General features: G+C 69.7%; 53 protein-coding genes (1 of these 53 cut by a window edge). 17 read left to right on the forward strand and 36 right to left on the reverse strand.

Annotated elements, in window-relative coordinates:
* Positions 1-45 precede the first annotated feature (45 nt).
* Both ACFOD9_RS00005 and ACFOD9_RS00010 read right to left on the reverse strand, forming a co-directional pair.
* Positions 46-519 carry a MarR family winged helix-turn-helix transcriptional regulator gene (locus ACFOD9_RS00005; RefSeq protein ID WP_379508019.1) on the reverse strand — a complete coding sequence of 158 codons (474 nt, stop codon included), beginning with the start codon at positions 517-519 and terminating at the stop codon, positions 46-48.
* Between the two features lie 59 nt (positions 520-578).
* On the reverse strand, positions 579-1,202 hold the full coding sequence (locus tag ACFOD9_RS00010; RefSeq protein WP_379508020.1) for a hypothetical protein: 624 nt from the start codon (positions 1,200-1,202) through the stop codon (positions 579-581).
* Positions 1,203-1,451: 249 nt separating this feature from the next.
* Between ACFOD9_RS00010 and ACFOD9_RS00015 the strand changes: the two genes are divergently transcribed.
* Together ACFOD9_RS00015 and ACFOD9_RS00020 are read left to right on the forward strand one after the other, a co-directional pair.
* Complete coding sequence (locus tag ACFOD9_RS00015) at positions 1,452-2,486, forward strand: phosphotransferase family protein (RefSeq protein WP_379508021.1); 1,035 nt, start codon at positions 1,452-1,454, stop codon at positions 2,484-2,486.
* Positions 2,476-3,834, forward strand: a complete 1,359-nt coding sequence (locus ACFOD9_RS00020; RefSeq protein ID WP_379508022.1) for an MFS transporter — start codon at positions 2,476-2,478, stop codon at positions 3,832-3,834. The genes ACFOD9_RS00015 and ACFOD9_RS00020 overlap by 11 nt, the downstream gene beginning before the upstream one ends.
* Before the next feature lie 49 nt (positions 3,835-3,883).
* On the opposite strand, the gene ACFOD9_RS00025 is transcribed toward ACFOD9_RS00020, so the two are convergent.
* Positions 3,884-4,960, reverse strand: coding sequence for an NAD(P)H-dependent amine dehydrogenase family protein (locus ACFOD9_RS00025; RefSeq protein ID WP_379508023.1), 1,077 nt, complete (start codon positions 4,958-4,960; stop codon positions 3,884-3,886).
* A 131-nt stretch (positions 4,961-5,091) separates the two neighbouring features.
* Positions 5,092-6,258 carry a sulfotransferase family protein gene (locus tag ACFOD9_RS00030; protein ID WP_379508024.1) on the reverse strand — a complete coding sequence of 389 codons (1,167 nt, stop codon included), beginning with the start codon at positions 6,256-6,258 and terminating at the stop codon, positions 5,092-5,094.
* A 162-nt stretch (positions 6,259-6,420) separates the two neighbouring features.
* Here ACFOD9_RS00030 and ACFOD9_RS00035 point away from each other — a divergent pair, with 162 nt between their 5' ends.
* The gene (locus ACFOD9_RS00035) at positions 6,421-7,200 is read left to right on the forward strand and encodes an SDR family NAD(P)-dependent oxidoreductase (protein ID WP_379508025.1); all 780 of its coding nucleotides are present in this window, start codon (positions 6,421-6,423) and stop codon (positions 7,198-7,200) included.
* 21 nt (positions 7,201-7,221) lie between these two features.
* A complete protein-coding gene (locus tag ACFOD9_RS00040; RefSeq protein WP_379508026.1) occupies positions 7,222-7,662 on the forward strand; it encodes a nuclear transport factor 2 family protein in 441 nt (146 codons plus the stop codon).
* Positions 7,663-7,754: 92 nt separating this feature from the next.
* Here the strand turns inward: ACFOD9_RS00040 and ACFOD9_RS00045 are convergent, their stop codons facing one another.
* Entirely contained in the window at positions 7,755-8,642 is an 888-nt protein-coding gene (locus tag ACFOD9_RS00045; protein ID WP_379508027.1) for a LysR family transcriptional regulator, read from the reverse strand.
* Positions 8,643-8,773: 131 nt separating this feature from the next.
* Here ACFOD9_RS00045 and ACFOD9_RS00050 point away from each other — a divergent pair, with 131 nt between their 5' ends.
* On the forward strand, positions 8,774-10,270 hold the full coding sequence (locus ACFOD9_RS00050; RefSeq protein WP_379508028.1) for a CoA-acylating methylmalonate-semialdehyde dehydrogenase: 1,497 nt from the start codon (positions 8,774-8,776) through the stop codon (positions 10,268-10,270).
* 134 nt (positions 10,271-10,404) lie between these two features.
* Here the strand turns inward: ACFOD9_RS00050 and ACFOD9_RS00055 are convergent, their stop codons facing one another.
* Together ACFOD9_RS00055 and ACFOD9_RS00060 are read right to left on the reverse strand one after the other, a co-directional pair.
* Complete coding sequence (locus tag ACFOD9_RS00055; protein ID WP_379508029.1) at positions 10,405-11,301, reverse strand: acyl-CoA thioesterase; 897 nt, start codon at positions 11,299-11,301, stop codon at positions 10,405-10,407.
* A gap of 10 nt (positions 11,302-11,311) precedes the next feature.
* Positions 11,312-12,070 carry a TetR/AcrR family transcriptional regulator gene (locus ACFOD9_RS00060; protein WP_379508030.1) on the reverse strand — a complete coding sequence of 253 codons (759 nt, stop codon included), beginning with the start codon at positions 12,068-12,070 and terminating at the stop codon, positions 11,312-11,314.
* 222 nt (positions 12,071-12,292) lie between these two features.
* Here ACFOD9_RS00060 and ACFOD9_RS00065 point away from each other — a divergent pair, with 222 nt between their 5' ends.
* On the forward strand, positions 12,293-13,156 hold the full coding sequence (locus ACFOD9_RS00065) for an alpha/beta fold hydrolase (RefSeq protein ID WP_379508031.1): 864 nt from the start codon (positions 12,293-12,295) through the stop codon (positions 13,154-13,156).
* 9 nt (positions 13,157-13,165) lie between these two features.
* On the opposite strand, the gene ACFOD9_RS00070 is transcribed toward ACFOD9_RS00065, so the two are convergent.
* The 4 genes from ACFOD9_RS00070 to ACFOD9_RS00085 all read right to left on the reverse strand — a co-directional run bounded on the left by ACFOD9_RS00070 (position 13,166) and on the right by ACFOD9_RS00085 (position 16,407).
* Positions 13,166-13,627: a nuclear transport factor 2 family protein gene (locus ACFOD9_RS00070; RefSeq protein WP_379508032.1), complete on the reverse strand. Its 462-nt coding sequence runs from the start codon at positions 13,625-13,627 to the stop codon at positions 13,166-13,168.
* Positions 13,628-13,637: 10 nt separating this feature from the next.
* Positions 13,638-14,471 (reverse strand): SDR family NAD(P)-dependent oxidoreductase, encoded by an 834-nt coding sequence (locus tag ACFOD9_RS00075; RefSeq protein ID WP_379508033.1) that lies wholly within the window; start codon positions 14,469-14,471, stop codon positions 13,638-13,640.
* 132 nt (positions 14,472-14,603) lie between these two features.
* Positions 14,604-15,548: an alpha/beta hydrolase gene (locus ACFOD9_RS00080; RefSeq protein WP_379508034.1), complete on the reverse strand. Its 945-nt coding sequence runs from the start codon at positions 15,546-15,548 to the stop codon at positions 14,604-14,606.
* A gap of 88 nt (positions 15,549-15,636) precedes the next feature.
* On the reverse strand, positions 15,637-16,407 hold the full coding sequence (locus ACFOD9_RS00085) for an enoyl-CoA hydratase-related protein (protein ID WP_379508035.1): 771 nt from the start codon (positions 16,405-16,407) through the stop codon (positions 15,637-15,639).
* A 221-nt stretch (positions 16,408-16,628) separates the two neighbouring features.
* Between ACFOD9_RS00085 and ACFOD9_RS00090 the strand changes: the two genes are divergently transcribed.
* Positions 16,629-17,537 (forward strand): enoyl-CoA hydratase/isomerase family protein, encoded by a 909-nt coding sequence (locus ACFOD9_RS00090; protein ID WP_379508036.1) that lies wholly within the window; start codon positions 16,629-16,631, stop codon positions 17,535-17,537.
* A 72-nt stretch (positions 17,538-17,609) separates the two neighbouring features.
* Positions 17,610-18,032, forward strand: coding sequence for a nuclear transport factor 2 family protein (locus tag ACFOD9_RS00095; RefSeq protein WP_379508037.1), 423 nt, complete (start codon positions 17,610-17,612; stop codon positions 18,030-18,032).
* Between the two features lie 96 nt (positions 18,033-18,128).
* Here ACFOD9_RS00095 and ACFOD9_RS00100 read toward each other — a convergent pair whose 3' ends face one another.
* Positions 18,129-20,336 (reverse strand): acyl-CoA dehydrogenase, encoded by a 2,208-nt coding sequence (locus ACFOD9_RS00100; protein WP_379508038.1) that lies wholly within the window; start codon positions 20,334-20,336, stop codon positions 18,129-18,131.
* Between the two features lie 176 nt (positions 20,337-20,512).
* On the opposite strand from ACFOD9_RS00100, the gene ACFOD9_RS00105 reads away from it, so the two are divergent.
* Together ACFOD9_RS00105 and ACFOD9_RS00110 are read left to right on the forward strand one after the other, a co-directional pair.
* Positions 20,513-21,499, forward strand: a complete 987-nt coding sequence (locus ACFOD9_RS00105; RefSeq protein ID WP_379508039.1) for an alpha/beta fold hydrolase — start codon at positions 20,513-20,515, stop codon at positions 21,497-21,499.
* On the forward strand, positions 21,496-22,374 hold the full coding sequence (locus ACFOD9_RS00110; RefSeq protein ID WP_379508040.1) for an SDR family NAD(P)-dependent oxidoreductase: 879 nt from the start codon (positions 21,496-21,498) through the stop codon (positions 22,372-22,374). Before ACFOD9_RS00105 ends, ACFOD9_RS00110 begins: the two co-directional genes overlap by 4 nt.
* Before the next feature lie 13 nt (positions 22,375-22,387).
* Here the strand turns inward: ACFOD9_RS00110 and ACFOD9_RS00115 are convergent, their stop codons facing one another.
* Entirely contained in the window at positions 22,388-22,804 is a 417-nt protein-coding gene (locus tag ACFOD9_RS00115) for an EthD domain-containing protein (protein ID WP_379508041.1), read from the reverse strand.
* A 108-nt stretch (positions 22,805-22,912) separates the two neighbouring features.
* Positions 22,913-24,235 (reverse strand): CoA transferase, encoded by a 1,323-nt coding sequence (locus tag ACFOD9_RS00120; protein ID WP_379508042.1) that lies wholly within the window; start codon positions 24,233-24,235, stop codon positions 22,913-22,915.
* 60 nt (positions 24,236-24,295) lie between these two features.
* Between ACFOD9_RS00120 and ACFOD9_RS00125 the strand changes: the two genes are divergently transcribed.
* Complete coding sequence (locus ACFOD9_RS00125; protein WP_379508043.1) at positions 24,296-25,261, forward strand: enoyl-CoA hydratase/isomerase family protein; 966 nt, start codon at positions 24,296-24,298, stop codon at positions 25,259-25,261.
* Between the two features lie 21 nt (positions 25,262-25,282).
* Here the strand turns inward: ACFOD9_RS00125 and ACFOD9_RS00130 are convergent, their stop codons facing one another.
* The 4 genes from ACFOD9_RS00130 to ACFOD9_RS00145 all read right to left on the reverse strand — a co-directional run bounded on the left by ACFOD9_RS00130 (position 25,283) and on the right by ACFOD9_RS00145 (position 29,499).
* On the reverse strand, positions 25,283-26,767 hold the full coding sequence (locus ACFOD9_RS00130; RefSeq protein WP_379508044.1) for a class I adenylate-forming enzyme family protein: 1,485 nt from the start codon (positions 26,765-26,767) through the stop codon (positions 25,283-25,285).
* Positions 26,768-26,909: 142 nt separating this feature from the next.
* Positions 26,910-27,200, reverse strand: a complete 291-nt coding sequence (locus ACFOD9_RS00135) for a hypothetical protein (protein ID WP_379508045.1) — start codon at positions 27,198-27,200, stop codon at positions 26,910-26,912.
* Between the two features lie 28 nt (positions 27,201-27,228).
* A complete protein-coding gene (locus ACFOD9_RS00140) occupies positions 27,229-28,455 on the reverse strand; it encodes a CaiB/BaiF CoA transferase family protein (RefSeq protein WP_379508046.1) in 1,227 nt (408 codons plus the stop codon).
* Positions 28,456-28,680: 225 nt separating this feature from the next.
* Positions 28,681-29,499, reverse strand: coding sequence for an enoyl-CoA hydratase/isomerase family protein (locus tag ACFOD9_RS00145; RefSeq protein WP_379508047.1), 819 nt, complete (start codon positions 29,497-29,499; stop codon positions 28,681-28,683).
* 354 nt (positions 29,500-29,853) lie between these two features.
* Here ACFOD9_RS00145 and ACFOD9_RS00150 point away from each other — a divergent pair, with 354 nt between their 5' ends.
* Entirely contained in the window at positions 29,854-30,660 is an 807-nt protein-coding gene (locus ACFOD9_RS00150; RefSeq protein WP_379508048.1) for a helix-turn-helix domain-containing protein, read from the forward strand.
* A gap of 139 nt (positions 30,661-30,799) precedes the next feature.
* Positions 30,800-32,302: an aldehyde dehydrogenase family protein gene (locus ACFOD9_RS00155; RefSeq protein ID WP_379508049.1), complete on the forward strand. Its 1,503-nt coding sequence runs from the start codon at positions 30,800-30,802 to the stop codon at positions 32,300-32,302.
* Positions 32,303-32,495: 193 nt separating this feature from the next.
* Here the strand turns inward: ACFOD9_RS00155 and ACFOD9_RS00160 are convergent, their stop codons facing one another.
* The 6 genes from ACFOD9_RS00160 to ACFOD9_RS00185 all read right to left on the reverse strand — a co-directional run bounded on the left by ACFOD9_RS00160 (position 32,496) and on the right by ACFOD9_RS00185 (position 38,375).
* On the reverse strand, positions 32,496-33,680 hold the full coding sequence (locus tag ACFOD9_RS00160) for a CaiB/BaiF CoA transferase family protein (protein WP_379508050.1): 1,185 nt from the start codon (positions 33,678-33,680) through the stop codon (positions 32,496-32,498).
* 4 nt (positions 33,681-33,684) lie between these two features.
* Positions 33,685-34,512, reverse strand: coding sequence for an enoyl-CoA hydratase/isomerase family protein (locus ACFOD9_RS00165; RefSeq protein ID WP_379508051.1), 828 nt, complete (start codon positions 34,510-34,512; stop codon positions 33,685-33,687).
* 1 nt (position 34,513) lies between these two features.
* The gene (locus ACFOD9_RS00170; protein WP_379508052.1) at positions 34,514-35,293 is read right to left on the reverse strand and encodes an enoyl-CoA hydratase/isomerase family protein; all 780 of its coding nucleotides are present in this window, start codon (positions 35,291-35,293) and stop codon (positions 34,514-34,516) included.
* A gap of 1 nt (position 35,294) precedes the next feature.
* Positions 35,295-36,290 carry an acyl-CoA dehydrogenase family protein gene (locus tag ACFOD9_RS00175; RefSeq protein ID WP_379508053.1) on the reverse strand — a complete coding sequence of 332 codons (996 nt, stop codon included), beginning with the start codon at positions 36,288-36,290 and terminating at the stop codon, positions 35,295-35,297.
* Positions 36,287-37,492: an acyl-CoA dehydrogenase family protein gene (locus ACFOD9_RS00180; RefSeq protein ID WP_379508054.1), complete on the reverse strand. Its 1,206-nt coding sequence runs from the start codon at positions 37,490-37,492 to the stop codon at positions 36,287-36,289. The genes ACFOD9_RS00175 and ACFOD9_RS00180 overlap by 4 nt, the downstream gene beginning before the upstream one ends.
* Positions 37,493-37,604: 112 nt before the next feature.
* Complete coding sequence (locus tag ACFOD9_RS00185) at positions 37,605-38,375, reverse strand: FadR/GntR family transcriptional regulator (protein ID WP_379508055.1); 771 nt, start codon at positions 38,373-38,375, stop codon at positions 37,605-37,607.
* Positions 38,376-38,495: 120 nt separating this feature from the next.
* Between ACFOD9_RS00185 and ACFOD9_RS00190 the strand changes: the two genes are divergently transcribed.
* On the forward strand, positions 38,496-39,500 hold the full coding sequence (locus ACFOD9_RS00190) for an alpha/beta fold hydrolase (protein ID WP_379508056.1): 1,005 nt from the start codon (positions 38,496-38,498) through the stop codon (positions 39,498-39,500).
* A 21-nt stretch (positions 39,501-39,521) separates the two neighbouring features.
* A complete protein-coding gene (locus tag ACFOD9_RS00195; RefSeq protein ID WP_379508057.1) occupies positions 39,522-39,944 on the forward strand; it encodes a PaaI family thioesterase in 423 nt (140 codons plus the stop codon).
* 42 nt (positions 39,945-39,986) lie between these two features.
* Here the strand turns inward: ACFOD9_RS00195 and ACFOD9_RS00200 are convergent, their stop codons facing one another.
* The 12 genes from ACFOD9_RS00200 to ACFOD9_RS00255 form a co-directional block, all read right to left on the reverse strand.
* Complete coding sequence (locus tag ACFOD9_RS00200) at positions 39,987-40,808, reverse strand: VOC family protein (protein ID WP_379508058.1); 822 nt, start codon at positions 40,806-40,808, stop codon at positions 39,987-39,989.
* A 138-nt stretch (positions 40,809-40,946) separates the two neighbouring features.
* Complete coding sequence (locus tag ACFOD9_RS00205; RefSeq protein WP_379508059.1) at positions 40,947-41,288, reverse strand: EthD domain-containing protein; 342 nt, start codon at positions 41,286-41,288, stop codon at positions 40,947-40,949.
* Positions 41,289-41,324: 36 nt separating this feature from the next.
* The gene (locus tag ACFOD9_RS00210; protein ID WP_379508060.1) at positions 41,325-42,098 is read right to left on the reverse strand and encodes an enoyl-CoA hydratase/isomerase family protein; all 774 of its coding nucleotides are present in this window, start codon (positions 42,096-42,098) and stop codon (positions 41,325-41,327) included.
* Between the two features lie 15 nt (positions 42,099-42,113).
* Positions 42,114-42,959, reverse strand: a complete 846-nt coding sequence (locus ACFOD9_RS00215) for an HpcH/HpaI aldolase/citrate lyase family protein (protein WP_379508061.1) — start codon at positions 42,957-42,959, stop codon at positions 42,114-42,116.
* Positions 42,960-42,971: 12 nt separating this feature from the next.
* On the reverse strand, positions 42,972-44,186 hold the full coding sequence (locus ACFOD9_RS00220; RefSeq protein WP_379508062.1) for an acetyl-CoA C-acetyltransferase: 1,215 nt from the start codon (positions 44,184-44,186) through the stop codon (positions 42,972-42,974).
* 23 nt (positions 44,187-44,209) lie between these two features.
* Positions 44,210-45,850: an acyl-CoA dehydrogenase family protein gene (locus tag ACFOD9_RS00225; RefSeq protein ID WP_379508063.1), complete on the reverse strand. Its 1,641-nt coding sequence runs from the start codon at positions 45,848-45,850 to the stop codon at positions 44,210-44,212.
* The gene (locus ACFOD9_RS00230; protein ID WP_379508064.1) at positions 45,847-46,665 is read right to left on the reverse strand and encodes a hypothetical protein; all 819 of its coding nucleotides are present in this window, start codon (positions 46,663-46,665) and stop codon (positions 45,847-45,849) included. Before ACFOD9_RS00230 ends, ACFOD9_RS00225 begins: the two co-directional genes overlap by 4 nt.
* Positions 46,662-47,867, reverse strand: a complete 1,206-nt coding sequence (locus ACFOD9_RS00235) for a CoA transferase (protein WP_379508065.1) — start codon at positions 47,865-47,867, stop codon at positions 46,662-46,664. Before ACFOD9_RS00235 ends, ACFOD9_RS00230 begins: the two co-directional genes overlap by 4 nt.
* Entirely contained in the window at positions 47,867-49,345 is a 1,479-nt protein-coding gene (locus ACFOD9_RS00240) for a 3-hydroxyacyl-CoA dehydrogenase (RefSeq protein WP_379508066.1), read from the reverse strand. Before ACFOD9_RS00240 ends, ACFOD9_RS00235 begins: the two co-directional genes overlap by 1 nt.
* Positions 49,346-49,371: 26 nt before the next feature.
* A complete protein-coding gene (locus ACFOD9_RS00245) occupies positions 49,372-50,523 on the reverse strand; it encodes an acyl-CoA dehydrogenase family protein (RefSeq protein WP_379508067.1) in 1,152 nt (383 codons plus the stop codon).
* Between the two features lie 160 nt (positions 50,524-50,683).
* On the reverse strand, positions 50,684-51,895 hold the full coding sequence (locus ACFOD9_RS00250; RefSeq protein ID WP_379508068.1) for a CaiB/BaiF CoA transferase family protein: 1,212 nt from the start codon (positions 51,893-51,895) through the stop codon (positions 50,684-50,686).
* 5 nt (positions 51,896-51,900) lie between these two features.
* A complete protein-coding gene (locus ACFOD9_RS00255) occupies positions 51,901-52,596 on the reverse strand; it encodes an SDR family NAD(P)-dependent oxidoreductase (protein WP_379508069.1) in 696 nt (231 codons plus the stop codon).
* Between the two features lie 217 nt (positions 52,597-52,813).
* Here ACFOD9_RS00255 and ACFOD9_RS00260 point away from each other — a divergent pair, with 217 nt between their 5' ends.
* Together ACFOD9_RS00260 and ACFOD9_RS00265 are read left to right on the forward strand one after the other, a co-directional pair.
* Positions 52,814-54,805, forward strand: a complete 1,992-nt coding sequence (locus ACFOD9_RS00260) for an oxidoreductase (RefSeq protein ID WP_379508070.1) — start codon at positions 52,814-52,816, stop codon at positions 54,803-54,805.
* A gap of 61 nt (positions 54,806-54,866) precedes the next feature.
* On the forward strand, positions 54,867-55,090 hold the start of the coding sequence (locus ACFOD9_RS00265; RefSeq protein WP_379508071.1) for a cysteine hydrolase. It continues 388 nt past the right edge of the window; the window shows 224 of its 612 coding nt (coding positions 1-224); its start codon is at positions 54,867-54,869; its stop codon lies beyond the right edge, outside the window.

Raw genomic sequence — 55,090 nt, forward strand, 5'->3', positions numbered from 1 at the left:
CTCATCGTCGCCGCCATCATCTGGTGGGCCAATTGAGTCCGGACCCTAGTCCGCCTCGGCGGCCTCGGCCGGTTCCTTCGCCGCGATCAGGTCGGCACCATTCAGATTACGCACCATCTGCTCCAGCATCCGCAGCAGTTCGGCCTGCTGGGCGGGGTCGATTCCGGCCAGCGCGGTCGCCTCCTCGTCGAGCGCGACTTCGGAGAGATTGTCGAGGATCGGCGCGGCCTCATCCTTGAGGTAGATGCGGTAGGCGCGCCGGTCCATCGGATTGGGCCGCCGTTCGACCCAGCCGGAAGCCTCCAGCCGATCGATGATCCGCCCCGCCGTCACGCTGTTGATTTCCAGTTGCGAGGCCAGCTCGCTCTGGGTGGAGCCTTCGTTCCGGCTGATCGAGGCGATCATCGTCCACTGCGAGCGGGTCAGCCCCAGCGACCGCGCGCGCGCATCGAAGCGGGTGCGAAACAGCCGCGCCGCCCACGAAAGATGGAACGATATCCTGGGTGTGCTTTCGTCCACTCGACCTCCCGACCCGGCGCCTCCGGTCCTTTACCACGGGCGGCGCCGATTGCCAGCGATCAGGCGCGAGCCAGGGCGCCGGGCGGCGCGAACAGCGGATATTGTCCGCCGGCAGGCATCGGTTGCTCGACCGGCCCGGGACGCTCGGGCCGGCGGCGCAGGAGCAGGCGCGCCGGCCCGCTCAGGGTATAGACCGCCTGGCGCTGCCCGCCGCGATTGCGATGGTCCACCCGGTAGCCCTGGTAATGGCGGCGCAGCAGCCCGGCTTCGACCAGTTCGCTGACCGTGCGGCTGAGGTTGGTCTTGCCGGCCTGGCAGGCCCGTTCGCTCACCGCCTGATCGATCTGGGCGCGGGCCTGGGCGGGATCGGGCGAGAGTTCCCCCCTGCCCGCCAGATCGGCCGCGACCCGTTGCTCGAGCGAGCGGCGGCGCGAATCCCGTTCGGCCAGCCGGCCCAGCGCCGTGCTCAACCAGTCGCGCAGGCCCATCGGCTGGCCGTCGATCGCCACGCATGGCCCGGCCTTGCCTTGCGCGTCGGCCACTTCGGCAAGGAGGCACAGGACCATGAAGGCATAGCGCGGACGCGCGCTGGCCCGGGCGACCGCGCCCATCAGCCCGGTCAGGGCATCGTCGGCGGGAAGGCCCGGAAGCGGAGGCGAAGCGAGGAGGGCGGCTTGGAACATGGCGGGATTGAATCAAGCACATAGGCCGAACAAAGGGAATCCCCAATCTGCGCCGCCCGCGCGGCTTGTCGCTGGTGACACTTTGCCGGCGGGCAAAGTGTCACCAGCGACCTTTCCCGCGCCATCGCCGGGGCGCGATCCCGAGCGGTGTTGCGATCGGCCTTGCCCAAGGCGGGGGCACAGGCCACACTTGCCTCGGCCCGCTTGCACGGAGCCAGACAGGGAGCCGGGCCAAGGGAGCCGGGAAGGATGATCGCAGACGCCGAACTCGCGCCCGTCCGCGCCGACGACCAGCTGGACTGGGCGGCGCTCGAAGCCTGGCTGCGCGCGGCAATTGCCGACCTGCCGCCGGCGCCGATGCAGGTCGGCCAGTTCGCGCGCGGCCATGCCAACCTCACCTACCTCATCACTTTCGCGGATCGCCAGCTGGTCCTGCGCCGCCCGCCCCACGGCGCCATCGCCCCCGGCGCCCACGACATGGGCCGCGAATACCGGGTGCTCGCGAAGCTGTGGCAGGCCTGGCCCCGCGCGCCGCGCGCCCATGCCCTGTGCGAGGACGAAAGCGTGATCGGCGCCCGCTTCGTGGTGCAGGACTACCGGGCCGGCGGCGAGGTGTTCTTCAAGGCCCGGCCCGCCTCGATGGAAGGCCTGCCCCACTTCGGCGAGCGGATCACCCGGGCGCTGGCCGAAGCCCTGGCCGATCTCCACAAGGTTGATTACGCCGCGATCGGCCTGGCGGATTTCGGGCGGCCCGAAGGCTATCTCGAGCGCCAGCTCGCCGGCTGGCACGACCGCTGGCGCCGGGTCGCCTCGGCCCAGCCCGTCCCCGGCCTCGAAGACCTGGGCGAACGGCTGGCGCGCGACGTGCCGCGCCCGCTGCTCGCCACCATCGTCCACAACGACTTCAAGCTCGACAATTGCCAGTTCCGCCCGGGCGAGCCGGACCGGGTGGTGGCCGTGTTCGACTGGGACATGGCGACCATTGGCGATCCGCTGGTCGATGTCGGCATCGCGCTCGATTACTGGCCGCTCACCCACGGCAACCCGGCGCTCGGCCTGCCGCCGGGCGACGCCTTCAAGCGCCACTATGCCGCGCAGATGGGCATCGATGTCGCCGCGATCGCCTGGTACGAGGCCTTTGCCGCCTGGCGCAGCGGCATCGCCACCCAGCAGATGTATCACCGCTTCGTTTCGGGCCAGACCAGCGATGCGCGGATGCAGGCGGTCGGCCGGCGCGTGGTGGAATTCGCGGCGCGCGGCAAGGCTGCGCTCGATGCGGCCTGATTCGGCGATGAACGATCCGGCGATGAACGATCCGGCGGGCATTGCGGGCAAGCCCGGCGCGGGGCCGGCCTCGGCGCTGGCGGAATGGCGCGCGCATTGGCCGGTGGTGCTGGTTGGCGCGCTGGGCATGATGATGGTCAGCTGCAACCTCTATTCGCTCGGCACCTTCGTGAAGCCGTTGCAGGAGGAATTCGGGTGGAGCCGGGCGCAGATCACCGGCGGCCACCTCATCACGACCATGCTGGCCGTGGTCATCGGCCCGCTGATCGGCCTCATGGTCGATCGCCATGGCCCGCGCCGGGTGGCGATCCCCGGCACCTTCGCCTTCTGCCTCGCGCTGGCCGGCCTGTCGCTCGCCGGCCCGTCGATCTGGTCGTGGTGGCTGCTGTGGGGGCTGGTCGCGGTGGTGACCCTGGCGGTATCCCCGGCGGTCTGGACCACGGGCGTGACCCGCGCCTTTTCCCGCAGCCGGGGGCTGGCCCTGGCGGTCACGCTGAGCGGCACCGGGATCGGCCTGGCGCTGGCGCCCAATTTCACCACCCTGCTGATCCGGCTTCATGGCTGGCGGGTGGCCTATGTGGGCCTGGCCGCCGCGCTGGCGGTGATCGTGGTGCCGGCGATCATCCTGCTGCTGCGGGTGCCGCCGCGCGGCGGGGTGGCCGACCGGAATGCGGCGCATTCCCGCGCCTTCACCCTTGCCCCGTCGACCGGGTGGCGGGCGCTGCTGCTCGATCCGCGCTTTCTCAAGCTGGCCTTCACCACGCTGGCCTTCGCGATGGGGGCCATGTCGTTCACGATCAACCTGGTGCCGATCCTGATGTCGACCGGGCAGACCGCGCAAGGGGCGGCCGGGCTGAGCGCGGTGATCGGCCTCGCCTCGGTGACCGGGCGCCTGTCGAACGGCTGGCTGCTTGACCGGTTCGACGGCAACAAGGTCGGCGCGGTCTCGGTTGCCTTCCCGGTGCTGGGCTGCCTGTGCTTCGTTCTCGCGCCGGGATCGACCGCGATGGTGGTGGCCGGCACCTTCGCCATCGGCCTCGCCATGGGCGGCGAATACGACGTGATCGCCTATCTCGCCTCGCGCCATCTGGGCACCCGCGATTTCGCCACGGTCTTCGCCATTCTCAACGGCCTGCTGGGCCTGGCCGGCGGGATCGGGCCGATCCTGTTCAGCCGGGTCTACGATGTGACCGGCTCCTATATGCCGGCGCTGTGGGCTTCGATCCCGCTCTACCTTGCCGCCGCCAGCGCCCTGCTCCTGCTTGGCCCCTTCCGCGAGGAGGCGGCCGAACCGGGCGACAGCGCGCTGGAGAGCGAACTGCGCGCCGCCGCTGCCGGCGCGCTCTGACGGTCCGCGCGGTGGCGGGCCAAAGTGGGGATCACAAGGCGTGGGGGGATCAGAACCCCGGGCTGCCCGAAACGCCCTTGCCCAGGATGCCCCGGCCCATGATCATCGGCAGGTCGGTCAGCGTGCGGACGCCCGGCTCGGCTTCGAGCACATAGGGAATGGCGTGGATCGCGTGCATCGCGCCGGCCAGGCAACCGGCATCGTTGTTGTCCTGCCCGTCCAGCCCGATCTCGGCGGAAAGCTTCCACGAGGGCGCGCCCTCGATCCGCACATACCAGCCGCGCCCTTCCGGCCAGTCCGCCGGGACCGGCGCGCCGGCGCGGGTCACGTGTTCGATGGTCAGCTTCGGCTCGCCGTCGATGATCGCGGTGAAGGAATAGCGCTTGCCCGCCACCGTGCCCTTGGCCAGCGTGCCGGCGGCGATCACCATGTCCTCGGGCGCGGGGATGGTCTGCATCTGGAAAACGAATTTCTCGATCGTGGCGCCCAGCGCGTCGGCGATCATCAGCAGCGGCGCGCCGAACGAGCCGGAGCCTTCGATCGGCACGTCGGTGGGCGGCACGTTGTGGGCCGGGCCGCCGAAGCCCATCAGCTGGAACATGGCGACCGGGGCCGGATAGGTCGAATAGTCCATGATCTCCTGCATCACCAGCCGGTCGATCCGCCCGGTCACCGCCGAAAGGGTGAGCGGCAGGATATCGCCGCCCCAGCCGGGGTGGATGCCGGTGGCGTGGAAGCTGGTGCCCCCTTCCCGGCAGGCTGCCTCCAGGCGTTCGAGCACGCCGGCCCCGGCGGCCTTGGGATAGATCAGCGAGGTGGTGGCGGTGGAGACCACGTTCTTGCCCGAGGCCAGCAGCCGGCACAGTTCCTCGACCGGCTTCTCGACCCCGAATTCCTCCAGCGCCATGTAGAGGACCACATCGGCCTCCATCGCGTAGATCGCTTCCTTGTCGGTCGTCGCCAGCACGCCGGTGGGCGCGACCCCGCAGATTTCACCAACGTCCTTGCCGGCCTTGGCCTCGCTCATCACGTAGCAGCCGACCAGGTCGAAATCGGGATGGGCGATCACCGCCCGCGCGGCGTGCTGCCCGGCCACGCCGGTGCACCATTGAATGACCTTGACCATGCTTGCTCTCCCCGGACGGCTGGCGTCTCTCGTCGGGCGATCATGGCCATTAACCGCTGCGTGTAAACGCCGGCCCCGCGCCTATCGCCGCCGCGATCGGCCCGCCTCACAGGCCCGCCTCTCTGGCCCGCTTACAGCGCGGCCAGCGCCTCGTGCTCGCGCGGGATGGCGAAGCGCTGGCGGTAGGCGGAAAAGCGTTCGGCCACTTCGGCTTCGTCCAGCCCGAATTCGCGCAGGGCATAGGGGTTGGCCCCGCGCTTGCCCTTGGGATTGGCCCGGTGCCATGCCCGGATGCCCTCGCGCACATGGTCGGGGCAGCCGAAGCCCAGCGCCTCCTGGGCATCGCCATAGGCGCCGGCCGGATCGGACAGCAGGCGGTAATAGTCGACATGGACCAGCCGACCGGCATGGGGGCCATCGGCAAAAGCCATCAGCCGGTCGACATGGCGTTCGATGAAATGCAGCATCTGGCGGCCAACGTGGTGGGGATCGACCGGGCGATCCTGCCGCACGCCGCGCAGGACCAGGGTCAGCCGCGCGATCGAGGCGACGACCTGGACCGGATCGCGGTGGGTCATCGATACCCGGGCATCGGGATAGGTGGCCAGGATCGCATCGAGGCCGAGCAGGTGGTTGGGATATTTGAGCGCCCAGCGGGCGGGCGGCAGGTTCCACTGCCACAATTGCAGCTGGCGCTGGTGGATGCGGGTGACGGGGCCAAAATCGCCGTCGCACAGGAATTCGAAGTAGCCGGGCACGTCGAGCAGGTTGTGGAAGCCGGCTGCGGCATAGCCCTGTTCGAGCGTGCCGTGGCATTCCTCGGGGCCATCAAGGTCCATCAGGTGGACCGCCTCGAACCCGGGCGGCAGGGGGGTAGACCGGCGCCGTTCCACCTCGATCGCCTTGCGCGCCGCCACCGAGGCGGGATCGGCGCCGGGCGGCGGATTGGGCATGGCCGATTGCCAGGTGCGGATCATCCGGTAGCGCGGATCGTGATCGAACAGGTACTGGAAGGCGGTGGTGCCTGAGCGCGGCAGGCCGGTGAGGATCAGCGGGCTGTCGATCCGCTCGTCCAGGATTGCCGGGATTCGCTGGGTCCAGGCGATCCCTTCGAGCCGGTCCACCGCGCGCTGGACCAGGGCAGCGCGGGTGATCGCCGCCCCTTGCGCCGAAAGCTTGCCATCGGCCGCGATCGCGGCGACGAGCTGCTCAAGGTGGGGGAGGATCGCCGCGCGGTCGGGATCGTCCACGCCCACCGTGGCACGGGCCTCGTCCAGGATGGCCTCGGCATTCATCATCGCGTTCTCTCCCGATCGTGGTGTTCAGCCTCGCTGACCGGGCCGCCAAGTCAAGCGCCGGGCCATCGCCCCTGCGAAGTCGCGCCGGCGCGGACCCGTGCGCCTCGACAAGCGCCCCGCGCCGCTGCCAGCATGGCGCGAGCATCACGGGAGACGCGCCGCATGACCGGACAGTTCATCGATCTTGCCGGCCGCGTCGCGGTGGTCACCGGGGGCGGCACCGGGATGGGCGCGGCCACGGCGCTGCTGTTTGCGCGGTGCGGCGCCGACGTGGCGATCTGCGGCCGCCGCCCCGAACCGCTGGCCGAAACCGCCGTGCGGATCGAGGGCGAGACCGGGCGGCGCTGCCTGGCCCTGCCCACCGACGTGCGCGACGAGGCCCAGGTCGAGGCGCTGATCGCGGCCGTGGTCGAGCGGCTCGGGCGGATCGACATCCTGGTGAACAATGCCGGCGGATCGACCCTGGCGCGGCTGGACGAGCTGACCACCAAGATGTGGGACCGTTCGTTCTCGCTCAATGTCGATGCCGCCTTCCATGCCACGCGGGCGGCCGGGCGGCATTTCCTCGCGCAGAAATCGGGCGCCATCGTCAACATCTCATCGATGGCCGGGATCAACGGGCTGAAGAAGGGCGCACACTATGCGGCCGCCAAGGCGGCCTTGCAGATGCTGACCCGGGTGGCCGCGGCCGAATGGGGTCCGCACGGGGTGCGGGTCAACTGCGTGGCGCCGGGGCTGATCGCCTCGGAGCTGGCGCTGGAAGGGTGGAAGACGAACGGGGTCGATCCCGACAAGGTGAGCCAGGCCATCCCGCTGCGCCGGGTGGGCACGCCCGAGGATATCGCCAATGCCGTGGCCTTCCTTGCCAGCGATGCGGCGTCGTATATCTCGGGCGAAGTGCTGGCCGTGGCCGGCGGCCCGGCGATGAGCGGGAATGATTGATCCTGTTGCGGGAGAACGCCGATGACCCTTGAAGAGCTGATCGCGCGCGAATCGATCCGCGATACCCTGGCCGTGGTTTCGCGCGCCGGGGATCATCTGGACGTGGAGGCCTATGTCGGCAGCTTCACCCCCGATGGCCTGCTGGAATATGGTACCCGGCTGCACAATGCCGGGCGCGAGGCGATCCGCGCGTGGATGGAAGGGGCCAGGCGCCACGCCGACAAGCGCGGGCTGATCCGCCACAACGTGACCAGCACCTGCATCGAGCTGACCGGCCCGGTCGGCGCGCCGACCGGGGCGCAGGTGCGCTCCTACTATCACGTCTACACCGGGATCGGCCCGGATCACTTCGGCTGGTACGAGGATCGCTTCGAACCCTGCGAGGGGCGCTGGCTGCTGGCCCACCGCGCGGTGGGGGTGGACTGGGTTTCACCCGAAAGCCGCTTCGCCCCGCGCCAGTGAGCGGGAGTTTCCCCGGGGAAACCCTGGAATTTGTGCACTCTCGTGGAAGCGGCACCGGTGCCGCACCTGTTTCCGTATAACTGAAACAGCGATCAAAACCGCTCGCGCGCCTCGTTGACCACGGCATCGAGGAAATCGACCACGGCGCGAACGCGCGGCAGGCGTTGCTGGTCGGCGTGGATCGCCAGCCAGTAGGCGCGGCGGATCTCGATCTGATCGGGCAGGAGGCGGACCAGCGCCGGATCGGCATCGGCGGCAAAGACATGGAGCACGCCAAGCCCGAGGCCGCCGGCCACCGCCGCGTGCTGGGCGGCGATCGAGGTGGAGCGGAACACCGGCCGGGCATCGGCGGCCACTTCGCCCAGGAAGCGCAGTTCCGGGGCATCGATCCGATCATCGATATAGCCGGCGAAGGGATGGTCCGAGAGGCGCTCGGCCGTGATCGGCCCGGCGGTTTCGACATAGCGGCGCGCGGCGTAGAGCCCGAGGCGGTATTCGGTGAGCCGCCGGGCGATGATCGGCCCGGCCTGGGGGCGATTGAGCAGCACGGCCACATCGGCCTCGCGCTTGGCGAGGCTGACCAGTTGCGGTTCGGGCGCGAGTTCGAGGCGCAGTTCGGGATGGGCGGCGTGGAGCCGGTGGACCTCAGGCGCGACCAGCCAGGTGCCGAAGGCTTCCGGCGTCGCCAGCCGCACCGCGCCCGACACCCGCGCGTCGGTTCCCGAGAGGTGATTGGCGGCGGCGGCAACCTCGCCCTCGATCCGTTCGGCGTGATCGACCAGCAGGTGGCCGGCATCGGTCAGGGTGACGCCGCGCGGATTGCGCTCGAACAGGCGCGCGCCGACCGCGCCCTCCAGCGCGCCGAGCCGGCGGGCGACGGTGGTGTGATCGAGGCCGAGCGCGCGGCCCGCGCCGACCAGCCGCCCGGCCCGGGCAATGGCGAGGAACAGGCGCAGATCGTCCCAGTCGAGCGGGGTCATCGGTTCAGTCCTTGCATTTTTGCACAGCCCTTACGCGAAATCTCGTCTTTCTGTGTCAAAATACATCGACTAGGGCAAGGCCATCCCGCCGGGTGGAATCGTGCCCGGTGGCCCCTGACAGGAGAGAACCCATGCGCTTGATCAGCCATTTCATCGACGGCGTTGCGGTGAGCGAGCCGGGCCGGCTTGGTGACGTGTTTGCCCCCACCACCGGCGAGGTCCAGGCCCAGGTCGAACTGGCCGAGGTGTCCATGCTGGAACGCGCGGTGGCCAGCGCCCGGGCGGCCCAGCCCGAATGGGCCGCGACCAACCCGCAGCGCCGCGCCCGCGTGATGTTCGCGTTCAAGTCGCTGATCGAGGCCCACATGGACGAGCTGGCCGAACTGCTCGCCTCCGAGCACGGCAAGGTGGTGTCCGACGCCAGGGGCGATATCCAGCGCGGGCTGGAAGTGGTGGAATTCGCCTGCGGCGTGCCCCACCTGATGAAGGGCGAATATACCGAGGGCGCCGGTCCCGGGATCGATGTCTATTCGCTGCGCCAGCCGCTGGGCATCGCGGCGGGGATCACCCCGTTCAACTTCCCCGCGATGATCCCGCTGTGGATGTCGTCGGTGGCGATCGCCTGCGGCAATGCCTTCATCCTCAAGCCGTCGGAGCGCGATCCCTCGGTGCCGGTGCGCCTGGCCGAGCTGGCGATCGAGGCCGGCCTGCCCAAGGGCATTCTCAACGTGGTCCACGGCGACAAGGTGATCGTGGACGCGATCTGCGACCACAAGGACATCAAGGCGGTGAGCTTCGTGGGTTCCTCCGACATCGCCAACTACGTCTACCAGCGCGCCGCGGCGGCCGGCAAGCGCGCCCAGTGCATGGGCGGGGCCAAGAACCACGGCATCGTCCTGCCCGACGCCGATCTGGACCAGACCGTGGCCGACATCCTGGGCGCGGCCTATGGTTCGGCGGGCGAGCGCTGCATGGCGCTCCCCGTGGTGGTGCCGGTGGGCGAGCAGACCGCCAATGCCCTGCGCGAGCGGCTGGTGGCCGAGATCGAGAAGCTCAAGGTGGGCATTTCGACCGATCCCGACGCGCACTACGGCCCGGTGGTCACCGCCCAGCACAAGGCCCGGATCGAAGGCTATATCCAGCTTGCGATCGACGAGGGTTCGGAACTGGTGATCGATGGCCGGGGCTTCGCGCTCCAGGGCTACGAGGAGGGCTATTTCCTGGCCCCCACCCTGCTTGACCGGGTGACCCCGGAGATGAAGAGCTACCAGGAGGAGATCTTCGGGCCGGTGCTCCAGATCGTGCGCGCCAACAGCTTCGACGAGGCGATCGGGCTGGCCAGCAAGCACCAGTATGGCAACGGCGTGGCCCTGTTCACCCGCAACGGCGATGCCGCGCGCCAGTTCGCCGCCACGGTGGAAGTGGGCATGGTGGGCATCAACGTGCCGATCCCGGTGCCGGTGGCCTATCACTCGTTCGGCGGGTGGAAGCGTTCGGGCTTCGGCGACATGGACCAGTATGGCATGGACGGGATCCGCTTCTACACCCGCACCAAGAAGGTGACCCAGCGCTGGCCTTCGGGCGGCTCGGTGGTGGACCAGAGCTTCGTCATCCCGACGATGAAGTAAACGCCGGGAAGCAAGCGCCGGGCATCGAAAGCCCCTCCCCGGCGGGGAGGGGTTGGGGTGGGGTTGGCGCCTTCCGGGCGCGCCGGGCCCCCCTCCCCGACCCTCCCCTTCAGGGGAGGGAGTTCCGGCCTGCTTCAGGCCCGGTCGGCGTAGCGGCGCAGGGAGATTTCCTGGACCGTGGAGGCGACCAGCCGGCCGGCGCGATCGAGGATGCGGCCCTGGGCCAGCCCCCGCCCCTGCCCCGCCCAATCGCTGCTGGCGCGATAGAGCAGCCAGTCATCGGCCCGCGCCGGGCCATGCAGCCACAGCGAATGGTTGAGCGAGTTCACGCCGTAGCCTTCGTGCGGGATAACCGCGGTGGCGGCGAGCCAGTAGTCCGAGGCGAAGGCGATCATCGCGTGGTGATCGCGCGGCGCGGCGAGCGCGCTGGCGCTGGGCACGCGGAACCAGAAATCGCGGGCGATGGCGCCGCCCGGTTCATGGCGCGCGGTGGGATCGGGTATCCGCAGCTCCACCGGAAACGGCAGGGCGAAAGCGCGGCGCATCATCGGCGGCAGCCGGTCGGGATTGCGCGCGGCGACTTCGCGCATATCCAGCAGGCCTTCGGGGCCGGGTGCAGCGGGGCCGACCCCATCGGAAATGGCGCCGGCCTGGTGTTCGGCGGCCCCATCCTCGGGGTCGTGGAACGCGCAGAGGGCATCGAAGATCGCGCGGCCATCCTGGCTGGCAATCACCCGGCGAGAGGCATAGCGGCGCCCGTCGCGCGTGCGTTCGACCGCATAGTCGATCGGGCGATCGAGTTGGCCGGCGCGCAGGAAATGGCCGGTGAGGGTATGGGCCGGCCAGTCGGGCACGGTGGCCCCGGCCGCGGCCAGCGCCTGGGCCAGCGGCTGGCCGCCGAACAGGGTGCCGGTGCGGTTGTCCTGATTGCGCCAGGCGCGGAAGCGATCGTGGCCAAGGGGTTCGAGGGCGAGCAGGTCGGCGGCGGCCAGGGCCGCATCGCCCGAGCTGATCGGGGGGCGGGCGTTCATCGCGGCAAGGTCACGGGCGGGCGTGGCGCTGGTCGCGGATCGCGAGGAACAGCAGGTGGGCCTCGGCCGCGAGCAGGTGTTCGATATCGTCGGGATCGCTGGCATGGCCGGTGGTCACCCCGAAGGGATAGACCGGATTGGTCAGCACGGTGCAGATCCGTTCGACCCCGGTGAGCAGGACCCGGGCGATGTGGATCGGGAAGCTGGCGCTGTCCTGCGGATCGCCGGCCATCTGCTCCACCAGCATCACGATCACCGGATGGAGCGCCTGGTGCCGGGCATCGAGGAAGCGGGGATCGTTGGCATCGGCCAGCGTGTTGCGAAGGTGCATGATCCGGCTGTTCTCGCGCCAGAAGGCATAATAGGCCCGGGTGAATTCCAGGCAGCGCCGGGCCAGCACCTCGTCGGTCCAGAAGGTGCGGAGCAGTTCGACGAAGACCACCGGCCCCTTGTTGGGGATGCGGCGCAGCGCGGTCAGCGCGAGGGCGCCGAGATCGGGGAAATAGAGGTAGAGCGTGCTCAGCCCGAGGCCGGATTCGCGCGCGACGGCCGAAAGGGTGATCGGGCATTCGGGCGGTCCGCCGAGCAGGCGCTCGAAAGCGGCGAGGATCCGTTCGCGCGATTCCTTGCCCTTGCGGCCAAGGCGCCGGCCCAGGACGTTCTGGGTGCCCATGGCGGCATCGGTGACGGCGGCATCGGCCACGGCCGCATTCGTGCCCGGTTCGGGACCGGTAACGGTAACACGCTTGTTCAGAATTCCGGAATTCACGCTGGTCCCCGCGACGGTGCGCCCCACGCGCCAGCCATGCCCTGCCCGGGCATTTCCGACAACCGCATGACCATCGCCCAAGCGATACCGGAGCGCCGGCCCGCGCCTTGCCCCCGGGCTTGCGGGGCGTATCGCCGGGACAATATCGCTCCGGGCCGGTAGCCAGGCGGCCAGGCCGGGGGCAACCCGAAGGGCAAAAGCGGGAAATGGGAGAGCGGCACAGTGGAACGGATCGAATTTGCCGGGCACCGGGGCGTCAGGCTGGTGGCCGATGCGGTGGGACCGGCCGACGGCCTGCCGGTGATCTTCCTCCACGGCGGCGGGCAGACCCGCCAATCCTGGGGCAAGGCGGTGCGCGAGGCCGGCGCGCGGGGGCTGCGGGCGCTTGCGCTCGACCTGCGCGGCCACGGCGAAAGCGGCTGGGCGCCCGATGCCGACTACGGGATCGACGCCTTCGCCGACGACGTGCGCGCGGTGATCGCCGCGCTGGGCCGCCCGCCGGTGCTGGTGGGCGCCTCGCTGGGCGGGATGACCGCGCTGGTCGTTGCCGCCGACCAGCCTTCGCCGGTGGCCGGGCTGGTCCTGGTCGACATCGCGGTGCGGATCGAGCCGGAGGGCACCCGCGAGATCGGCGATTTCATGATGAGCGCACCCAACGGCTTCGCCAACCTTGAAGAAGCGGCCGATGCGGTGGCCGCCTACCTCCCCCACCGCCCCCGGCCCAAGGACACCTCGGGCCTGATGCGGAACCTGCGCCTGCGCGAGGATGGCCGGCTGCACTGGCACTGGGATCCGGCCTTCATCCGCCGCCGCCCCAAGGAGGCGGAAGCGGGAGCGGGCGCCAGAAAGCTGCCCACCTATGCCACCGATCTCGAAACGGCGGCCCGGCGGCTGACGGTGCCTACCCTGCTGGTGCGCGGCGGGCGCAGCCGGGTGGTGACCCACGACGGGGCCATGCACTTCCTCGAACTGGTGCCCCATGCCCGCTATGCCGACGTGGCCGGCGCCGATCACATGGTGGCCGGCGATGCCAACGATGCCTTCAACGCGGTGGTGATGGACTTCCTGGCCGGGATCGCCGGATAAGGCCCGCGCTCAGACGGCGTGGTCGAAGCCGGGGGCGCCGGGGCGATCAAGGCGCAGGCGGGTGACGAGCTGGGTCTTGATCTGCCAGCCGGCTTCTTCCGATTTCTCGTAGGTTTCGTGGTAATGCCCGTAGCCGATCAGCTCGGGCGCGCCGGGATGGGCCTGCGGGCCGGGCTTCAACCGATCGACGAAGGGCCAGATCGCCCTGGCCGTGGTGGGCGAGGTGATCTCGATCTGCGGGTTGTGGCCATGGTGGACAGTGACCACGCCGGCGAGCGCCTTGGCGACATAGGCCACGAAATCCTCGCGCGGGCCGGCGATCTTCTGCTGTTCGGCGATCATTTCGTGCGCCATCTGCGGCGCCCAGACCTGGGTGAAGCCATCCCAGTCCTTGGTATCGAGGCAATAGAAGTAGCGGGCCTTGAGATTGCGGATCGCTTCGATGGCGAGCAGGGTCTGTACCGGGTCCATGATGGGTTCCTCAGTTCGCGGCCATGCGATCGAAGGCGCGCAGCACGGCCTGTTGCCGGGCTTCGACCTGGGCGCGATAGGTGCCGTGGGTGATGATGTAGGGCTCGCCGCTGGCAAGATCGCGCAGGAGGTTTCGCACGGCGTGAGCGGGGGTGGCGACATGGTCCGCCGATATCTCGGCGCTGGCCATCATCACCTGCACGTCGGCCATGTCGAACCGCGATTCGCCAAGAGCCGGCGGGCGCGAGGCCCGGCTGGATTCCAGGTGGCGGGTGGGCATTCCGCCGGGGAAGACAAGGGTGACGTTGATCCCTTCCGCCGCCAGTTCCTGGCGCAGCACCTCGCCATAGCCGGTGACCGCGAACTTGGAGGCGACATAGGCGCCCATCCGCGCGCCGAGCTGGAAAAAGCTGCACGAGGAGGTGATGACCACGTGGCGATCCCCTTCCCCCGCCCGGAGCAGCGGCAGGAAGGCGTTGACCGTGTGGATCACCCCCATGACGTTGACCGAGAGCACCCATTGCCAGTCCTGGTCGGTGAGCGTGTCGGCCGCGCCGAACTGCTGGACGCCGACATTGGCGCACAGCACGTGGACCGCGCCGAAGCGGGCGCGCGCCGCTTCGGCGGCCCGGGCGAGCGAGGCCTTGTCGGCCACGTCGACCGGGAGGGCCATGGCCTCGATCCCGCGCCCGCGCAGTTCGGCCGCCTTGGCCTCGGCGCGCGGGCCATCGATGTCGAGCAGGACGAGATTGGCCCCGGCCTCGCCGAACAGGTCGGCCATGGCCGCGCCAAGGCCCGAACCGGCGCCGGTGATGACCGCGGTGCGGCCCGCATATTCGCCCATGGCGGCTCCTTCCCGTTCCGGCTGCGGGGCATGGCCGGCCGGTTTGGCCAAGGGCTAACCGAGCGTGCGGCCGCGTTCAACGCAAGGGGCGGCGGGATCGCGGGGCCGATGCCCACGGCCGATGCGCGCGGCTCAGGCCTGCCAGTGGGCCTCGGCGAAGCGGCGCATCTGGCGCTGGAGGGCGGCAACCTCGGGCGAGCGCGGGAAGCCCATGTGCGAGGCGCCATCGAGCACGTGGAGATCGGCCGGGACATCGGCGGCGCGCAGGGCCGCGTGGAGGCGCACGGTGTTTGACAGATAGAGGTCGCGCGTGCCGGTGGAGAGGAAGCTGGGCGGAAAGCCGGGCGCGAAATCGCCGAACAGCGGCGACAGGTAGGGGTGGGCAAGATCCGCCCCGTTGGCGTAGAGCCGGTTGACCGGCATCAGGCTGGAAAGGCCGCGATCCACGCCCATCAGGGTGGCAAAACTGTCGCCCGATTCGGTGAGATCGGCTTCCGGGGTCTGGAGGATCGCGGCGGCGGGGAGCGGCAGGCCTTCATCCCGCGCGCGCAGGACCAGCGCGGCGGCCAGGTTGCCCCCGGCCGAGGCGCCGCCGACGATGATCTCGCCCGGCGCGCGGTCTTCCAGCAGCAGGCGATAGGCGGCGAGGCAATCGTCGAGCGCGGCGGGATAGGGATGATCGGGCGGCATCCGATAGTCGAGCGCCCAGGTTTCGACGCCGAGCACGGCGGCCATCATCAGGCCCATCCGGCGGGTGATATCGCCCCCGCCGAAGACCAGCGCGCCGCCGTGGAGGTTGAGGAACACCCGGCGATCATCCTGAGCGAGGCCCGGCGGGCGCAGGACGAAGACATTGGCCGCGCCGGCCCGAAGCCGGGACTGGGCATGGTCGGCCGCGCCGGGCACTTCGGGCAGGGCCGCCGCCATGGCCGCGTCGCGGTCCGCGACATAGCGCTTCCACCCGGCCACATCATCCGGCGCGGGCATCGGCGGCCAGGCGATCAGCGGGCCGAAAGTGGCCTGGGCCTCGGGGCTGAGGAAGGCCGGGACGGGGAGCCGGCGTGCTGGGACTTCCATCGGGGGCACATCCAATGGCGTTCCGGGCTGGGGAGTTCCGGGCGCATCGCTCATCCTGCCGTCTCCCCAGCCTCGGCCACCTGCCGCCTTACCTGCCCTGGAAGCTGGGCTTGCGCTTTTCGAGGAAGGCGCCGATCCCCTCGCTGCGATCCTCGGTGGCGAAGAGCAGCTGGAAGGCATTGCGTTCGAGCAGCAGCGCGGTGTCGAGCGAGGCATCGGCGCCCAGCTTGACCACCTCCTTGATCGAGCCGACCGCGATCGGCGCCAGGGCGGCGATCTTCGCGGCGAGCTTGAGCGCGTGGGGCAGCGCCTCCTCATCGGCCACGCATTCCGAGGCCAGGCCCATGGCCACGGCTTCGGCGGCGGGGATCTGGTCACCGGTGAGGGCATAGCGCATGGTCTTGTACTTGCCCGCCGCGCGCAGCATCCGCTGGGTGCCGCCCGCGCCCGGCATGATCCCGACGCGCACTTCGGGCAGGCCGAACTTCGCGCCCTCGCCGGCGATGACGATATCGCAATGGAGCGCCAGCTCGCAGCCGCCGCCAAGGGCAAAGCCGTTGATCGCGGCGATCACCGGCACGCGGCAGGCATCGAGCGCTTCCCAGGCGACGCGGGCCTCGCGGAAGGCGGCATCGTGGACCGTGCGGCTCATCAGTTCGACCAGGTCGGCCCCGGCGGCGAACGCCTTTTCATTGCCGGTGATGACGATGGCGCGGGTTTCGCCATCGTTGCCGAGGCGGTTGATCATCTCGGCCAGGGTGCGGCGCAGCGAGAGCGAGAGCGCGTTGAGCGCCTCGGGCCGGTTGAGCCGCAGCAGGGCCACGCCCTGGCTGGGCCGTTCCTCGAGCACTTCGGACATTCGCAGGTTCCCTTTCGCAATCCCGGTTCGCGCCGGTGGTTAGCTATTTGCGCCATGCGCCGCAACCACCGGCGCGCGTGGACATGGCCGCGAGGCTGCGATATCGGCCACGGCCAAGCCCGCTGGCCGAGGGGACTCGGCCGCCCCGTTGGCGGGCCACGCAAAAAGCGCTAGACGATTGGCCAGGATCAATCGCCCCGCGCCAGGTTACAGGAGTTTGTATGTCCGAGAATGAAGCCCCCAAGGGCGCGATCGACCCCGATGACGATCTGGAGAACCTGGTCCGCTACGAGATGGTCGAGCCGCACATCTGCCGGATCAGCCTGAACCGTCCGCACCGCCGCAACGCCGTGCTTTCGCCCGACATGAACGAGCTGCTCGCCAAGCGGTTCGAGCAGGCCCAGGACGATGACGACGTGAAGGTGATCATCCTTGCCGGCGAGGGCAAGGACTTCTGCTCGGGCGAGGATACCCGCCGCGTTCCGGCCGAAACCTTCGGCCTCAAGAAGGGCGAGCGGCTGGGCCAGTCCAAGCGGATGCGCGGAATGCGAAAGACCTACGAGAGCTTCTACAGCGGCACGCTGTGGGGCGACAAGGTGGTGATCGGCGCCTGCCAGGGCGCGGTCATGGGCCTGGGTTTCCACTTCGCCATGTCGTGCGATATGCTGATCTGCGCCGACGACGCCAAGTTCGCCCGCCGCCAGGCGCGGATCGGCTTTGCCGGGTTCGACGCCATGCTGCCGATCGCCCTGATGAAGATGGGCATGAACCGGGGCATGGAGGTGATGCTCACCGGCCGCACCGTGACCGCGGCCGAGCTGAAGGACTGGGGCGTGGCCAACCAGGTTGTCCCGCGCGATCAGCTTGAGGCGGAAGCCCTGCGCTATGCCCGCGCGATCGCCTGCCTGTCCACCGATGGCCTGATGCTGGGCAAGCGCGCCATGCACCAGGTTCTCCACGGGATCGGCCTGGCGCAATACCAGAGCTTCGCTTCCGTGGGCCACCCGCTGTTCACCAACCTGGTTTGGCGCGAGGATGAATACAACTTCCTCAAGGCCCGCAACGAACATGGCAACAAGGGCGCCTGGGCCGCGCTCAACAAGCAGTTCGAGGACCAGGGCTTCGAGTAGACGCCCGCTTTCCGCCACGACCCGGGCCACGCCGATGGCCCGGGCGGGCACGCTTTCCCGGGAGAGAATGGCATGACCGAGAATGGCAGGGGCATTGCGGAGAACAAGCGGACCGTTCTGGATTTCATGCAGAGCCTGTCGAGCATGGCGCCCGACTGGGACCTGCTGGCCGACGATGCCTCGTGGTGGATCCAGGGCCGCGAAACGCTCGACAAGCCGGCCTTCCAGGCCATCGCCGCCGCGATGCATGACAAGCGCACCGGCGGGCAGATGTTCATCGACCACGTGACCGCCGAGGAGGACCGCGTGGCGGTGGAATCGCACAGCCGGATCGAGATGAAGGACGGCCGGCTGTTCGAGAACACCTACCACTTCCTGTTCACCCTGCGTGACGGGAAGATCGTGGCCGCGCGCGAACACTATGACACCGCCTATGCGCGCGATTTCTTCGGTGCGGCGGCGCAGGACCAGATGATCGCCGGGGCCAGGGGCTGACCCGTCGCGGACCGGCGACGGGCGCCGGTTGGCCCCGTGGCGCGCCCGAACCCGCCCCCTCCCCGGCGGGAAGGGGGCGGCGGGGCTTTCATATCCCTAGCGCGTGCGCGGCAGGCCGAGCTGCTTTTCGGCCACCTGGCTGCGCTGGACCTCGCTGGTGCCGCCATAGGTCGTGGCGACGTGCGAATGGCGGTAGCACTGGTTGATGAAGGCCGCGTCGGCCGAGGCGAAGGCCAGCGATTCGGGCGCGGTGAGGTTGAGGATATCGAACGAATCGGCGTGATAGGTATCGGCCGAGAACATCTTGACCGCCGGGCCATAGGCGAAGTTGGGCTTGCCTTCGGCCGTTACCCACAGGATCCGGTAGAACAGGAGGTCGGAGGCCGCGACATTGGCGAGCGCGCGCACCAGCCGGCGGCGCGCGCCGGCATCGGCCAGGCCCGGCTGGCCATGGCGGGTGGTCTGCGCCAGCAGGCGTTCGGCCGAATGGACCATGCGTTCGTGATAGGGGCTGAAGGTCATCCCCTGTTCCAGTTCAAGGCCCAGCGCCAGCACCTTCAGCCCGCCGTTGATCTCGCCCAGGCGATAGGCGTCGGGCACGACCACGCCATCATAGTAGGTGATGTTGGTGCGTTCGTCCTGGAAGGTCTTGACCTCCTGGATGGTGACCCCTTCGGCTTTCAGCGGCACCATGAACATGGTGATGCCCTTGTGCTTGGGCTGATCGGGATCGGTCCGCGTGAGCATGATCACATAGTCGGAATGTTCGGCGCCGCTAGTGAACATCTTCGAGCCATCGATCCGCCAGCTCCCATCGGGGAGGCGGGTGGCGCGGGTTTTCGCGGCAAAGACATCGGACCCGGAACCCGGCTCGCTGTAGCCCAGCGCGCAGAGGATCTCGCCCTTGATGATCCGCGAGAGGATATCGTCCTTGCACTGTTGCGTGCCATAGCGATCGATCATCAGGCCGATGATGTTGGCCGTGCCCTGGCCGTGGGTGGTCCAGTTGAAATCGTCCCACACCTTGTGGGCGGCCTGGATCGCATAGGTGCCGACCTCGCGGCCGCCGATCCGCCTGGGCCAGGCGGGCAGGAGCAGGCCGGCCTCGGCCAGCTGGCGGTGCACCTGCGGATCGTGGCCGGCGTAGGAATAGTGGGCCTTGGCGCGCAGTTCCGGGGTCAGCACGCGCTCGAAGAAGGCGCGAGTTTCCTCGGCCAGGGCTTCGGCTTCCTCGCCCAGGCCGAATTCGACCGCCATCTCGCCCGCGTCGGGCAGGCTGACCGCCTCGCCATCGTAGCGGCGGCGCGCGGCTTCATCGAGCAGCAGCTCGGGATCGCCCAGCACCAGCAGCCAGGCGCGCGAGCGCAGGTTGAACAGGTGGATATCGTATTCCAGGGTCAGCCCATAGCCGCCGAAGGTGTGCAACCCGCGCGACACCGCCTTTTCCGCGGCCTGGCCGGCGAACCACAGGGTGGCGGAAATCCGCTCAGCCGCATCGCCCTCGCCATCGGCGATCGCGCGGATCGTGCGCCAGACCATCAGCCGCCCGGCATCGACCGCGACGATGGCATCGGCCAGCGGGTGCGACACGGCCTGATAGGTGCCGATCGGCTTGCCGAACTGCACGCGTTCGCAGGCATATTGTGCGGCGATGCGGATCGCCTCCTTCGACAGGCCGACCAGCGCGGCGGCGATCAGCAGCTTCCATTCCTCAAGCCCCGCCGCGAAAGTGGCGCGGGCCAGCGCGCCCTGCCCCAGCACGGTGCGCTGGCCCGCGCCAAGATCGAGCCGGGCGATGGGCGTGGAGGCCAGGGTCTTTTCCACGCCGCGCGATGCGCCGGGGCGGACCAGGACGATCGCATCGCCATCGCGCGCCAGCACCGCTTCGGCCACCGCGCCGCCGGGCACGAGCTGGGAAGGCTGGGCGGCGGCATCGTGCAGCGCGAGGGTGACCAGGCTGCGCCCTTCGGCGACCGCATCGCGCAGGCCGCTGGCGTCATCGGGATCGAGCTGGGCCAGCAGGCGCGCGGCGACGATGCCTTCGGCCAGTGGGCCGCTGGCCAGGGTGCGGCCGGCTTCCTCCATCAGCAGCGCGGCGTCGAAGATCCCCATGCCGAGGCCGCCGGCAGATTCCGGCACGCGGATCGCCAGGGCGCCCTGTTCGGCCAGTCCCTGCCACAGCGCCGCGTCGAAACCGCCCTGCGGGATCGCCTCGCGCACGCGCGCCACGCTGCTTTCCGCATCGAGGAACCGCGCGAACATATCGGTCATCATCACCTGGTCTTCAGACGGTTCGAGGTGCATCGATCTCTCCGTGGGATGCGCGCCGGACGTTGCCGGCCATGACTTTATCGTTGGCGCCCCGGTGCCATTCCGCCGTGGCGGTGGCAAGCTGCGCCGAGGGGCAGTGTCAAACCGTTACCTCATTCATCGCTCCCCCGCTAGGAAAGGAGCCGAATCAGCGCCGGAGAGTGGAGACGATGCAGCAACCCTTCAGCCCGATGCGGCGCATCGTGCCGACCGACGGGCCGATCTTCCCGCTGGCCGGGCTGAACGGAGCCCGGCCTCCTGCCCCCGCCTGGTTCGAAAACGCCCTGGCCGTGGCGCCCGAGCGCGGCGAATTTTTCGGCAACGGCGTGCCGATCGAACTGCTCACCTGGGGCGAGGTGGGCAAGCCGGGGCTGTTGTTCCTTCATGGCTATGCCGGCCATGCCGACTGGTGGAGCTTCGTGGCCCCGTTCTTCGCGGCCGACTATCGCTGCGCCGCGATCTCCTTTGCCGGCATGGGCCGTTCGGGGCATCGGCCCGGCGGGATCTATGATTTTGGCGCCTGGGCCGATGATGCCCACCAGGCCATTGCCGCCGCCGGGCTGGACGCCAGCGGGGCAAGGCCGGTGGTCGTCGCCCAGTCGATGGCCGGCTTCGTCGCGCTGCTGGCCGCGATCCGGCACGACTGTTTCTCCGGGCTGATCCCGATCGACACCGGCTACCGCACCGAGGCGCTGCCCCCGGCAGATCGCGTCCGCCTGGGCCAGGGCCACCGCGACCGGCTGTTCGCCACCGTGGCCGAAGGGCTGGCGCGCTACCGGCTTTCGCCCGACCAGCCCTGCGCCAATCCCTTCGTGCTCGATCATGTCGCCCGGCTGTCGCTGCGCGAGGCCGACGGCGGCTGGCGCTGGCTGCTCGACCCGGCGATGACCACCGACCTCAGGCTGTGCTGGGAGCCGGAGATGCTGCGCCAGGCCGCCTGCCCGATGGCCTATGTCCATGGCCAGCGCTCGGCCCTGGTGGCGCACCGGATCGCGGGCATCCGCGCGGCGCTGAAGCCGGGCGATGTCGCCATCGAGATTCCCGACGCCGATCACAACGTGCTGGCCGACCAGCCGCTGGCGCTGATCGCGGTGGTGCGGACGGTGCTGGCCGGATGGCGGGCGGAGGCTGCGATTGGCAAGGGCGCAGGGCGATGAGCGCCCTGATGGCAGGCAAGGTGGCCGTGGTGACCGGCGCGGGGCGCGGGATCGGGCGGGCGGTGGCGCATGAATTCGCGCGGGCTGGCGCGGCGGTGGTGGTCAACAACCGCTCGCCGGAACCGGCCGATACGGTCGCCGCCGAGATCGTCGCCATGGGCGGACAGGCTGTCGCCCACAGCGGCGACGTGGCCGACTTTGCCGTGGCCGCCGGGCTGATCGCCATGGCGGTGGAGCGCTTTGGCCGGCTTGATGCGCTGGTCAACAATGCCGGGGCGCTGCGCGACCGGATGCTGGTCAACATGACCGAGGAGGACTGGGACGAGGCCGTGCGGATCAACCTGCGCGGCACTTTCGCGCCCCTGCAGGCGGCGGCGCGGCACTGGCGGGCGGCAGGAACCGGCGGCGCGATCCTCAACATGAGTTCGGAGGCCGGGCTCTATCACAATGTCGGGCAGGCCAATTACGGCGCGGCCAAGGCCGCCGTGCTCAACCTGACGGTGAGCGCAGCGGTGGAATTCGCCCGCTATGGCATCACGGTGAACGCAATTGCCCCGGTGGCCGCGACCCGGATGAGCGAACACCTGATCCCGGCGGAAAACCGCCGGGCTGGGCAGTTCGATCGCTATGAGCCGGAAACCATCGCCCTGCCGATCGTGTGGCTGGCGAGCGAGCGGGCGCGCGCAATCACCGGGCGCGCCTATGACATTCACGGCGACCGGATCTACGTGGCCGAAAGCTGGCGGCGTGGGCCGACCATCGAGACCGCCCTGCCGTGGACGGTGGAAACGCTGGGCGACGACCTGCTGCGGCTGCACCGCGAGGCCCAGCCCAATTGCGGGCTGAGCGGGATTCCGGGGCCAGTGCCGGGCTGAGGCGGGCGACGGGTCAGGCCGTGGCCTTGACCCCGGTGGTCAGGTGGCCATCGCCGGTGCCGTCATCGACCACATCCACCCGCACGAGGCGGAAGGCGGTGCGATCGGCGAAGCGCTTTTCGTCTTCGGCAAAGATCGCGTGGACCTCGGGCTGGGCGAGGATGCGGGTGATCTCGGTGAAGGCGGCCTCATCGGGCATCATCCATTCCGCGATGCAATCCCATTCCGGTTCCACCGGGCCGAAGCTGACCGTGCCGTCGGCATCGACCGAGGAACCCATCTCTGCCTCGATGTAGTTGCGGTGGTAGCCGATCATCAGGTGGCCGAACCAGTCGCGCCCCAGCCGCGAATGGCTGTTTTCGTAGTGTTCGCGGAACTGGGCGTGGGTGAGGCCGGGCTTGCGCCTGAGCAGCCAGAACACCTTGAACATGGCACCGACATCCCTCTTGTTGCGATTGGCCGGCATTGTTCGCGCGCCGGGCGGCGGCGTCCACCGGCCCGGTGCAGCATCGCCGCCGCGATGGGGGATCAGGGGGGATCAGCCGCTGGTAAGCGCGGCCAGCCGATCATTGTCGGCACCCAGCGCCCGGGCCGGTGGGGCGGGCCGGCGCATGGGGTAGAGCGGCGCGGTATCGGCTTCGGCGAGGCGCTGCCATGCGCTGAGGTCGGCGGGGCCGACGCTGGCCGCGGCGCAGGCATGGGCGATGCCCCGGGCCAGCGGCACCGAGAACAGGCTGCCGCCGCCAAGTGTCCACCCCGCCCAGGCGCAGAGCGCGGCGTGGAGGCCGGCGAGCGGATCGGCGATCGCATCGCCCGCGAACAGCACCTCGCCCCAGCCCGAGGCCATGGCCGCGCCCAGCCCGCCGGCGATCGCCGCATCGTCGCCAAAGCCGGTCCAGCCCGCCGCCGCGCCCTCGCGGCCGTGGGCGGTGATCGAGACCCAGGTGGCTCCGCGCGCGGCGGTGGCCGCCGCATCGATGCCCAGATCGGCCAGCGCGCGCGGGCGGCTGCCTTCGATCACAATGTCGGCCACGGCGATGAGCGCCCGGAGGCGGCGGACATCCTCGGGCGCGGCAAAATCGAGCGCGACGGCGCGCTTGCCGGCATTGAGCCAATCGTAGAAGCCGGCGTGGCCGCGCCGCGCGCCATCGGGGCGGCGGCGGCTTTCGACCTTGATCACCTCGGCCCCTGCCGCCGCGAGCAGCGAACCGGCGAGCGGCCCGGCCCAGAGCGCGGAGAGATCGACCACCAGCGGCTTGCCCTTGCGCGCGCGCGCCGGGCCATGGCGAGTGATGGTGAACGGCAGGTCCGGGGCTGACGCCGTGCGATTGGCGGCAATGGCGAGGCCGAGCAGGCGGCCGCGTTCGAGCAGGTCATCGACCGGGCGGCCCCGCGCGATCGCCATGAAGGCGGCAAGATCGGCCACCTCCTCGCCCAGCAGGGCGGGCAGCAGGTCCAGATCGTCCGGGCGCGGCAGGTTGAGCGCGATATGCCCGCCCTTGGCGGCGATCAGGTGGCACGAGCCATTGGCGGAGGTCTGCCCCCGGCGCGCAAGGCCGAGCAGCCGCGCCCGTTCGCCCAGCAGCAGCGCGCCGTTGATGGGCAGGCTGTCGCCCGGAAAACTGGCATCAGGCGCGATGGCCCGCAAGGCGCCGAGCGCGCCATCGGCGAGGGCGGTGAGCGCAACGGGGGCGACCAGCGCGGGGCCAGCGGCACGCCCGGTCACCGCCATCAGCCCGGCGCGGCGCCAGGCCAGCGCGGGATGATCGGCGGCGACCCCGGGCGCGCCGGCAAGGCCCAGCGCGCGCAGCAGCGTGGCGGCGTGGGCGCTGGCAAATCCGGGATCGCGGGCGGGGTCCATGGCTTCCTTTAGCGCGATGCGCGGTTGTCTCCCACCGGCTTCGCGTCCATCATCGCGCGCATGGACGCGATGCGGCTTGAACCCTGGATGCTGCGGCTCGACTGGCGCGAGGACGAACGCCCTTTCGCCCTGGTGGACCTGGCCCAGTGGCCGCGGGATGAGCCGTTCGACCCGCTGCCGCCGGTGCCGCTGGTGGGCCTGGGCGATCCGGCCGATCCGCGCGCCGCCGCGATGGACGTGGTGATCGAACCGCCGATCACGCTGGAGGCGCTGGCCACCGGGATCATGGCCGCGCCCCGGGCCGCCGCCGCGCTGGTCGATCTCCTGCGCGCCACCTATGCCCTGCCGCTGCGCGAGGCGCTGGTGGCCGAAAGCTTCGCCTATGCCATGCTCCAGGGCAGCGACGAGCACCGCGGCTGGACCGGCGCCCGGCAGTCCGCGCCGGCCGCGCCGGCCGCGCCGCCCCCTCCCCCCGGCCACCTGCACGTCGAACGCGACGGCGCGACGCTGGCCCTGCTGATCGACCGGCCCGAGGCGCGCAACGCCATCGACCGGGCGCTGCGCGATGCCCTGTTCGATGCCTTCACCCTGGCCGCGCTCGATCCCGCCATCACGCGCATCCGCCTGGCCGGCGCGGGCCGCAGCTTCAGCATGGGCGCGGACCTGACCGAGTTCGGCACCACGGTTGATCCGGTGACCGCCCATGCGATCCGGATGCGGACCCTGCCCGCGCTTGCCCTGCTGCCCCGGGTCGATGCGCTGGAGGTCCACGTGCAGGGCGGCTGCGTGGGTTCGGGGCTGGAGCTGGCGGCCTTCGCGGCGCGGCTGACCGCCTCGGCCGATGCCTGGTTCCAGCTGCCCGAGGTGGGCATGGGGATCATTGCGGGCGCGGGCGGCACGGTTTCGGTGCCGCGCCGGATCGGGCGCAGCCGCGCCGCGCTGCTGATGCTTTCAGGCAAGCGGATCAATGCCCGCACCGCGCTGGCCTGGGGGCTGGTCGATGCGGTGGCGGAGGGTCCGGGCTGAACCGGCCCCGCCCTTCCCCCATCAGAACAGCTTCTTGACCTCGCGGCGCAGGAGCTTGCCCATTTCGTTGTAGGGCAGTTCGGGCACGAAGACGATCCGCTCGGGCACGCGCGAGGAGCGCAGGCGTTCCTTGACCAGCGCCTTCAGCTCGTCCTCGCCCGGCTGGCCGTCCTTGCAGACCAGCGCCACGGCCACCGCCTCGCCCCATTCGACCGAGGGAATGCCCACGGCCGCGGCATCGGCCACGGCCGGGTGGGTGAGCAGGACATCCTCGATCTCGCCGGGCGACATATTCTCGCCCCCGCGCACGATCACGTCGTCGGCGCGGCCCGAAAGGAACAGGTAGCCGTCCTCGTCCATGTAGCCGGCATCGCGGGTGGGGAACCAGCCCTCGGCGTCGAGCGCGCTCTTTTCCTTGTATTCGCCCGAAACCTGATCGCCGCGCACGTAGATCTCGCCGGCCTCGTTCGGGCCGAGCACGCGGCCATCCTCGTCGCGGATTTCCATTTCCACGCTGGGGATCGGCTTGCCCAGCGAGGTCAGCCGCGCGCGGGCCTTGGGATCATCGGAAGCGAAAGCCTCGCGGTGATCCTCGGGGCCGAGCAGGGCCACGGTCGAACTGGTTTCGGTGAGGCCATAGGCATTGGTGAAGCCGGTTTCGGGGAACAGCACCAGCGCCTTGGAAATCACTTCGAGCGGCATCTTGCCACCGCCATAGGCGATCGCCTTGAGGGTGGAGACATCGGCCGGGAAGCCCTTGCCCATGGTGTCGATGATGCGGGTGAGCATGGTCGGCACGACGAAGGCATTGGTGGCCTTCTCGCTTTCGACCAGCTTGAGCCAGCCTTCCGGCGTGAACGCGGGCAGGAGCGCGATCTTGCGCTGCGAATAGATCGAGGAGAGCAGCGCCGAGATCCCGGCGATGTGATAGGGCGGAACCACCACCACGGCGGCATCGTCTTCCTCGGCCGAGGCGAATTCGACTGTGCCCAGGATATAGCCGAGCAGGTTCGAGTGGCGCAGGATCGCGGCCTTGGGTGCGGCGGTGGTGCCGCTGGTGAACAGCTGGATCGCGATGCCTTCGCCGCCATCGTATTCGGCGTCCTCGGGCACCGTGGCGGTGCGGGCGGCCTCGACGAACTGGGCGCGCGACATGGGCGTGTGACCCTGGCCGCCGGCGACATTTTCCACCCGCGTGACATCGCCGATCACCAGCGCCGGGGCGATCCGGCCCAGCAGGGCGGCCAGATCGGCATCGGCGAGCCGGTAGTTGAGCGGGCAATAAGGCACGCCGGCCAGGCCTGCGCCGAACAGCGCGATCGGCGCGGCCTCGCTGCTTTCATCGAGCAGGGCGACATAGTGCGCGCCGCTGGCACGGATCACCTGGGCGGCGCCGCGCGCTGCGTGGAGCAGCTCGCCATAGGTCCACGACACGCCGTCGCAGACCAGGCCGACGCGGTCCGGGGCGGCATCGGCCGCCATTTCCAGAATCAGGGCAATGTTCACGCGGGCAAACCTCTGGGTCGGATCGGATGGCGGCACCGGCCCGCTTCCCGGCCGGGCCACCCGGCGCCGTTGCGCTGGGGGTGGCCGGGCGGATGAGCGGACCGGTGCCGAATTGTGCGGAACGGGCGTTCCGGAGCGAAGGTCAGTCGGACGAAGGGAGCGGCTTGGCTTCCTTGAGGATCAGCGCCACGCCGCCCAGCGAGAGCGAGCCGGCGCCGGCCTTGGTGCAGAGCAGCTCGATCGAGCCGGCGGCATCGGTGTAGCGCTTGCCGGTCTTGGTGCCCTCGGCGAAGGCCGGGTCGATCGCGGGCTTGTCGTCGCCGCGTTCGGCCACCATCGGCGCGCCGCCGCAGGCCAGTTCGCCCTCGGCGGCCTTGATCACCATCACTTCGGTATCGCAGCAGGCGCTCTTGAGCTTGGTTCCAGCTTTCATGGTCTTGTTTCCACTCTTGAAGGGTTGGTCAGGCGATGGCGCCCACGGCTTTCAGCTCTTCGATCCGGTCCCACTCGATACCGATTTCCATCAGGAAAGTCTCGGTATGCTCCGACGCCTGGGGCGCGCGGGTGGTGACGACCGGCTCGTGGTTGAACTGCACCGGGCAGCGGGCCAGCTTGATCGGCTCGCCGCCGTCGATCGCCTCGACCTCGAACAGCATATCGTTGGCCAGCGCCTGCTCGTCGGCGGCGAGGGCCAGATAGTCCTGCGCGGGCGCCCACTGGCCCTTGAAGGTCCGCAGGTGCTCGCGCCAGTAGGCGAAGGGCTTGGCGCCGAAGGCGGCGACCATCACTTCGCTGGCCGCTTCCCAGTTCTTCATCAGCGCCTCGGCGGTGGCAAAGCGCTCGTCATCGGCGGCCTCGGGAATGCCGAGGTGGGTGAACAGGTCGCGGATGTACGGCCCGGGGGTGAGCGTGGCGAGGTTGATCACGCCGCCGCCCTGGCAATTGAAGTTGCCGACGAACGGATTGCCCGGGTTGGAGCCGGAGCGCGGCAGGCGCGCGCGCTGCTGCTGGCCGGTCTCGATCGCGATGTCGAGCGAGGCGGCGGTGGCCCACCAGGCCGAGGACAGCAGCGAGACGTCAAGCTCGACCGCCTCGCCGGTGCGTTCGCGGTGGAACAGGGCGGCGGAAATGCCGCCGGCGATGTTCATGCCGCCGATAGAATCGCCAAAGGCGGCGGCGGGCTGGGCCAGCAGGCCATCAAGCTCGCCCGGCGTGGTGGCGACGCCGACGCCGCCACGGGTCCAGAAGGCGGTGGAATCGAACCCGCCGACGTCGCGCTCCGGCCCCTTGTCGCCGAAGGCGGAACCGCGCGCGTAGATGATGTTCGGATTGGCCGCGCGGATGTGTTCGATGTCGAACTTGTGGCGCTGGCGGACCGAGGGGAGATAGTTGGTCAGGAACACGTCGCAGTGCTTGGCGATCTCGTAGAGCAGGGCCTGGCCTTCGGGCGTGGAGACATCGATGCCCACGCTGCGCTTGCCGCGATTGGGATGCTCCATCAGGATGTGGCGCAGCGGGTTGGCGGCGATGCCGGTGACGTTGATGAACCCGCGCTGGGTATCGCCGCGAACCGGGTGCTCGATCTTGATGACGTCGGCGCCCCAGTCGGCCAGCACGGCGCCGGCGGCGGGCACGAAGGTGAACTGGGCCACTTCGAGCACCCGCACACCCTTCATCACTTGTGTCATGTCAGAAACTTCCCATGAACTGATGCCCCGGGCCTGCGCCGCGGAGCGAAAAACCATCCTGTGCCTATAAGCGAAGGGCCGCTACAGGCAAGGTCGGCCAGAGGCAAGGCGCGCACCGCGCGGGCGCGGCCCCTGCCGCCTGCCTCCGCCGACCGATCGCGGGCACGATGGAGTTGCCGCGCGGCTCCGGCCCACGCGGCTCCGGCCCACTCAGCCCCACCCCACTCAGCCGTTATCGCGCTGCTTGCCCTTGCCGATCCCGGAGACGTGGCTCTTGAAGATTTCCTGGTAGCCGGGCGACAGCATCAGCACCGAATTGGCCATGCGCTCGATGTGGCGGCCCTGCTCGCGGTCAAGGTCGGCGCACAGCTCGATCGCCAGCTTGGCCGTGCCCATCTGCTCGCCGTGCTGGCGGGCAAGGTGGCGGCAGAAATCGAGGCAGCGCTCCTCGAAGCCTTCATCGGGCCACAGCTCGTGGATCAGGCCCATGTGCATGGCCTTGTGCGCGTCGGCGGTGAAGCCGCCCATGACGAGGTAGCGTGCCCAGTGCGGGCCGATCACCCGGGTCAGCCGACTGACCCCGTTGGACGCGGGCAGCACGCCGAACTTGCCCTCGGGCAGGCTGTAGGCGGCGCTGTGCGAGGCGAGGCGGAAATCGCACGACAGCGACATCTCCAGCCCGCCGCCGACCACCGTGCCCTGGTGGGCGACGACGAAGGGCTTCTCGATGTGCTCCATCTCGTCCCATAGCGCCTGCATCCCGCGCATCTCGAGGCGGTGGAATTCGCGGATGCCGACGCCGGTATCGCGGGCGCGGCCGGAATCGGGGCTGCCTTCGCGCAGGTCGGCCCCGGCGGAGAAATACTTGCCCCGGGCGCGGATCAGCATGACCTTGAGCGCGGCTTCGTCACGAAAACGCAGCACGGCCGCGCGCAGGGTGGCCATCAACTCGTTGCTGAGCGCGTTGAACTTTTCCGGCCGGTTGAGCGTGGCGATCAGGATCGCCCCCTCTTCCTCGATCAGCATATGCGGGGCGTCGGTCAAGGCATCCTCCTGGCTGGATTCGTGCGCGACGAATCAATCGGTTCAACAATTGTGGCCACCCGATTAGCGCCTGGCCGCCGCGTGTCAGCAGCAAATCGCGCCGGATGGGCCGGGGTCGGGCCGGGGCCGGGACAGGTCCGAGTCGGACCGCACCGGCCGGCCCGGCACGCCGTGAAACGGCAACCGCACGGGTGCCGGACCGGCCGCGAAGCCCTTCCGGCAGGCGCTGATTCCCCTGCGAATTCGCACTTCTAACCCGGTTGTCGCAAAAAACCGAGAGCCTGTCATTTTTTTGATTGACGCCCCCCGGCAAACGGGGAATGTCTAACTCATAAAACAAGTGGAGAGTCTCGAATGGCGACGGTCCTCGAATCGAACAAGGTCAAGATCGCCAAGCGCGTGATCGAGGTGTTCGAGTATTTCGACGAGAACCACCCGACCGCCACGGTGATGGACATCGTGCGCCGCTATGGCCGCCCGCAGTCCAGCACCTCCGAGCTGCTCTCCAGCCTGGTTGACATGGGCCTGCTCTACAAGGACCGCCGCCAGCGCTCCTACTGGCCCACCCCGCGCCTGGCCGTGATGGGCGCGGGCGCCCAGCCCGCCCCGGTGCGCGATGGCCGGCTGTTCGTGTTCATGGACCGGCTGGCCCGCTCCACCCGCTACAGCGTGGCCCTGTTCGGCATGGTCGGCACCCACGTCCAGGTGTTCCACTGGTCGCCCGGCTCCGATCCGCGCGCCGCCGCCATCCATCGCGGCAGCTCCGAGCCGCTCTCGTCGAGCGTGGCCGGCCAGTTGCTGCTGTCCAGCATGGAGAGCGACCAGGTGGCCGGGATGCTGCGCCGCCTCAACGCCGAATCCGAGGGCGGCCGGCTCAAGGTGGCCGAACTGGCCGAACAGGTCGCGGCGCTGCGCCATGCGGGCCACGCCACCGGCGCGGCCGGCTTCCTGCCCGATCACCAGGTGACCGCGATCATGCTGCGCGCCCAGCCGGAAGAACGCCCGCTGGCGCTGGGCATCATCTATCCCGAAGGCGCCGCGGTCGATACCAACGCCATGCTCGCCACGCTGGAGCGCGGGATCGGCGGCGCCGCGCCCCTGGCCGACGGGGCCGAGGCGCAGGACGCGCCGCTGATGGCCCCGATGATGGCAGCGGTCTGACCCAGGGCGCCGGGCGGCTTCGGCCTCCCCTTTTCCCGATGGCCGGCATCCCGGGGCTTGCCCCCGCGCGCGCCGGCCAACCATCTGTGCCGGACAGGACAGCCCGCGACCAGGCGGGCGCTGCAAGGGGATGCCATCGATGACCGTGCATGACAGCCAATTTCGCGCCGACTACGCCCGGCTCTTCATCGATGGCGCGTTCGTGGCCCCTGCGGCCGGGACCGAGGAAGCGATCACCCCGATCACCGGCAAGGCCATCGGCAGCGCGCCGGTCGGCACCGCGGCCGAGGCCGAGCGCGCGCTGGCCGCCGCTCACCGCAGCTTCGAGGACGGGGTCTGGGCCAATGCCGATCGCAAGCTGCGCTCCGCCGCGATCCGCCGCCTGCTCGACATGGTCCAGGCCCGGCGCGAGGAGATCGTCCGGCTGATGATGCTGGAAATGGGCTACACCCGGATGGAGTGCGAAGGCCAGCTCCTGCTGGGCACCGACCAGCTGGAAAAGATCATCGCGCTTTCCGCGCGCGATCCGATGAAGACCCTGCCGCTGATCTCCACCCCCTCGTGGGACGGCACGACCAGGCTGGGCGGCGCGGTGACCGCGCGCGATCCGATCGGCGTGGTGAGCTGCATCACCCCCTACAACGCCGGCTTCCTGCTGGGCCTGATCAAGTCGGCCCCGGCCATCGCGGCGGGCAATTCGATGGTGCTCAAGCCCGCGCCGATCACCCCGCTGCAATCGCTGCTGCTGGCCGAGATGATGGCCGAGCTGGACCTGCCGCCGGGCGTGTTCAACTTGGTCACCGGCGGCCCCGAGGTGGGCACCGCGCTCAGCGCCGATGCGCGGGTGAGCATGATCAGCTTCACCGGATCGGACAAGGTCGGCTCGATGATCATGGCCCAGGCCGCGCCCTACCTGATCAAGTGCCACCTCGAACTGGGCGGCAAGTCGGCGCTGATCATACGCCACGATGCCGATATCGCCCGCGCCCTGCCGAGCGCGCTGTTTTCCAACTTCGCCCAATCCGGCCAGGGCTGCGCCTGCACCACCCGCGTGCTGGTCGACAACCGCATCCGCGCCGACTTCGTCGCCGCGCTCAAGGGCGCGGTGGCACAGTGGCAGCAGGGCGATCCGTTCGAGCCGGGCGTGGTCATGGGGCCGTTGATCCGCGATGTCGCCTGCCAGCGGGCCGAGCAGTTCGTGGCCCGCGCGCTGGAGGAAGGCGCCAGCCTGGTCCACGGCGGCGCCCGCTCGACCGGGCTGGCCCCGCACCTGGCCGGCGGGTTCTATTTCCAGCCGACCATCTTCGACAATGTCGGCGCGAACAGCCACCTGGGCCAGAACGAGGTGTTCGGCCCGGTCATGGCGATCATGGGCTTCGACAGCGACGAGGAGGCGATCCGCATCGCCAACAGCACCCAGTTTGGCCTGGGCGGCGCGATCATCTCGGCCGATGCCGGCAAGGCGATGGACATGGCGCTGCGGATCCGCACCGGCATGGTCCAGCTCAACGGCGGCTCGGGCCGGCTGCACCCCGATATGCCGTTCGGCGGCTACAAGCGGTCGGGGCTGGGCCGCGAATGGGGCGAGGAAGGGTATAACGAATATACCCAGATCAAGTCGATCTCCTTCCCGGTGGGGTAAACGGGCCGGTCGGGTTGGAATCTGCTGACATGAGATTGAAGCGCCGGTCTCCCCTCCCCACCGGGGAAGGGCTTTGCGCTTCAACGCCAAGTCATCCCGCTCCAGGACCGGCCAGTCGGCCAGAACGGATAGCGGGCGGCCGGGCACACCCCGCACCGCCTCCCCGGTCAGACGCCAGCATCAGACGCCAGCATCAGACAATCGCGCGCTCGTGCAGGGCGGCGATGTCGGCCTCTGAATAGCCCAGGTCGGCCAGCAGCGCGTCGGTGTGTTCGCCCACGGTGGGTGCGCGGGTGCGGATCGAGGGCGGGGTGGCCGACATCCGGAACGGGGTTTCGATCACCGGCGCGGGGCTGGGCAGCCCCGGATAGTCGAGCGGCTTGAGATAGCCCATCGCCTGGACATGGGGATCATCGAGCACCTGCTGGGGCGAGAGCACCGGGCTGGCCGGCACGCGCGCCTCGCCCAGCGCGGCCATGGCTTGCTCCATGGTCTTGCCCTGGCACCATTCGCTCATCCGCGCGTTCAGCGGCGCGATGTTGGCGGCGCGCTGTTCATCGTCGGCGAAGCGCGGATCGGTGAACCATTCCTCGCGCTCCATCAGGCGGCACCAGCGCTTGAACATCGGCTGGCCGGTGACCTGGACGAGAATCCAGCCATCGCCCACCGCGAACAGGTCGCTCGGCCCGATCGCCATGCCGCGGTTGCCGACCCGCCCGGCATCCTTCTTGAGGATCGCCTGTTCGATGCACAGGGCATTGGAGATCATCAGCGCGCTGGGCAGGAGCGCGGCCTCGACCTGCTGCCCTTCGCCGGTGGCGTTGCGGTGGATGATCGCGGCCATGACCGCGATGGTCAGCGAGAGCGCCGTGGAATAGTCCACATAGGGGACAGCGGTGCGATAGGGCTGTTCGGGCGCGCCGGTGCGGTAGACCGCGCCCGACATGACCTGGCCCACCCCGTCGAAGCCCACGCGCTTGGAATAAGGCCCGCCCCGGCCATAGGCCGTGGCGCTGGCGAGGATGATGTCGGGCTTGATGGCTTTGAGCGTTTCATAGTCCAGCCCGTTCGCGGCCATGGCCTCGTCGGGCATATTGGCGATGACCACGTCGGCGCTGGCCACCAGCTTCGCGGCGATCGCGCGGCCTTCGGGCGTGGTGGTATCAAGGGTGAGCGAGCGCTTGTTGCGGTTGTTCGAGAGGTAGCCGGCGCTGGCCCCGTTGGGACCGACCGACTGGACCCAGCGATCCTCCCCGCCTTCGCGCTTTTCCACGCGGATCACGTCCGCGCCGAGGTCCGCCAGGATCGCGCTGCACCACGGCGCGGCGATGAACCGGCCGAAATCGAGGACCCTCAGTCCCTTGAACACCTGCTGCATGGCGTCAGCGGCCCTTCCATTCGGGGCGGCGCTTTTCGAGGAAGGCGGCCGGGCCTTCCACCGCGTCCTCGGTCTGGGCGCAGCGCATCCGGTAGCTTTCGGCGAGCAGTTCGGCCTCGTAGATCGGCAGCGAATAGCCCTTGCGGATCGCCATGCGGGTGCCGCGCACGGCCAGCGGCGCGTTGCGGTTGACGATCTCGGCCACTTCCCAGGCGCGCTCCATCAGCTGGTCGCCGGGGACCACCTCGGTGATGAAGCCCAGCTCGTAGGCGCGCTGGGCGCTGATCCGCTCATGCTTGCCCATGATCGCCATCCGCATGGCCACCGGCAGCGGGAGCACGCGCGCCACGCGCACCATCTCGCGCGCCGAGACCACGCCGATCGACACGTGCGGATCGAAGAAGCTGGCGTGATCGGCGGCGATCGAAATGTCGCAGGTGGTAACCAGATCCAGCCCCGCGCCGCAGGCGATGCCGTTGATCGCGCAGATGATCGGCTTGGTCATGGTCATGTAGGGCGGGGTCGCCTCCTGCGGGATGTCCCACTGGCGATAGGAGGAGAGCATCGGCTCGCCCCACATATCGATGCCGGTCGGCTGGCCATCGCGCATCGTGCCTTCGATGACGTTGACATCAGCCCCGGTGCACAGCGCCTTGTTGCCCGCGCCGGTGACGATGATCGTCCAGACGTCCTCGTCGTCTTCCAGCTCCTGGTAGAGCGCCTTCAGTTCGCGCATCATCTCGATCGAGACGGAGTTGAGCACTTCCGGGCGGTTGAGGGTGACGCAGGCGGTGTGGCCGCGCTTTTCGACGAGCAGCGTGTTCCAGCTCATGTTACTTCTTTCCTCCGGTCTTCAAACGGTTGGCAATGCGCGCGGAATTGTCGCGCAGGGATAGCGGGGTATTGGCCAGGCGCTCGACCGTGCGGCCGCCCTGGCGATCGAGATCCTTGCACAGGTCGATGGCAAGCTTGGCCACGCCGACCGCATCGGCATCCTTGGCGGCCAGGCGCTGGCAGAAGGCCCAGACCTGGTCCTCGAACGCCTCGGGCTGGTAAACGGCCTGGACGAGGCCGGCGGTCAGCGCGGTCTGCGCGTCCATCGGTTCGCCCGCCATGCCCAGCCACTTGGTCCAGCCCACGCCGATCAGGCGGACGAGACGGCTGGTGCCGCCCGAGCCGGCGATCATGCCCAGGTCCACTTCGGGCAGGCCGAAGCGGGCTTCGGTGGAGGCGAGGCGGAAATCGACCGCGCCGGCCATTTCGAGGCCAATGCCCAGGCACGGGCCGTTGATCGCCATGACCACCGGCTTCTCGATCATCTCCATCTCGTCGAAGAAGCGGTGGATGTTGCGACGATAGTCGCGGCGGAAGACCTGCATGGTGCGGGTGTTGGGAAAGTGCTGGACGTGTTCGACGATGTCGATCCCGGCGGTGAAGAACGGGCTGTTGGACCGCAGCAGCAGCACCTTCAGCTCCGGATCGTCGCGCAGGTCGTCCACCGCGTCGAAGATCGCCTGGCGCATGGCGATGGTCATCGCGTTGCGCTTGGCCGCGCGGTTGAGCGTGAGGATGATGATCCCCTCGCGGTCTTCCCGAAGAATGTCGTCGGTCAAATCAGGCCTCCACCGGCAGGTTCACGAGTTGGCCCGGCACGCCTTGCGGATTGCCGAACATCTGGTTGAGAATATGGGTGCGCTTGAGCAGCAACTGGGCATCGCATTCCTGGGTGAAGCCCATGCCGCCATGCGCCTGGATGTTGAACCGCGCGGCCTTGAGCGCCTCGGTCCCGGCCAGCCACTTGGCGGCGCGGACCTGGAACTCGGCATTGTCCGCAAGGCTGGCCAGGGCATGGGCGGCGGCCCACACTTGCGTCCAGCACAGCTCCGCGCCAAGCGCGGCATCGGCGCAGCGGTGCTTGATCGCCTGGTAAGCCCCGATCGGGTGGCCGAACTGGACCCGGGTGCGGGCCTGCGTCGCGGCCATGTCGCGCGTGGTTTCGAGCTGGCCGACAAGCATGGCGGCGGCCAGCAGATGGGCGGCCAGCGCCAGCCCGGGCGAGACCGTGGTCGCCACCACCGTTGCGGCATTGCCTGATCCGGGCAAGGGCATGGCGAACAGGCGCGAAGTCTCGTCGATGCACTGGAGCGGGCGCGGCGGCCCGGCGATCAGGCTGACGGTGTCGCCCGCCACCATCAGCGCCAGCCCATCATCGGCATCGATCGCCCGCGCTTCGCCATCCAGCGCGCCAAGGCCAATGCCCACCTGGCGCTCGCCCGCCAGCAGGGCGGCGCAGAGCGCCGGCTCGCCGGCCTCGGCGGCGACCTGCGGGGCCAGCATGGCGGCGATGGCAGCGGGCGAAACCAGCGTGCGGCCAAGCTCGCGGGCGACCAGCACCTGTTCCACGCAGGTCAGCCCCAGCCCGCCCTCGGCCTCGGCCAGGCCCACGCCGAACACGCCGAGCGCGGCCAGATCGCCCCAGCGCTCGCCCCAGCGTTCGCCATCGCGGGGCCGGTTTTCGCGCAAGCGCGCGATCGGGAAGGCGTCCGCCACGAAATCAGCGACGCCGCGCGCCAGGGCCAGCTGTTCGTCATCGGGGAGCGCGAGCATCATGCCAGCAGCGCCCCTGTCGCCTCATGCCGGGGCAGGCCCAGCAGGCGTTCGGCGATGATGTTGCGGCGCACCTCCGAAGTGCCGCCGCCGATGGTGACCGCATAGGAGAACAGGTATTGCAGCACCGGGTTCACCGCGTGGGCGCTGTCGTCCACCTCCAGCCCGCGCAGCTCCAGCAGGTCCATCCACAGCTGGAACAGCTCCTGCTTCACCTCGGCCAGCATCAGGGCCACGTAGGTGCCTTCGGCGCCCGGGACCTCGTCGTTGAGGCTGCGCCCGGCGGCGAACAGGGTCATCGCCTTCAGCCCGGCGCTGCGCGCGCGCAGGGCGCCCAGCCGCGCGGCCACCTGGGCATCGGCGATCAGCGGCCGTCCCTCGGCATCGCGGGTATCGCGGGCATGGGCGATCAGCCGCTCCACCGTCTGCCCGATCCGCACCTGCGAGCCGACGAACGAGCGCCCCCGCTCGAACGCGAGGGTGGCCATGGAAACCCGCCAGCCATCGCCCAGCGCGCCGACCACATTGGCCAGCGGAATGCGGACGTTGTCATAGAAGACTTCGCAATTGTGGTATTCACCATCCATCGAGCGGATCGGGCGGACGGTGATGCCCGGGCTGCTCATGTCGCAGATCACCCAGCTCAGCCCCTTGTGGCGCTGCGAGCCCGGCTCGGTCCGCAGCACCAGTTCCTGGTAGTCGGAGCCTTGTGCGAAGCTGGTCCAGATCTTCGAGCCGTTGACCACGATCTCGTCGCCCACCACCTCGCCCCGGCAGCGGATCCCGGCCAGGTCCGATCCCGCGCCCGGCTCCGAAAAGCCCTGGCACCAGATCGCCTCGCCGCGCAGGATGCGGGGGAGATGGAAGGCCTGCTGCTCGGGCGTGCCGCACTGGATCAGGGTTGGCCCGGCATGGGACTGCGAGACCGACAGGCCCGAAGCCTCGGGCGCGGCGGCGCGGGCATATTCCTCGTACCACACGATCTGTTGCAGGGGATCGAGATCGCGCCCGCCGCTGGCCGCCGGCCAGGCGATCCCGGCCCAGCCGCCATCGTGGAGGGTGCGCTGCCAGCCTTGCAGGAAGGCGCGATGGGCGCGGGCATCGGCGGTGATCGGCGGCGCGCTCTGGCGCGGAACGTGGGTTTCCAGCCAGTGGCGGACCTCGGCGCGAAACGCAGCCAGTTGTCCCTCCCCTGCCCGGTCCATCCCGTCTCCAATCAGCTAACCGATAAGCCTCAGGCCGATTGCACCGGGGCGCAGCGCGAAGCAACCCCTTCCCGCGCCTGGCCCTTCCCGTATCGTGCGGAAGATCAGGCGCTCATTCGGCGGCGGCGGGCAATTGCACCACGTCGATCGGCATCTGCGCGCGATAGCTGGAGAAGACCACCTCGCCCGCGACTTCGAGATGCTTGTGCCAATGGGCCTGGGCCTCGGCGGCATCGCCGCTCCGCACGATCTCGACCATGCGTTCGCGGCTGCGGACGTTCCACTTCCGCATCCGGTCCACCCCGGCGCGGGCATAGGTCTTCACCGTGACATCCACCGTCTGGCGATCGACGATCCCGGCGATCAGGGTGGACAGGATGTGGATGGTCTTGTTGCCGCAATATTCGGTGAGAATGTGCGAGAAGCGCGAGGTGAGCTGGCCGTAGCGCACCGGATCATCCTCGGCGGCGGCGGCGGCGGCGATGTTTTCCTCCATCGCCGCGATCGCCGCGCGGTTGCCCGAGGCGGTGAGCAGCGCGGCGGCGGCCGGTTCCATGATCGTGCGGCACTGCCACACGTCCTGCAGGGTCACCCCTTCGATCTGGAGGCAGACGCCGACCTGGCGGGCCAGCACGTCGGGATTGAGCGCGGTGACGCAGGCGCCGCCGCGCTGCCCGCGCGTGACCTCGATCAGGCTTTCGGATTCGAGCATCCGCAGGGCTTCGCGCAGCGTGGGCCGCGAGATGTTGAACTGTTCCTGCAACTGGCGTTCCGGGTGCAGGCGATCGCCCGGACGCAGATTTCCCGTCACGATTTCCCGGCGCAGTTCCGCAGCGATCCGTTCTGCGACCTTGACCCGCGGCGGCGCTTGCCGTTTGATCATTGACTTCCCTTGCGCTCGACTTGCAAGAACCCGCCGGTCGCTTATCGCAAGCGCCCCGCGATAGCCAGCGCCATCGCCGCGCCGGGCCGGCGCTATCAACCGGAAACGAGTTTGCCCCCCATGCCGTCAGCGCCAGTCTCCCTGCCTACTCCAGCCTCCCTGCCATCGCCCGCCCCTGCTGACGACCTCGCCGATCCCTATGTCCTCGCGCACTATGCCGGCGCGCGCCCCACAGCGCCCGCCTGGTTCACCGCGGCCATCGCCCATCAGCCGGAGCGCGGGCGGTTCGTCTCGCAAGGCGCCGAAATCGAGCTGCTCACCTGGGGCGAGGCCGGAAAGCCGGGCCTGCTGTTCCTTCACGGCAATGGCGCCCATGCCGACTGGTGGAGCCCGCTGGCCCCGTTCTTTGCCGGCCAGTGGCGCTGCGGCGCCCTGTCGTGGAGCGGCATGGGCCGGTCCGACCGGCGCGCCGAGGGCTATGACGTGACCCTGTTCGCCCAGGAAGCGCGCGACGCGATCGCCGCCGCCCGGCTGGACGAGGCCGGGCCGTGCATGGTCATCGGCCATTCGTTCGGCGGCATGGTCGGCCTGTTCGCGGCGGCCAGCAACCCGGCGGTGCGCGGGCTGGTGGTGATCGATTCGCCGCTGGGGATGTCGCGCGAGCGGGTTGACGTGGTGCGCGCGCGGGCGCCCCGGGCCTATCCGGCGCACCGCCCCTTCGCCACGATCGCCGATGGCCTGGCGCGGTTCCGGCTCTCGCCCCCGCAGCCCTGCGTCAACGATTTCATGGCCGATCACATCGCCCGCCACGGCCTGGTCGAGGAAAACGGCGCCTGGGTCTGGCACTTCGATCCGCGCCGGGTCACCATGCGGAAGAACGCGCTGGCCCCGCCGGTGGCCGATGTCGCCTGCCCGATCGCCTATCTCCACGGCGATCGCTCCACCCTGATCAACGCCGAAACCCTGGCGACCACGCGGGCCGCGCTGCCGCCCGAAACCCCGTTCATCACCATTCCCGACAGCGCGCACCATGTCCCGCTCGACCAGCCACTGGCGCTGGTTGCCGCGCTGCGCGCCCTGCTCGCCACCTGGCCCGCCCCGGGACAGGGCTGGCCCCATCGCTGAACCTTGCGGAGAACACCCCCGATGCCCACCGATCCCGAAGCCCTCGCCGCGCAAGGCTGGCAGCCAATCCAGCCCGACAGCTTCAGCCGCGCGCTGGGGCCATTGTGGATGATGCGGGGCGAACGGCCAGCCATGGGCTTCATCGCCACCGAGGCCCAGACCAACGGGCACATGAAGACCGTCCACGGCGCCGCCCTGATGACGCTCGCCGATCTGGCCCTGGGCTATGGCGTGTCGATCGCGGCGGGCACGCCCAACAGCGCGACGATCCAGCTCAACCTGCAGTTCGTCGCCGCGCCGCAGATCGGCGATTTCGTGGTCTGCTATCCCGAGGTGATCCGCGTGACCCGCGATGTCACTTTCGTGCGGGCCACGATCCAGGTGGGCGACAGGACCGTGGCCAATGCCGACGGCATCTGGAAATTCCTCAAGCCCAAGGCCTGAGCGAACACCCGAGCGAACACCTGAGCGCCCGCCCCCGCGCGCTCAGGCCTGCTCGAATTCGAAGCGGAAGCCCAGGTGATCGCGCGGGTCGGCCATGATCGCGCCGGGCGCGGTGCCCGCGATCACCCGCAGCCCCTTGCCTTCCAGCCAGGCCCGCGCGGCGGCGAGATCGCGCACGCCGAACACGGTGGAGCGGATGCCGTGGCCGGTGGTCATCATCTCGCGCCGCAGCAGGCCATCGGCCACCGGGGTGACCAGTTCGCAGCGGCTGTCGGCGATCTGGAGGCCGATGGCCCGCGCGCCAAGGCCGGGGCGCTCGGCCGCGTAGATCGGCCGGGCGCTGACATAGGACTGGAGGAAGGCCGAGGCCGCCTCGATATCGACCACCGCGTGGGTATAGCCGCGATAGCCGGCAAAGCCCACGCCCTGCGCCGCCCAGTAGTCCGGCGCGCGGCTGTGGTTCACGTGGATGTGCCTGGCCTCGGGGCCATAGAAGGTGCCGCCATAGTATTCGAAGGCAATGCCCTGGCTGGTCGCGGGATCGGTGTGGAAGGCCTCGACGATGTCGCGCAGGATGCGGACCTCGTGCTCCGCCGTGGCGGCGCGGGCCTGATCCATGTCGGCCTCGAACTCGATCCCCAGGTAGTGCGGGCCGATCCGGCCGTGGAGCATGAAGTTCTTCGGCTCGAACAGCTCGAAGATCATGCCGCCCACTTCGATCAGGCAGGCGTGCCAGTTCGGCCCCGGCAGGTCCGACATGAACGAGCCGCCGTAGACCTCTTCCAGGAAGGTGATGCTGGCCGCGAGATTCTCGACCACGATGTTGGGATGGCTCGTGCGGCGGCACTCGATCGACGTGGGCAATGAACCTCTCCCTGGCAAGCCTGGCCGCGCGCGCGGCGGCCTTTGGCCGACCTTGCCGCAAGTGCCCCGGCCCGGGTAAGCGCCGGCGCGAGTGGCCGGCAATTGATCGTGGCGGCGATCAGGCCGGACCGGCCCCGCTCAAGGCGCGTCGACCACCTCGACGACCATGCCCCGGCTGGCGGCCATGTCCATGAACCGGGCGCTGCTGGCCGCGCGGTCATCGGCAAGGAAGGCGGGGCTGGTCATGTCGGCCTCCATGGTCGCGCGGTCGGCAAAGCCGATCTCTACCACGGCGTCATAGTCGAGCGCGCCGACCTGGACCGGCCCGTGCGCGCCGGGCAGCGGAAAGCCGGCGCAATAGTGGATCATGTGGGGCAGGCGCTCGCGCACCAGCGGCGCGTGGACCTCGCGCCAGTAGGCCTCGAACTGCGCCGTGGTGAGATCGGGATGCTTGCGGATGAGCGAGACGACCTTGATCATTGCCCTCTCCTCCCCCTGGCGCCTCAACCCTGCCCCTCAACCCTGGGCGGGCAGCGGCTTGTCGGCCTTCATCGTCTTGAGCAGTTCGAGGAAGGCCCGGTTTTCCACCTTCATGATCGCCTCGGCATCGCCGTTGCCCATGTTCTGGGCCAGCATCTGCTTGGTCAGGCGCATCTGCAAGGCGCCCGTGCCGGCCAGTTGCTCGGCCAGGGCGATGGCTTGGTCGCGCAACTCGTCATCGGGGAAGACCTCGGTGACCAGCCCCCAGGCGAGCGCCTGCCGGGCGTCGATCTTCCGGCTCCGCAGGAGCACGTCGGTCGCCCGGCCCGGCCCGATCAGCCGGCCAAGCAGCGCCGAGCTGCCGCATTCGGGCATGGCGCCCAGCTTGAGGAAGGGGAAGTTGAACGAGCCGCTCTCCCCGCTCACCCGGATATCGGCGCACAGCGCGTGGGTGGCGCCGATGCCGATGGCCGGGCCGTTGATCGCGGCGACGACCGGCTTCGAGCGCTCGATCAGCGAGAGCAGGTTGCCGTCGCCCGTGCCCATGGTGAAGGTGGCCGGGGTCTGCCGGCGGCCGGTTTCGGGATCGAATTCCTTCGCCTTGAGATCGGCCCCGGCGCAGAAGGTGGCGCCTTCGCCGGTCAGCACGATCGCGCCGACTTGCGGATCGGCATTGGCGGCCAGAATCGCCTCCACCGTCTCGCGCGCGCAGGTGGCGTTCCACGCATTGCGCTGCTCGGGCCGGTCATAGGCGATCACCTGGACCTTGCCGGAACGGCTGAGCCTGAGCGTGGTGGGGGTGTCGGTCATGGGGAAAGGTTCCTGTCAGGCCCGGGCGAGCAGCGCCCGCGCCTTCTTGAGATGGGGCATATCGATCATCTTGCCATCGAGCGTGAGCACGCCGGCGCCGGGATTGGCGGCGAAGGCATCGACCACGGCCCGGGCGCGCGCCACGTCCTCGGCCGAAGGGGTGAAGGCGGCGTTGATCACCGGCACCTGATCGGGGTGGACCGCCATCATGCCGAGGAACCCGTCGCGCGCGCCGCGCGCGGCATAGGCGGCCAGGCCTTCCAGATCACGGATCGCGGGATAGACCGTCTCGATCGGGGCGACCTCGGCCGCCGCCGCGCCGAACAGGGTCAGCGCGCGGGCGATCTCGTAGGGCGGGGTATAGGAGCCGTCCTCGTGCCGCGCGGTGAGCGCGCCGACCGCCGCCGGCAGGTCTTCCGCGCCCCAGGTGAGGCCGGCCAGCCGCTCGCGCACCGCGCCGAATTCGCCCAGCAGGAACAGCGCGCGCGGGGTTTCGGTGGCGATCGGCAGGATCACGCCGCTGGCATCGCCCCGCTCGCGCATCCGGCCGTCAAGATCGCGGATCGAGGCCGCGCCTTCGGCCTTGGGCAGCATCAGCCCATCGGGCCGCGCCGGCAGGACCGCATCGAGATCGGCGTCGGTCAGCCCGCCATCGAGCGGATTGACCCGCACGAACAGCCTGACCGCGCCGCCGCGCGCTTCTGCCAGGAACGCCGCCACCGTCTCGCGCGCGGCGGGTTTGCCTTCGGGCGCGACCGAATCCTCAAGATCGAGGATCAGCGCATCGGCGCCCGAATTCAGCGCCTTTCGCATCCGGTCGGGCCGGTCGCCGGGAACGAACAGCAGCGAGCGCAGGCGCATCGGCTATCCCCCTCAGGCGGCGCGTTCGAACACCGCGGTCAGGCCTTGCCCGCCGCCGATGCACATGGTCTCGATCCCGTAGCGGGCCTCGCGGCGGTCCATCTCGCGCAGCAAGGTGGCGAGGATGCGCCCGCCGGTCGCGCCGACCGGATGGCCCAGCGAGATGCCCGAGCCGTGGACGTTGAGGCGCGCTTGATCATCCGCGCCGAACTTCCATTCGCGCAGGCAGGCGATAACCTGGCTGGCGAAGGCCTCGTTCAGCTCGATCAGGTCGATGTCCTTGAGGCTGAGGCCCACCCGGTCGAGCGCCTTGGCGGTGGAGGGCACCGGGCCGATGCCCATGATCCGCGGCGCGCAGCCGGCAACCGCCCACGACTTGAGCGTGGCCAGCGGCTTGAGGCCATGCTTGTCGGCCATCTCGCGGGTGCACACGATGCAGGCCGAGCCGCCGTCGTTCTGGCCGCTGGCATTGCCGGCGGTGACCGTGGCGCCCGGCGTGCGCGCGCCGTAGATCGGCTTGAGCTTGGCCAGCGCCTCCATGGTCAGGCCGGGCCGGGGATGCTCGTCCTTGTCGATCACGGTCTCGTTGCCCTTGCGGTCACGCAAGGTCACCGGGATGATTTCCTGGGCGAAGATGCCGTTTTCCTGCGCGGCGACGGCCTTCTCGTGGCTGTGCAGGGCGAACTCGTCCTGCTCCTCGCGCGGGATGGCATATTGTTCGCGCAGGTTCTCGGCGGTCTCGATCATGCCGCCGGGAACGGGGAAGTTCTTGCCGCCGGCCGTCACCCGGCCACGCGCCAGGCTGTCGTGCAGCATGATCCCGTCGCCGCCCAGGCCCGTGCGCGGGGCATGGGTGAAGAAGGCGGCATTGCTCATCGATTCCGCGCCGCCGGCAACAACCAGATCGGCGCCGCCGGTCTGCACCTGCATCACCGCGTAGATCACGGCTTGCAGGCCCGAGCCGCAGCGCCGGTCGATCTGGATGCCGGGCGTCTCGATCGGGAGGCCCGCATCGAGCGCGACCACGCGGCCCAGCGCCGGGGCTTCCATCGTGGGGTAGCACTGGGCGAAGATCACGTCCTCGACCGCTTCATGCGGCACCCCGGTGCGCGCGAGCAGGCCGGAGAGGGCGGCAACGCCCAGCTCGACCGCGCTCTTGGCGGCAAACATCCCGCCCTGCCGGCCAACGGCGGTGCGGACGGGCTCGCAAATGACGACTTCGCGCATGGGACTTGGCTCCTTGAACAGGTTCAGCGCGCGGCGGCGAGGCCGCGCCCGATGACGTGCGCCTGGATTTCCCCGGCGCCCTCGAAGATGTTGAGAATGCGGGCATCGCACAGGACGCGGCTGGCTTCGTATTCCAGCGCATAGCCGTTGCCGCCGTGGATCTGCACGCACATATCCGCGTTGGCCCAGGCGACGCGCGCGCCGAGCAGCTTGGCCATGCCGGCCTCGATGTCGCAACGCTCGCCCTTGTCCTTGTGGCGGGCCGAGGAATAGGTGAGTTCGCGGGCCATCACCAGTTCGGTCACCATCATGGCGAGCTTGTCGGTCACGCGCGGGAAATCGGCGAGCTGGGTGCCGAACTGCTTGCGTTCCGTGGCATAGCGCAGCGCGAGGTCGAAGGCGTTCCAGCCGACCCCGATGGCGCGCGCCGCGGTCTGGATGCGCGCGCCCTCGAAGGTCCGCATAAGCTGCTTGAAGCCCTGGCCCTCGGCCCCGCCGAGCAGGCCATCCCCGGCCACGCGGAAATCCTCGAAGGAGAGCGCATATTCGCGCATCCCGCGATAGCCCAGCACTTCGATCTCGCTGCCGAACAGGCCTTCGTCGGGGAAGTCCTCGGCATCGGTGCGGCGGGTCTTGGCGGCGAGCAGCATCGAGAGGCCGCCATAGCCCGGCACGTCGGGGTTGGTGCGGCACAGGACGGTCATCAGGTCGGCGCGGGCGGCGTGGGTGATCCAGTTCTTGGCGCCCTTGATGGTCCACGAGCCATCGTCCTGGCGCACCGCGCGGGTGCGGACCGAGGCCAGGTCGGAGCCGACATCGGGTTCGGTGAACACGGCGGTCGGCAGGATCTCGCCCGAGGCGAGGCGCGGCAGCCAGTTGGCCTTCTGCTCGGGCGTGCCATTGGCGCCGATCAGCTCGCCGGCGATCTCCGAGCGGGTGCCGAGCGAGCCGGCGCAGATCCACCCGCGCGACAGTTCTTCCGAAACCAGGCACATGGCCAGCTTGCCGAGGCCAAGCCCGCCGAATTCCTCCTCGATGCACACGCCGAACACGCCCAGTTCGGCCATCTCGGCCACGATCTCATCGGGGATCAGATCATCGGCAAGGTGCCAGGCGTGGGCATTGGGGGCGATCCGGTTGCGCGTGAAGACGCGGAACTGGTCGCGGATCATGTCCATCGTTTCATCGTCGAGCGATTCGTCGGGCACCTCGCCGGCGCGCAGGCGGGTGGCGAGCGCGAGGCGAGTTTGCGCGGTGTTGCCCTCGGCGAGGAAGGTCTGCACCGTCGGATCGGCGGCCAGCGCGGCGGCGGCACCGGCCAGGCCCAGCTCGCCCGGGCGCACGAATTCGTTCTGGCTCATCGGCACGCCGCCGAGCAATTGGGCCAGGTATTCGCCGAAGCCGACCCGCAGGGTCAGCTCTTCCAGCTCGCCGAAGCGGCCGGCGGCCTGGCCGCGCTGCGCCCAGTCGTGCGTGGCGGCGAGCGCTTCGGCGGTGGTGGCGATCCAGGCGAAGCCGTGGACCAGCCGCTGCTCGCGGTCAGCCAGGGCGCTGTCGACCCGCCCGCCGGGGGCGATGACCTGCGCCACGCGGCCTTGCGCGGCGGCGGCATAGGCCCGGGCGGCGACAACGGCGGCTCCGGCCGCCTCGATCCACTTGCTCATTGATGCTCAACCTTTGCTATCATGGCGACCGCACCGTCACAGCGGATCGCGCGCACTTCGTTTTCGCCCTGCTGGAGGTGGATCGCCGGCCCGAGGAACAGGGGTGACTGGGCGCGGAAGGCGAAGCGCCGCAGCGCGCCCTGCCGCTCCGCGAGGCCCGCCAGCTTCGCCGCCGTGAACGGCCCGTGGACGACCAGCGCCGGATAGCCTTCCTCGGCCTGCGCGTAGGGGAGATCGTAATGGATGCGGTGGCTGTTGAAGGTGACCGCGGAGAACCGGAACAGGTTGACCGCATTGGGCTGCCAGGCCTCGCCGGCCGGCGCCGGCGCCACCACATCCGGCATCACCGCCGGCTCGCCCATCTCGCGGTAGACGTAGCTCTGGCGTTCGCGCACGCGGACCGTGCCGCCTTGCGAGATCACCTTGTCGACCTCGACAAACACCAGATCGCCCGACTTGCCCGACTTGTGGTTGACCTCGGCGATCGTGCTGACCTGCTCGGCATTGCCGCCCAGCACCAGCGGCGCCTCGAACACGATGTCGGCCGAGGCGAACATCCGCCGGGGCAGGCTGATCGCGGGCAGGAAGCCGCCGCGCCTGGGATGGCCGTCCACGCCGATCTCGGCGTCGGCGGGCTGGGGCAGGAAAAAGGCCCAGTGCGGCAGCGGCGGCAGCACCTTTTCAATCGCCGGATCGGCATCGAGCGCCAGCGCATAGCGGCGCAGGCTCTCGAATTCGAGCAGTTCGTTGCGGGTCTCGGTGCGGCCGACGGCGGCCTTCCATTCCGCCAGCGCGGCCGGATCAAGCGTGGTCATGCGACAGTGCCCTCATCGTGGAGGCGGCCGATCTCGCCGCTGCCCATGTTCAGCAAGGTGGCGAGCACTTCGTCGGTGTGCTGGCCGATGCGGGGGCTGGCGGCGGCGGGTGCGCGGCTGTCGCCGGGCATTCGCGCGGCCGAACCCGGGGTCGGATAGGCATCGCCACCGGCGTGCTGGACGGTGGCGAAGATCGGGTTCTCCCCGAACAGGCGCGGTTCCTTGTCGAGCGCCTGGGCCACGGTGCGATAGACCGACCAGGTGCAGCCGGTCTGCTCGAACACCTCGGCGCAGGTCGCCAGCGGCAATTGCGCCAGCGCGGCTTCGACCAGCGCATCAACCTGCGCGCGGTGCGTGAAGCGCGCCCCCTCGTCCCTGGCGAAGTTGACCCCCAGCGTGCCTTCCAGCGCGGCGATGCCCCCGGCAATGCCGAGCGCGTTCACCAGGCCGGTCCACTGCTTCGGGGTGATCGCCACGATCATCACCCGCTCGCCATCGGCGGTGGGGAAATCGCGGCCGAAGGCGCCGAACAGGTTGTTGCCGCTGCGCGGGCGATCCTTGCCCCCGCCCAGCAGGACTTCGGCCACATTGCCAAGGTTGCCCATGGTCGCGGCGGCAAGGTCGGACAGGGCGAGGCGAATCTCGCGCCCGCCGCCGCCAGCCGCGCGGGCTCGTTCCGCCGCCAGCAGGGAAAAGGCGCCCTGCGCGCCGGCCAGGAGGTCCCAGGCCGGGAGCACGTGGTTCACCGGGCGCGGATCATCGGCATGGCCGGTCAGCCAGGGCACGCCCACCGCGGCATTGATCGTATAGTCGACCGCCGGGGTGCCATCGGCCCAGCCCATCACGCGCAGGCAGATCAGATCATCGCGCAGGGCCGAGAGCTTTTCATGCGACAGGAAGCCATCGACCGGGAAATTGGTGACGAACAGGCCATCGCCGCCGGTCGCCACGCGCTGGGCCAGCTCGCGCCCGGCCGGGCTGCCGAGGTTGATCGCGATCGACTTCTTGCCCTTGTTGAGCCCTTCCCAATAGAGGCTCTGCCCGCTGGGGCCGATCGGCCAGCGCTTGCTGTCCGGCCCGCCGCCGATCTGGTCGAAGCGGATCACCGTGGCGCCCATCTGCGCCAGGTGCAGGCCGCAGGAAGGCCCGGCGATAAACGCCGCGCCCTCGACCACGGTGAGGCCGTTCAGCAGGCCGTACATCAGGCCTGCTCGTAGGCGGACAGGCCCAGCTGCGCGCGGCGGCGCAGCCACAGGCTCGGGCGGTAGCGGTCGGAGCCGGTGATCGCCTGGAGCTGGACCATGATCGCATGGGCCTTCTGCGGCCCCAGCCAGTCGGCGAATTCGACCGGCCCCTTGGGGTAGTTCTGCGCCAGCTTCATGGCGAGGTCGATGTCCTCGGGGCTGGCCACGCCGATCTGCGCCAGTTCGCAGCCGAGGTTGGCAATCATGCCGAGAATGCGCTGGAGCACGAAGCCGGGCGAATCCTGGATCACTTCCACCCGGAAACCGAGCCCGCGCAGCCAGTCGCCCACCCTGGCGGCAACAGCCCCGCCGCCGATCGCGGACATGACGGTAAGGTGGCCGGCGGCAGCCGCCGTCAGGTCCACCGCGACCGTGGTTTTCGGATCAAGCCCAAGCCGGGCGCAGGCCGTGGCGCAGTCTTCCCCGATCGGCGCGATCAGGGTCACCTCGTCGCCGGCGACGAAGCCGGGCCTGGTGGTGATCTCGTCCCAGCCTTCGCCCCAACCGTCACTGGCGCCCAGCTTCGGCTTCACCGTCACCGGCAGGTCCGGCGCGGGCGCGGTGGCGGGGAACTTCGCGCCATCGGCATAGTCGAAGAAGCCGCGCGCGGTCTTGCGGCCGAACAGGCCGGCGTTCGACATCAGCTGGTGCAGCGTGGTCGTCTTGAGGCGCGGATCGTGCTGGTAGCCCTCGTAGATGTAGGTCGAGGCGGCATAGTTCACATCGATGCCGGTGAGGTCCATCAGCTCGAACGGCCCCATGCGGAAGCCGGCGGCATCGCGCATGATCCGGTCCACCGTGGCCGGATCGGTCACGCCTTCCTGGACGATGGCCAGGCCTTCAAGCGCCAGCGCGCGGCCCTGGAGATTGACGAGGAAGCCCGGCGCGTCCTTGACCGAGACCGGCACCTTGCCGATCTGCTTCGACACCTCGACCGCCCAGGCGGCGACTTCCGGCGAAGTGGCCGGGGCCACGATCACCTCGACCAGCTTCATCAGCGGCACGGGGTTGAAGAAGTGCAGCCCGCAGACCCGCTCCTTGTGCTGGCAACGCGCGGCGATCGCGGCGACCGAGAGCGAGGAGGTGTTGGTCGCCAGCATGGCACTGGGGGCAACCACCGCTTCCAGGTCGGCGAAGACCTTCTGCTTGATGTCCAGCCGCTCGACGATGGCCTCGATCACCACTTCGCAGGGGGCGAAGGGGGCAAGGTCGCTGGCCAGCACCAGCCGGCCCTTCGCGGCATCGGCGAAGCCGGCGGCGAGCTGGCCCTTTTCCTCCATGCGCGCGATCCGCGCGTGGATATCGGCGGCGGCCTTGTCGAGCGCGTCCTGGCTGAGGTCGTAGAGCACGACGTTCAGGCCCGAGGTCAGCCCGATCTGCGCGATGCCCGCGCCCATCGGACCCGCGCCGACGACGCCAAGGGTGGTCAACTGCATCGTGTTCGTTCCCTTCGCTTGCCCGTTCAGACCTTGAGGCCCGCTTCGCGCAGCAGCGCCTTGGCGATGATGGTCTGCTGGACCTGGCTGGTGCCTTCGTAGATCCGCATCAGGCGCACGTCGCGGTAGAAGCGCTCCACCTTGTATTCGGCCATGTAGCCGGCGCCGCCGTGGATCTGCACCGCGCGGTCGGCCACCCGGCCCAGCGCTTCGGAGGCGAAATACTTGGTCGAGGCGACATCGGCCGAAACCTTCTCGCCGGCATCATAGCGGCGGGCCACGTCCTGGGTCATCAGCCAGGCGGCATAGGCTTCGGTGCGGCTGTCGGCGATCATGCCCTGGACGAGCTGGAAGTTGCCGATGGCCTGGCCGAACTGCTTGCGGTCCACGGCATATTGCACGCTTTCCTTGACCAGCCGGTCGCACATCCCGCTCGACAGGGCGGAGAGGTGGATGCGGCCGCGATCGAGCACCTTCATCGCGGTCTTGAAACCGCGCTCGGGCACGCCGCCGATGATGTTGGCGGCCGGCACCACCACGTCGTCGAAGATGACGTCGCAGGTCAGCGTGCCCTTCTGGCCCATCTTCTTGTCAAGCTTGCCGAAGCTGATCCCCGGCGTGTCGGCCGGCACGATGAAGGCCGAAACGCCGGCGGCGCCGGCCACGTCGGGCCGGGTGCGGGCCATCAGGGTGAACATCCCGGCGCGCGGGGCATTGGTGATGTAGCGCTTGGTGCCGTTGACCCGGTAAACGTCGCCGTCGCGGATCGCGGTGGTGACGATCGAGGCGGCGTCCGAACCGGCGTTCGGCTCGGTCAGCGCGAAGGAGGCAAACATCCCTTCGGCCAGCCTGGGCAGCCATTCGGCCTTCTGCTCCTCGGTGCCGTCCATCACGATGCCCTGGCTGCCGATGCCCACCGTGGTGCCGATCACCGAACGATAGGCGAAGGAGGTGCGGCCCAGCTCGTAGATGACCTGGATTTCCTCGGACGAGGTCAGGCCCAGGCCGCCGTATTCCACCGGAACGGTCAGGCCGAACAGGCCCAGGTCGCGCATCTCGTCGATGATTTCCTGCGGCACGGCATCTTCGTGCTCGACCCGGTCTTCATTGGGGATGAGCCGCTCGTCGACAAAGCGACGCACGGTCTCGCGCAGCATGGCAAAAGTTTCGGAGTCCATGGAACCTCGCAAGCGGAAGTAGGCGGCAGTGTGCCCGGAATCGCCCGAGCCTCTATCAGGCAGACGATTAATTGCAACGCCGCGCGCGCGTGATCGCACGATGAGGCAGGTGGCCATCGGCGATGACGCCGGCGGGAATGCCCAACCCCCGCCAGCCCGTTCAGGCCGGCTCGGTCACCAGCCCGGCCTCGAACAATGCGGCGATCTCGGCTTCGCCGAGGCCCGCTTCGGCCAGGACCGCGCGGCTGTGCTGGCCGGGCCGGGGCGGACCGCTGCGGATCGAGCTGGGCGTGCCGCCAAGCGCGACGCCGGGGGCCAGCAGCGCCAGCGGATTGGCCAGGCCATGGACCGGGGTCGGCACCAGCATTCCCGAGGCCTGGACCTGGGGATGGGCCAGCGCCTCGCGCGGGGACAGCACGGGGCCGGCCGGAATGCTGGCCGCGGCCATGGTGTCGAGCGCCTCGGCCGTGGTGCGCGCCGCGCACCAGCGGGCCATCCGTTCGGACAGGACCGCGCCATTGTCGCCGCGCAGCTGGTCGGTGGCGAAGCGCGGATCATCCAGCCATTCCGGCTCGCCCATCAGGTTCGCCCAGCGCTTGAAGATCGCCGGGCCGACGCACTGGGTGACGATCCACCCGTCAGCCGTGCGGAAGGTGTCGGTCGGGCCGTTGATCACGCTGCGGTTGGCCGTGGCCGTGCGGTTCGGCCCGGTCGCCGCTTCCTCGACCAGGTAGGTCGCGCTGAAGGCCAGCGCGGAGGCCAGCAGGCTGCCGGTCACCTGCTGGCCGCGGCCGGTGCGCGACCGCTCGAACAGGGCGACCATGGTGCCGAAGGCGGCATAGAGCGCGGTGGCGCTGTCGACCCACGAGATCGGGGTGCGATAGGGCACTTCGCCGGTGCCGGTCAGGAAGGCCGAGCCGCACATCGCCTGGGCCACCGAATCGAACCCCGGGCGATCCGCCCACGGCCCCACCGGCCCGAACGAGGAGGTGTTGGTCAGGATGATGTCGGGCCGGATCGCGCTCAGGCTGGCATAGTCGAGGCCCATCTTGGGCAGGACGCTCTCGGGCACGTTGACCACGACCACGTCGGCGGTTTCCACCAGCCGGCGCAGCGCCGCGCGGCCCAGCTCCCCGCGCGGATCAAGCGCGAGCGAGCGCTTGTTGCGGTTGCCCTGGAGGAACACCGAACCCTCGCCCTCGGGAGTGACCGGGGTGATCGCCCGGTCCTCGCCGCCGCCGGGCCGCTCGACCCGGATCACGTCCGCGCCGAAATCGGCCAGCAGCATCGCGCAGTAGGGACCGGCGACGTAGCGGCCGAAATCGAGAACCCGGATGCCGTCGAGCGCGCCCCTGCTGGTCGGTCCCGCCATGCCGATCAGCCCCCCTCGCCCCGGCTGACCGGGATCAGCGCGCCGCTGATCGCGCGGGCGGCAGGCGAGGCCAGGAACTGGATCACGTCGGCGATGGCCTGCGGCTTGACCCACTGGCTGGTATCGGCACCGGGCATATCGGCGCGGTTGGTCGGCGTGTCGATGATCGAGGGCAGCACCGCGTTGACCGTCACCCCGGTGCCGGAAAGCTCGGCGGAAAGCGCCTCGGTCAGGCGGTGGACGCCGGCCTTGGAGGCGGCATAGGCGCCCATCCCGGCGGCGGCCGAAATCGCCGCGCCGGCGCCGATGTTGATGATCCGGCCCGCCTTGCTCGCCTTCACGTGGGGGAGAACCGCGCGGGTAATCGTGGCGTTGGACTTCACGTTCATCGTGAACATCCGCTCCCAGCTGCCGATCGCGCCGCCTTCCAGCGTTTCCCAGGTGAAGCCGCCGGCGATGTTCACCAGCACATCCACCCCGCCGAAGGCCTCGGCCACCCGGGCCACCGCGCCGTCAACCGCGGCGGCATCGGTCAGGTCCACGCCGGCGATGTCCAGCCCGCCGGGAATGGCATCGGGGGCCGAAGGGGCGAAATCGATCCGCGCCACCCTGTCGCCCGCCGCCGCGAAAGCCGCCGCCACAACCCGGCCAAGCGCCCCGAACCCGCCGGTCACGATAATGCTGCGTCCACTCATGGTCATGCCTTTCTGTCTGTTGGTCCTGCCCTTGCCAAACCGGGGCCGTCCGTCAATCCCCGCCGCGGCGTTCGCGGGCCGGGGGCGGCGCGGCGGGCATCGCCAGGACGATGCCGATACTTTTGCGGTGGCTCTCCCGCGCCCAGCCGTGCCACCATGCGGCCAGAGCAGGCGGCCCCGCGTGGCCGCGCTTTCCCCCTGCCGCCCTGTGCCGGAGCGATCGATGCATTCCGAATACCCCAACCTGTTCAGCCCCTATGATCTTGCCGGGGTGCGCCTGAAAAACCGCCTCGCCATGGCGCCGATGTCCACGCAATATGGCGGCAAGGACGGCTCGGTGCAGCCGCGCCACATCGCCTTCTACCGCGAGCGCGCGCTGGGCGGCTTCGGCCTGATCATCGTCGAGTTCACCTGCGTCGACACGCTGACCGGGCGGACCGAGGAACACCAGCTCTCGCTTGACAGCCGCGCCAACCTCGATGGCCACAAGCGCCTGGTCGATGGCGTGAAGAGCGCGGGCGCGGCCTGTTTCGTCCAGCTCCAGCACGGCGGCCGCTTTGCCGACAAGCGGCTGGTCGGACTGCCCAAGGCGGCCAGTTCGGTCTATTCGCGCAAGGATCCGACCAAGCTCGTCTCGGGCGAATTCACCACCGAGGAGGTGGAGCGCCTGGTCGAGAAGTTCGCCTATACCGCGCGCCTGTGCAAGGAAGCCGGCTACGACGGGATCGAGGTCCACGCCGCCCACGGCTACCTCGTCTCGCAGTTCGTCAGCCCCAACACCAACCTGCGCGACGACAAGTGGGGCGGCGATGCCGACCGGCGGATGGCCTTCCCCACCGCGATTGCCCGCGCGATCAAGGCCGAGGTCGGTGCCATGCCGCTGGTCTTCCGCCTCTCGGTCGATGAATTCCTCCCCGGCGGCGTGACCATCGAGGACAGCATCTACAATTCGAAACTGCTCGCCGCCGCCGGCACCGACGCGATCCACGCCTCGACCGGGCGCGGGCCGGACAGTTTCGAGCGGGTGATGGAGCCGATGTCGACGCCCGAAGGCTGGCGCGTGCCGCTCGCCCGCCGGATCCGCGAGGAAGCGGGCGTGCCGGTGATCACCGTCGGCCAGATCCGCACGCCTGCGGTGGCCGAGGCCGCGATCGCCGATGGCAGCGCCGATCTGGTCGCGCTGGGCCGGCCGACGCTGGCCGATGCCCACTGGGCGCGCAAGGTCGAGGAAGGCCGCTTTGACGATGTGCGCCCCTGCACCAGCTGCAACTGGTGCATCGGCGGCAATACCCACCCGATGACCTGCGCCGAAAACCCGCGCACCGGCTACGAGCTTGATCCGATCGTGCCCGCCGATACCGGCGCGGGCCGGAAGGCCGTGGTGATCGGCGCCGGGCCGGGCGGCCTCTCGGCCGCGCTGATGCTGGCCGAGGCCGGCTTCGACACCCATCTCCACGAAGCGCGCGCCTATCTGGGCGGCGGGCTGATCGCCTCGGCCATGCCGCCGGGCAAGGACAAGTTCTTCTGGTATCGGGACTATCTGCTGCGCCGGCTCGATCGCAGCGCGGTCAAGGTCCACCTCGGCTCCAGCCTCGATGCCGCCGGGGTGATCGCGCTCAAGCCCGACGTGGTCTTCGTTGCCGCCGGCACCCGCAACCGGCCGATGGACGTGCCCGGGATCACCGGTCCCAGGGTGCTCGACAGTTTCGAGATCCTGATGGGCGGGCAGGATGCCGGCCTTGCCGCCGGGCAAGGCGTGGTGGTCTATGGCGGCGGGGAAACCGGCTGCGAAACGGCGGAATACTTCGCCGATCGCGGCGTTGCGGTCACCCTCGTCTCGCGCTCGCCGGCAGCCTCGCTCGCCCGCGCGGCGGAACGGATCTACCGCAAGATGCTGCTCCAGCGGCTGGCCGCCAACCCGCTGATCACCCTGGTGCCCGATACCACCATCACGCAGATCGCCGAAGATGGCACGGTCACCCTCGTCGGCAAGGACGGCACGAGCCGGACCCTTGCCGCCGACCGGGTGATCATCGCCCAGGGCCGCGATCCGGCCGACGCGATGATCGGCGCGCTGATGGCCGCGGGAATCGAGACCCAGGTCGTGGGGGACAGCCACAAGGTCGGCCGGATCGGCCATGCCGTCCACGATGCCTACCACGCCCTGCGCGCCATGGCCGCGGTCCGCACCCGGCCCACCGAACTGGCCTGCTGACCAAGCCGAACGAAAACCAGACCATGCGGCCCGGCCGCGCAACAACAAGGGATGCGAACCCATGGCATTCGATATCAGCCCCCTGCTGCAACCCGGCAAGGTGGCCGTGCTGCTCTCGGAAATGCAGCGCAACATGATCGGCGACCTGAGCGACCGCGCGCTCGGCCAGGTGGCCAGGGAACTGGGGATCGTCGCCGCCGCCGTGCCGCTGGTGAAGGCCGCCCGCGCCCACGGCGCCCCGGTGATCCACTGCCTCGCCGATACCTCGCCCACCCGGTTCGGCGG

The sequence above is a fragment of the Novosphingobium bradum genome, assembly GCF_042646485.1.
In the GTDB taxonomy this organism is placed as follows: Bacteria; Pseudomonadota; Alphaproteobacteria; order Sphingomonadales; family Sphingomonadaceae; genus Novosphingobium; species Novosphingobium bradum.

Bases quoted from the DNA above. Each gene is read 5' to 3' on its own strand.
- ACFOD9_RS00250 (WP_379508068.1), bottom strand. From the start codon at position 51,895: ATGGCGGGACCGACCAGCAGGGGCGCGCTCGACGGCATCCGGGTTCTC.
- ACFOD9_RS00220 (WP_379508062.1), bottom strand. From the start codon at position 44,186: ATGCGCGAAGTCGTCATTTGCGAGCCCGTCCGCACCGCCGTTGGCCGG.
- ACFOD9_RS00205 (WP_379508059.1), bottom strand. From the start codon at position 41,288: ATGATCAAGGTCGTCTCGCTCATCCGCAAGCATCCCGATCTCACCACG.
- ACFOD9_RS00015 (WP_379508021.1), top strand. From the start codon at position 1,452: ATGATCGCAGACGCCGAACTCGCGCCCGTCCGCGCCGACGACCAGCTG.
- ACFOD9_RS00080 (WP_379508034.1), bottom strand. From the start codon at position 15,548: ATGGAAGTCCCAGCACGCCGGCTCCCCGTCCCGGCCTTCCTCAGCCCC.
- ACFOD9_RS00115 (WP_379508041.1), bottom strand. From the start codon at position 22,804: ATGTTCAAGGTGTTCTGGCTGCTCAGGCGCAAGCCCGGCCTCACCCAC.
- ACFOD9_RS00215 (WP_379508061.1), bottom strand. From the start codon at position 42,959: ATGCGCCTGCGCTCGCTGCTGTTCGTTCCCGGCGACCGGCCCGACCGG.
- ACFOD9_RS00055 (WP_379508029.1), bottom strand. From the start codon at position 11,301: ATGAACGCCCGCCCCCCGATCAGCTCGGGCGATGCGGCCCTGGCCGCC.
- ACFOD9_RS00020 (WP_379508022.1), top strand. From the start codon at position 2,476: ATGCGGCCTGATTCGGCGATGAACGATCCGGCGATGAACGATCCGGCG.
- ACFOD9_RS00075 (WP_379508033.1), bottom strand. From the start codon at position 14,471: ATGGGCGAATATGCGGGCCGCACCGCGGTCATCACCGGCGCCGGTTCG.
- ACFOD9_RS00105 (WP_379508039.1), top strand. From the start codon at position 20,513: ATGCAGCAACCCTTCAGCCCGATGCGGCGCATCGTGCCGACCGACGGG.
- ACFOD9_RS00180 (WP_379508054.1), bottom strand. From the start codon at position 37,492: ATGGACCGGGCAGGGGAGGGACAACTGGCTGCGTTTCGCGCCGAGGTC.
- ACFOD9_RS00140 (WP_379508046.1), bottom strand. From the start codon at position 28,455: ATGACACAAGTGATGAAGGGTGTGCGGGTGCTCGAAGTGGCCCAGTTC.
- ACFOD9_RS00260 (WP_379508070.1), top strand. From the start codon at position 52,814: ATGCATTCCGAATACCCCAACCTGTTCAGCCCCTATGATCTTGCCGGG.
- ACFOD9_RS00175 (WP_379508053.1), bottom strand. From the start codon at position 36,290: ATGATGCTCGCGCTCCCCGATGACGAACAGCTGGCCCTGGCGCGCGGC.
- ACFOD9_RS00090 (WP_379508036.1), top strand. From the start codon at position 16,629: ATGTCCGAGAATGAAGCCCCCAAGGGCGCGATCGACCCCGATGACGAT.
- ACFOD9_RS00085 (WP_379508035.1), bottom strand. From the start codon at position 16,407: ATGTCCGAAGTGCTCGAGGAACGGCCCAGCCAGGGCGTGGCCCTGCTG.
- ACFOD9_RS00160 (WP_379508050.1), bottom strand. From the start codon at position 33,680: ATGCAGCAGGTGTTCAAGGGACTGAGGGTCCTCGATTTCGGCCGGTTC.
- ACFOD9_RS00010 (WP_379508020.1), bottom strand. From the start codon at position 1,202: ATGTTCCAAGCCGCCCTCCTCGCTTCGCCTCCGCTTCCGGGCCTTCCC.
- ACFOD9_RS00190 (WP_379508056.1), top strand. From the start codon at position 38,496: ATGCCGTCAGCGCCAGTCTCCCTGCCTACTCCAGCCTCCCTGCCATCG.
- ACFOD9_RS00230 (WP_379508064.1), bottom strand. From the start codon at position 46,665: ATGACCACGCTTGATCCGGCCGCGCTGGCGGAATGGAAGGCCGCCGTC.
- ACFOD9_RS00025 (WP_379508023.1), bottom strand. From the start codon at position 4,960: ATGGTCAAGGTCATTCAATGGTGCACCGGCGTGGCCGGGCAGCACGCC.
- ACFOD9_RS00245 (WP_379508067.1), bottom strand. From the start codon at position 50,523: ATGGACTCCGAAACTTTTGCCATGCTGCGCGAGACCGTGCGTCGCTTT.
- ACFOD9_RS00240 (WP_379508066.1), bottom strand. From the start codon at position 49,345: ATGCAGTTGACCACCCTTGGCGTCGTCGGCGCGGGTCCGATGGGCGCG.
- ACFOD9_RS00035 (WP_379508025.1), top strand. From the start codon at position 6,421: ATGACCGGACAGTTCATCGATCTTGCCGGCCGCGTCGCGGTGGTCACC.
- ACFOD9_RS00100 (WP_379508038.1), bottom strand. From the start codon at position 20,336: ATGCACCTCGAACCGTCTGAAGACCAGGTGATGATGACCGATATGTTC.
- ACFOD9_RS00070 (WP_379508032.1), bottom strand. From the start codon at position 13,627: ATGGACCCGGTACAGACCCTGCTCGCCATCGAAGCGATCCGCAATCTC.
- ACFOD9_RS00185 (WP_379508055.1), bottom strand. From the start codon at position 38,375: ATGATCAAACGGCAAGCGCCGCCGCGGGTCAAGGTCGCAGAACGGATC.
- ACFOD9_RS00045 (WP_379508027.1), bottom strand. From the start codon at position 8,642: ATGACCCCGCTCGACTGGGACGATCTGCGCCTGTTCCTCGCCATTGCC.
- ACFOD9_RS00150 (WP_379508048.1), top strand. From the start codon at position 29,854: ATGGCGACGGTCCTCGAATCGAACAAGGTCAAGATCGCCAAGCGCGTG.
- ACFOD9_RS00125 (WP_379508043.1), top strand. From the start codon at position 24,296: ATGGACGCGATGCGGCTTGAACCCTGGATGCTGCGGCTCGACTGGCGC.
- ACFOD9_RS00155 (WP_379508049.1), top strand. From the start codon at position 30,800: ATGACCGTGCATGACAGCCAATTTCGCGCCGACTACGCCCGGCTCTTC.
- ACFOD9_RS00195 (WP_379508057.1), top strand. From the start codon at position 39,522: ATGCCCACCGATCCCGAAGCCCTCGCCGCGCAAGGCTGGCAGCCAATC.
- ACFOD9_RS00040 (WP_379508026.1), top strand. From the start codon at position 7,222: ATGACCCTTGAAGAGCTGATCGCGCGCGAATCGATCCGCGATACCCTG.
- ACFOD9_RS00050 (WP_379508028.1), top strand. From the start codon at position 8,774: ATGCGCTTGATCAGCCATTTCATCGACGGCGTTGCGGTGAGCGAGCCG.
- ACFOD9_RS00110 (WP_379508040.1), top strand. From the start codon at position 21,496: ATGAGCGCCCTGATGGCAGGCAAGGTGGCCGTGGTGACCGGCGCGGGG.
- ACFOD9_RS00255 (WP_379508069.1), bottom strand. From the start codon at position 52,596: ATGACCATGAGTGGACGCAGCATTATCGTGACCGGCGGGTTCGGGGCG.
- ACFOD9_RS00095 (WP_379508037.1), top strand. From the start codon at position 17,610: ATGACCGAGAATGGCAGGGGCATTGCGGAGAACAAGCGGACCGTTCTG.
- ACFOD9_RS00120 (WP_379508042.1), bottom strand. From the start codon at position 24,235: ATGGACCCCGCCCGCGATCCCGGATTTGCCAGCGCCCACGCCGCCACG.
- ACFOD9_RS00210 (WP_379508060.1), bottom strand. From the start codon at position 42,098: ATGACCGACACCCCCACCACGCTCAGGCTCAGCCGTTCCGGCAAGGTC.
- ACFOD9_RS00225 (WP_379508063.1), bottom strand. From the start codon at position 45,850: ATGAGCAAGTGGATCGAGGCGGCCGGAGCCGCCGTTGTCGCCGCCCGG.
- ACFOD9_RS00235 (WP_379508065.1), bottom strand. From the start codon at position 47,867: ATGTACGGCCTGCTGAACGGCCTCACCGTGGTCGAGGGCGCGGCGTTT.
- ACFOD9_RS00135 (WP_379508045.1), bottom strand. From the start codon at position 27,200: ATGAAAGCTGGAACCAAGCTCAAGAGCGCCTGCTGCGATACCGAAGTG.
- ACFOD9_RS00165 (WP_379508051.1), bottom strand. From the start codon at position 34,512: ATGAGCTGGAACACGCTGCTCGTCGAAAAGCGCGGCCACACCGCCTGC.
- ACFOD9_RS00030 (WP_379508024.1), bottom strand. From the start codon at position 6,258: ATGATGAATGCCGAGGCCATCCTGGACGAGGCCCGTGCCACGGTGGGC.